The organism is Kitasatospora sp. NPDC089913 (genome assembly GCF_044748625.1).
In the GTDB taxonomy this organism is placed as follows: domain Bacteria; phylum Actinomycetota; class Actinomycetes; order Streptomycetales; family Streptomycetaceae; genus Kitasatospora.
In genome coordinates, this window is record NZ_JBIVGI010000002.1 from 564741 (window position 1) to 611293 (window position 46553).

Annotated in this window: 52 protein-coding genes (1 of these 52 only partly in view); 13 read left to right on the forward strand and 39 right to left on the reverse strand. The window is 73.0% G+C overall.

What is annotated here, in order from left to right; genetic code table 11:
* A protein-coding gene (locus ACIPYS_RS06335) for a hypothetical protein (protein ID WP_093863184.1) crosses the window boundary here: on the reverse strand, positions 1-269 show its 5' portion. It extends 175 nt beyond the left edge of the window; the window shows 269 of its 444 coding nt (coding positions 1-269); its start codon is at positions 267-269; its stop codon lies off the left edge, out of view.
* A 310-nt stretch (positions 270-579) separates the two neighbouring features.
* Between ACIPYS_RS06335 and ACIPYS_RS06340 the strand changes: the two genes are divergently transcribed.
* A complete protein-coding gene (locus tag ACIPYS_RS06340) occupies positions 580-2010 on the forward strand; it encodes a non-ribosomal peptide synthetase condensation domain protein (protein WP_400743809.1) in 1431 nt (476 codons plus the stop codon).
* Between the two features lie 125 nt (positions 2011-2135).
* Here ACIPYS_RS06340 and ACIPYS_RS06345 read toward each other — a convergent pair whose 3' ends face one another.
* The 6 genes from ACIPYS_RS06345 to ACIPYS_RS06370 form a co-directional block, all read right to left on the reverse strand.
* Positions 2136-3674 carry a M1 family metallopeptidase gene (locus ACIPYS_RS06345; RefSeq protein ID WP_093863182.1) on the reverse strand — a complete coding sequence of 513 codons (1539 nt, stop codon included), beginning with the start codon at positions 3672-3674 and terminating at the stop codon, positions 2136-2138.
* A 175-nt stretch (positions 3675-3849) separates the two neighbouring features.
* Positions 3850-4722 (reverse strand): sulfurtransferase, encoded by an 873-nt coding sequence (locus ACIPYS_RS06350; RefSeq protein WP_093863181.1) that lies wholly within the window; start codon positions 4720-4722, stop codon positions 3850-3852.
* A 48-nt stretch (positions 4723-4770) separates the two neighbouring features.
* Entirely contained in the window at positions 4771-5847 is a 1077-nt protein-coding gene (locus tag ACIPYS_RS06355) for a class I SAM-dependent methyltransferase (RefSeq protein ID WP_400743814.1), read from the reverse strand.
* Positions 5848-5934: 87 nt separating this feature from the next.
* On the reverse strand, positions 5935-7593 hold the full coding sequence (locus tag ACIPYS_RS06360; protein WP_400743817.1) for a beta-N-acetylhexosaminidase: 1659 nt from the start codon (positions 7591-7593) through the stop codon (positions 5935-5937).
* 79 nt (positions 7594-7672) lie between these two features.
* Positions 7673-7999, reverse strand: coding sequence for a hypothetical protein (locus tag ACIPYS_RS06365; RefSeq protein WP_400743820.1), 327 nt, complete (start codon positions 7997-7999; stop codon positions 7673-7675).
* Between the two features lie 164 nt (positions 8000-8163).
* The gene (locus ACIPYS_RS06370) at positions 8164-9090 is read right to left on the reverse strand and encodes a polysaccharide deacetylase family protein (RefSeq protein WP_400743823.1); all 927 of its coding nucleotides are present in this window, start codon (positions 9088-9090) and stop codon (positions 8164-8166) included.
* 185 nt (positions 9091-9275) lie between these two features.
* On the opposite strand from ACIPYS_RS06370, the gene ACIPYS_RS06375 reads away from it, so the two are divergent.
* Positions 9276-10130: an SAM-dependent methyltransferase gene (locus ACIPYS_RS06375; RefSeq protein ID WP_400743825.1), complete on the forward strand. Its 855-nt coding sequence runs from the start codon at positions 9276-9278 to the stop codon at positions 10128-10130.
* 84 nt (positions 10131-10214) lie between these two features.
* Here ACIPYS_RS06375 and ACIPYS_RS06380 read toward each other — a convergent pair whose 3' ends face one another.
* Positions 10215-11084, reverse strand: coding sequence for an Fpg/Nei family DNA glycosylase (locus ACIPYS_RS06380; RefSeq protein ID WP_400743827.1), 870 nt, complete (start codon positions 11082-11084; stop codon positions 10215-10217).
* Between the two features lie 170 nt (positions 11085-11254).
* Between ACIPYS_RS06380 and ACIPYS_RS06385 the strand changes: the two genes are divergently transcribed.
* The 4 genes from ACIPYS_RS06385 (at position 11255) to ACIPYS_RS06400 (ending at position 14079) form a co-directional block, all read left to right on the forward strand.
* Positions 11255-11752 carry an SRPBCC family protein gene (locus tag ACIPYS_RS06385; protein ID WP_400743828.1) on the forward strand — a complete coding sequence of 166 codons (498 nt, stop codon included), beginning with the start codon at positions 11255-11257 and terminating at the stop codon, positions 11750-11752.
* An 87-nt stretch (positions 11753-11839) separates the two neighbouring features.
* On the forward strand, positions 11840-12505 hold the full coding sequence (locus ACIPYS_RS06390) for a hypothetical protein (protein WP_400743830.1): 666 nt from the start codon (positions 11840-11842) through the stop codon (positions 12503-12505).
* Between the two features lie 96 nt (positions 12506-12601).
* Positions 12602-13423 carry a DsbA family protein gene (locus ACIPYS_RS06395; RefSeq protein ID WP_400743832.1) on the forward strand — a complete coding sequence of 274 codons (822 nt, stop codon included), beginning with the start codon at positions 12602-12604 and terminating at the stop codon, positions 13421-13423.
* The gene (locus ACIPYS_RS06400) at positions 13420-14079 is read left to right on the forward strand and encodes a vitamin K epoxide reductase family protein (protein WP_400743834.1); all 660 of its coding nucleotides are present in this window, start codon (positions 13420-13422) and stop codon (positions 14077-14079) included. The genes ACIPYS_RS06395 and ACIPYS_RS06400 overlap by 4 nt, the downstream gene beginning before the upstream one ends.
* 71 nt (positions 14080-14150) lie before the next feature.
* On the opposite strand, the gene ACIPYS_RS06405 is transcribed toward ACIPYS_RS06400, so the two are convergent.
* The 26 genes from ACIPYS_RS06405 to ACIPYS_RS06530 form a co-directional block, all read right to left on the reverse strand.
* Positions 14151-15398, reverse strand: coding sequence for a tyrosine-type recombinase/integrase (locus ACIPYS_RS06405; protein ID WP_400743837.1), 1248 nt, complete (start codon positions 15396-15398; stop codon positions 14151-14153).
* Between the two features lie 82 nt (positions 15399-15480).
* Entirely contained in the window at positions 15481-15711 is a 231-nt protein-coding gene (locus ACIPYS_RS06410) for a helix-turn-helix transcriptional regulator (protein ID WP_400743839.1), read from the reverse strand.
* A gap of 142 nt (positions 15712-15853) precedes the next feature.
* On the reverse strand, positions 15854-16951 hold the full coding sequence (locus tag ACIPYS_RS06415) for an AAA family ATPase (RefSeq protein ID WP_400743842.1): 1098 nt from the start codon (positions 16949-16951) through the stop codon (positions 15854-15856).
* A 176-nt stretch (positions 16952-17127) separates the two neighbouring features.
* Positions 17128-18024, reverse strand: a complete 897-nt coding sequence (locus tag ACIPYS_RS06420) for a bifunctional DNA primase/polymerase (RefSeq protein ID WP_400743845.1) — start codon at positions 18022-18024, stop codon at positions 17128-17130.
* 63 nt (positions 18025-18087) lie between these two features.
* Entirely contained in the window at positions 18088-18348 is a 261-nt protein-coding gene (locus ACIPYS_RS06425) for a hypothetical protein (protein ID WP_400743848.1), read from the reverse strand.
* An 8-nt stretch (positions 18349-18356) separates the two neighbouring features.
* Positions 18357-19049, reverse strand: coding sequence for a hypothetical protein (locus ACIPYS_RS06430; protein ID WP_400743851.1), 693 nt, complete (start codon positions 19047-19049; stop codon positions 18357-18359).
* Between the two features lie 22 nt (positions 19050-19071).
* Complete coding sequence (locus tag ACIPYS_RS06435; protein ID WP_400743854.1) at positions 19072-19419, reverse strand: hypothetical protein; 348 nt, start codon at positions 19417-19419, stop codon at positions 19072-19074.
* The gene (locus ACIPYS_RS06440; RefSeq protein WP_400743857.1) at positions 19416-19643 is read right to left on the reverse strand and encodes a helix-turn-helix transcriptional regulator; all 228 of its coding nucleotides are present in this window, start codon (positions 19641-19643) and stop codon (positions 19416-19418) included. Before ACIPYS_RS06440 ends, ACIPYS_RS06435 begins: the two co-directional genes overlap by 4 nt.
* 56 nt (positions 19644-19699) lie before the next feature.
* On the reverse strand, positions 19700-19885 hold the full coding sequence (locus ACIPYS_RS06445) for a hypothetical protein (protein ID WP_400743859.1): 186 nt from the start codon (positions 19883-19885) through the stop codon (positions 19700-19702).
* Positions 19882-21600 carry a DNA cytosine methyltransferase gene (locus ACIPYS_RS06450; protein ID WP_400743862.1) on the reverse strand — a complete coding sequence of 573 codons (1719 nt, stop codon included), beginning with the start codon at positions 21598-21600 and terminating at the stop codon, positions 19882-19884. Before ACIPYS_RS06450 ends, ACIPYS_RS06445 begins: the two co-directional genes overlap by 4 nt.
* A 21-nt stretch (positions 21601-21621) precedes the next feature.
* Positions 21622-21777: a hypothetical protein gene (locus tag ACIPYS_RS06455; RefSeq protein ID WP_400743865.1), complete on the reverse strand. Its 156-nt coding sequence runs from the start codon at positions 21775-21777 to the stop codon at positions 21622-21624.
* Positions 21768-22121, reverse strand: a complete 354-nt coding sequence (locus ACIPYS_RS06460) for a hypothetical protein (RefSeq protein WP_400743868.1) — start codon at positions 22119-22121, stop codon at positions 21768-21770. The genes ACIPYS_RS06455 and ACIPYS_RS06460 overlap by 10 nt, the downstream gene beginning before the upstream one ends.
* Complete coding sequence (locus ACIPYS_RS06465; RefSeq protein ID WP_400743871.1) at positions 22118-22702, reverse strand: hypothetical protein; 585 nt, start codon at positions 22700-22702, stop codon at positions 22118-22120. Before ACIPYS_RS06465 ends, ACIPYS_RS06460 begins: the two co-directional genes overlap by 4 nt.
* Positions 22703-22812: 110 nt before the next feature.
* The gene (gene ssb / locus ACIPYS_RS06470) at positions 22813-23316 is read right to left on the reverse strand and encodes a single-stranded DNA-binding protein (RefSeq protein ID WP_400743874.1); all 504 of its coding nucleotides are present in this window, start codon (positions 23314-23316) and stop codon (positions 22813-22815) included.
* 119 nt (positions 23317-23435) lie between these two features.
* Entirely contained in the window at positions 23436-23771 is a 336-nt protein-coding gene (locus ACIPYS_RS06475; RefSeq protein ID WP_400743876.1) for a hypothetical protein, read from the reverse strand.
* 40 nt (positions 23772-23811) lie between these two features.
* On the reverse strand, positions 23812-23997 hold the full coding sequence (locus ACIPYS_RS06480; protein WP_400743879.1) for a hypothetical protein: 186 nt from the start codon (positions 23995-23997) through the stop codon (positions 23812-23814).
* 22 nt (positions 23998-24019) lie between these two features.
* Positions 24020-24553, reverse strand: a complete 534-nt coding sequence (locus tag ACIPYS_RS06485; RefSeq protein ID WP_400743882.1) for a hypothetical protein — start codon at positions 24551-24553, stop codon at positions 24020-24022.
* Positions 24554-24572: 19 nt separating this feature from the next.
* Positions 24573-24764 (reverse strand): hypothetical protein, encoded by a 192-nt coding sequence (locus ACIPYS_RS06490; RefSeq protein ID WP_400743885.1) that lies wholly within the window; start codon positions 24762-24764, stop codon positions 24573-24575.
* 257 nt (positions 24765-25021) lie between these two features.
* Positions 25022-27358 carry an FtsK/SpoIIIE domain-containing protein gene (locus ACIPYS_RS06495; RefSeq protein ID WP_400743888.1) on the reverse strand — a complete coding sequence of 779 codons (2337 nt, stop codon included), beginning with the start codon at positions 27356-27358 and terminating at the stop codon, positions 25022-25024.
* Positions 27359-27459: 101 nt separating this feature from the next.
* Positions 27460-27909 carry a hypothetical protein gene (locus ACIPYS_RS06500; protein WP_400743891.1) on the reverse strand — a complete coding sequence of 150 codons (450 nt, stop codon included), beginning with the start codon at positions 27907-27909 and terminating at the stop codon, positions 27460-27462.
* Positions 27910-27939: 30 nt separating this feature from the next.
* On the reverse strand, positions 27940-28131 hold the full coding sequence (locus ACIPYS_RS06505) for a hypothetical protein (RefSeq protein WP_400743894.1): 192 nt from the start codon (positions 28129-28131) through the stop codon (positions 27940-27942).
* A 23-nt stretch (positions 28132-28154) separates the two neighbouring features.
* Positions 28155-29315, reverse strand: a complete 1161-nt coding sequence (locus ACIPYS_RS06510) for a hypothetical protein (protein WP_400743897.1) — start codon at positions 29313-29315, stop codon at positions 28155-28157.
* Complete coding sequence (locus ACIPYS_RS06515; RefSeq protein WP_400743900.1) at positions 29312-29578, reverse strand: hypothetical protein; 267 nt, start codon at positions 29576-29578, stop codon at positions 29312-29314. The genes ACIPYS_RS06510 and ACIPYS_RS06515 overlap by 4 nt, the downstream gene beginning before the upstream one ends.
* The gene (locus tag ACIPYS_RS06520; RefSeq protein ID WP_400743902.1) at positions 29578-29937 is read right to left on the reverse strand and encodes a WhiB family transcriptional regulator; all 360 of its coding nucleotides are present in this window, start codon (positions 29935-29937) and stop codon (positions 29578-29580) included. The genes ACIPYS_RS06515 and ACIPYS_RS06520 overlap by 1 nt, the downstream gene beginning before the upstream one ends.
* Positions 29934-30182, reverse strand: a complete 249-nt coding sequence (locus tag ACIPYS_RS06525; RefSeq protein WP_400743905.1) for a hypothetical protein — start codon at positions 30180-30182, stop codon at positions 29934-29936. The genes ACIPYS_RS06520 and ACIPYS_RS06525 overlap by 4 nt, the downstream gene beginning before the upstream one ends.
* Positions 30179-30514 carry a hypothetical protein gene (locus ACIPYS_RS06530; RefSeq protein ID WP_400743908.1) on the reverse strand — a complete coding sequence of 112 codons (336 nt, stop codon included), beginning with the start codon at positions 30512-30514 and terminating at the stop codon, positions 30179-30181. Before ACIPYS_RS06530 ends, ACIPYS_RS06525 begins: the two co-directional genes overlap by 4 nt.
* A gap of 1012 nt (positions 30515-31526) precedes the next feature.
* On the opposite strand from ACIPYS_RS06530, the gene ACIPYS_RS06535 reads away from it, so the two are divergent.
* On the forward strand, positions 31527-32654 hold the full coding sequence (locus ACIPYS_RS06535; protein ID WP_400743911.1) for a helix-turn-helix transcriptional regulator: 1128 nt from the start codon (positions 31527-31529) through the stop codon (positions 32652-32654).
* Here the strand turns inward: ACIPYS_RS06535 and ACIPYS_RS06540 are convergent.
* From ACIPYS_RS06540 to ACIPYS_RS06555, 4 genes are all read right to left on the reverse strand, one after another.
* Positions 32638-33441 (reverse strand): GntR family transcriptional regulator, encoded by an 804-nt coding sequence (locus tag ACIPYS_RS06540; RefSeq protein ID WP_400743914.1) that lies wholly within the window; start codon positions 33439-33441, stop codon positions 32638-32640. The genes ACIPYS_RS06535 and ACIPYS_RS06540 overlap by 17 nt on opposite strands.
* A gap of 224 nt (positions 33442-33665) precedes the next feature.
* Positions 33666-36527, reverse strand: coding sequence for an FxSxx-COOH system tetratricopeptide repeat protein (fxsT, locus tag ACIPYS_RS06545; RefSeq protein WP_400743917.1), 2862 nt, complete (start codon positions 36525-36527; stop codon positions 33666-33668).
* Complete coding sequence (locus ACIPYS_RS06550; protein WP_400743920.1) at positions 36524-36946, reverse strand: hypothetical protein; 423 nt, start codon at positions 36944-36946, stop codon at positions 36524-36526. Before ACIPYS_RS06550 ends, fxsT begins: the two co-directional genes overlap by 4 nt.
* Positions 36947-37604: 658 nt before the next feature.
* Positions 37605-38021 (reverse strand): hypothetical protein, encoded by a 417-nt coding sequence (locus tag ACIPYS_RS06555; protein WP_093863171.1) that lies wholly within the window; start codon positions 38019-38021, stop codon positions 37605-37607.
* A gap of 227 nt (positions 38022-38248) precedes the next feature.
* Here ACIPYS_RS06555 and ACIPYS_RS06560 point away from each other — a divergent pair, with 227 nt between their 5' ends.
* Positions 38249-38974 carry a dienelactone hydrolase family protein gene (locus tag ACIPYS_RS06560; RefSeq protein WP_400743924.1) on the forward strand — a complete coding sequence of 242 codons (726 nt, stop codon included), beginning with the start codon at positions 38249-38251 and terminating at the stop codon, positions 38972-38974.
* A gap of 130 nt (positions 38975-39104) precedes the next feature.
* Here ACIPYS_RS06560 and ACIPYS_RS06565 read toward each other — a convergent pair whose 3' ends face one another.
* A complete protein-coding gene (locus ACIPYS_RS06565; RefSeq protein ID WP_093863169.1) occupies positions 39105-40106 on the reverse strand; it encodes an adenosine deaminase in 1002 nt (333 codons plus the stop codon).
* Positions 40107-40303: 197 nt separating this feature from the next.
* On the opposite strand from ACIPYS_RS06565, the gene ACIPYS_RS06570 reads away from it, so the two are divergent.
* From ACIPYS_RS06570 to ACIPYS_RS06590, 5 genes are all read left to right on the forward strand, one after another.
* Positions 40304-40585 carry a DUF6158 family protein gene (locus tag ACIPYS_RS06570; RefSeq protein WP_231977987.1) on the forward strand — a complete coding sequence of 94 codons (282 nt, stop codon included), beginning with the start codon at positions 40304-40306 and terminating at the stop codon, positions 40583-40585.
* A gap of 119 nt (positions 40586-40704) precedes the next feature.
* On the forward strand, positions 40705-42093 hold the full coding sequence (locus ACIPYS_RS06575) for an NADP-dependent succinic semialdehyde dehydrogenase (RefSeq protein WP_093863168.1): 1389 nt from the start codon (positions 40705-40707) through the stop codon (positions 42091-42093).
* A 351-nt stretch (positions 42094-42444) separates the two neighbouring features.
* Positions 42445-42903: an RICIN domain-containing protein gene (locus ACIPYS_RS06580; protein ID WP_400743929.1), complete on the forward strand. Its 459-nt coding sequence runs from the start codon at positions 42445-42447 to the stop codon at positions 42901-42903.
* A 320-nt stretch (positions 42904-43223) separates the two neighbouring features.
* A complete protein-coding gene (locus ACIPYS_RS06585) occupies positions 43224-44645 on the forward strand; it encodes a DUF2079 domain-containing protein (protein ID WP_231977985.1) in 1422 nt (473 codons plus the stop codon).
* Positions 44646-44711: 66 nt separating this feature from the next.
* A complete protein-coding gene (locus tag ACIPYS_RS06590; RefSeq protein WP_400743932.1) occupies positions 44712-46433 on the forward strand; it encodes a DUF2079 domain-containing protein in 1722 nt (573 codons plus the stop codon).
* Positions 46434-46553 lie beyond the last annotated feature (120 nt).

Below are 46553 nucleotides of genomic sequence, written 5' to 3' on the forward strand. Positions count from 1 at the left end.
CCGACGACACCGGCGGTCAGGTTGAAGGCGACCTTCTGCGGGGTCCAGGCGATGCTGGCGGGGGTCGCGTAACCGGAGAACACGACCTGGTCACCGGTCACCGAGGCGCAGAGCCGCAGGTTGACGATGCCCGGGAACCCGTCGACGCAGTTCTTGGTGCCGGGGCCGGAGGGGCCGCCGGTGGTCTGGGCGGAGGCCTGGGTGGCCCCGGTGACGGCCAGCGCGGAGAGCGCGGCGCCGGTGGCGAGGAGCGCGGCGAATCGCTTCATCTCGGTACTTCTCCTTCGGACGAACGGAGGGTGGTTTCGTTCGCGAGGCAGACATCGCAGGTGATCGCCCGTCAGGTCCGATCGCACGTCACATGTGCAATGTCACGCCTCACATGCGAGATGCTGCCACGCCCGCCCCGGAACTACCGCCCGGTAGCCCGGGTTCCGAAGATCCTTACCGGATTTGACCTTCATCTGGCGCGATTTCGCGGCCGTGCCGCAGACTCTCCGGGACGGCTCCCACCGCACCCACCCGCACCAACCCCAGCACCACCCCGCATCCGCACCAGCGCATCGGAGAACCCCCACGGTGACCACGAGTCGACAACTGGAGATACCCTTCGCCGACGGCCGCTCCGGCAGCGGCCCCGCCACCTGGGGCCAGCGAGCCATCTGGGACGTCGTCAACCGCCTGGCCCCCGCCGACCGCCCCCGCTACAACATCGGCACCGCCACCCCGCTCGACCCCGGCCTGCCGCTCCCGGTGGTCCTGGACGCCCTCGGGCACCTGCTGCACCTGCACGACTCCCTGCACACCCGGCTGCTCCCCGGCCCGGACGGCACCGGAGCACCGGACGGCACCGGAGCACCGGACCGCACCGAGGCACCCGACGGCACCGCGCTGCGCCAGACCGTCGACCCGGCGGGCACCCTGCCCGCCCTGGTCCGGGACCTCCCGGCCGGCACCGACCGGGCCGGGCTCACCGCCGCCGGAACGGCCCTGCACCGGGAACTGACCGACCGTGCCTTCGACTGCGCCACCGAGTGGCCGATCCGGGTCGGCCTGGTCGTCGCCGACGGCCTGGTGCGGCACATCTCGCTGGTGCTCTCGCACACCGCCGTGGACGGCACCGGGATGGGCCTGCTGGTCCGCGACCTCACCGCGCTCGCCCTGGGCGCCGACCCGGCCGCGCTCCGGGCCGGCCGGACCACCCAGCAGCCCCTGGAGGAGGCCGAGTTCCAGACCTCCGAACGCGGCCGCAAGCGCGACGCCAACGCCCGCGCGCACACCCTGCGCAAACTGCGCTCCGCCCCGGCCCGGCTGTTCCCGCCCGCCCCGGCGGCCGACCCCGCCGCCCGGTTCCCGAACGCCGTCCTCAGCTCGCCCGCGCTGCTCCGCGCGGTCGACACGGTGGCCGCCGCCCACCGGGCCGGCTCCTCCGCCGTGCTGCTCGCGGCCACCGCCGCCATGACGGCCCGGCTGGCCGGACGCCCGGACGCGGTGCTCCAGGTGGTGGTCAACAACCGCTTCCTGTCCGGCCTCACCGACGCGGTGAGCGTGGTCGCCGGCGACGCCCTGCTGCACCTCCAGGACGCCGACGGCGAGTTCGGCGCGGCCGTGCGCCGCACCCACGCCGCGTCGATCGCCGCCTACCGGCACGCCTACTACGACCGGCGCCTGCTGGACGCCGAGATCGAACGCCTCACCGCCGACCGGGTGCCGCTCGCCGACCGCTCCTGCGTCTTCAACGACACCCGCGACCTGCTCCCGGGCGGCCTCTCCGCCCCGGACCCGGCCGTCGCCGGGGCCGCGGCCGACGGGGACACCACCCTGGACTGGCCGGTCGAGTTCGACCCGCGCCCCGGGCTCACCTACGCCCTGGACGCGCAGCGCACCCCGACCGCCCTGCAACTCGCCATGACGGCCGACCCCGCAGTGCTCCCCCGGGCCACGATGGAACGCTTCCTGCGCGGCATCGAGGAACTGGTCCTCACCGAGGAGCGCGCGCTGCGCCCCTGACCGCGCCCCGGCAGAGCGCCCCTGGAACCGGGAGAGAGCACCACGGGGAAACACCAGGGGCCCGGCCGACCGCCCGCGGGGGCGGCCGGCCGGGCCCGTGCCCGCTCCGCGCGGGCGACGACGCGTCAGCCCCGGTGCTCGTGCACCGCGTTGGTGTCCTGGATCTTCTGCCAGGACTTCGGCTGCGCCGGAGCCGCCGCCGACGCCCCCGGGGCGAGGCCCTCCGCCGCGGGCGCCGCCGCGAGCGCCGAGCCGGCCGCCGCACCCGCCGATCCCACCGCCGGCTTGCCGGCGGTGAACAGCCAGGTGTTGAACAGCCCGCCCAGCGGCTTGCCGGAGATCTTCTCCGCATAGGCCTGGAACTGCGGGATGGTGGCGTTGCCGTACTTGCGCTCGGTCGGCCACCCCTTCAGGATCGCGAAGAACTTGTCCTCCCCGACCGTGTTCCGCAGCGCCTGGATGGCGATCGCACCCCGGTCGTAGACGGCGCCGGCGAACTGGTGGTCCGGGCCCGGGTCGCCCGGCCGCACGGACCAGAACGCGTTGTCGGCCGCGTAGTTGTTGTAGACGTAGTCGGCCAGTTCCTGCGCGGTGCCCTCGTTCTCGTGCTCCGACCAGAGCCACTGCGCGTACCGGGCGAAGCCCTCGTTGAGCCAGATGTCGCTCCAGCGCTGCACCGAGACGCTGTCGCCGTACCACTGGTGGGCCAGCTCGTGCGCCACGACGGAGGTGTTGGCACCGCGCGCGAACTGCGCGGGGCTGTAGAAGACCTGTCCCTGGGTCTCCAGGGCGTACCCGGTCGGCACGTTGGGCACGTAACCGCCCACGGTCTCGAACGGGTACGGGCCGAACACCGTGCTCAGCCAGTCGGTCAGCTCGCCGGTCCGCTCGACGCTGGCCTGCGCCGCGCCGAGGTTGACGCCCAGGTCCGGGCTGTAGGCGGTGATGACCGGCAGTCCGCCCTCGGTGGTGTCCTTGCGGATGTCGAACTTCCCGATCGCCAGCGTCGCCAGGTAGGTGGCCTGCGGCTTGGTCTGCCGGTAGTTGTAGCGGGTCCAGCCGGGCCGGGAGCTGGTGGTCTGGGTGCCGTTGCTGACCACCTGGGTGCCTTCCGGCACCAGCACCGAGACGTCGAAGGTGGCCTTGTCGGTCGGGTGGTCGTTGGCCGGGAACCACCAGGCGGCGCCCTCGGGCTCGTTGGCGGCCACCCCGCCGTCGGGGGTGCGCAGCCAGGCGGAGTACCCGCCGCGCTCGACCTCGCCCGGCTTGTCGGCGTAGCGGACGACCACGGTGAGCGGGCTGCCCTTGGCGACGGTGCGGGACGGGGTGATCACCAGCTCCTGCTCGCCGCTGGTGGTGAACTTGGCGGCCCGGCCGTTGACCAGCACCTCCTTCACGCTGAGCACGAAGTCGAGGTTGAAGCGGGTGAGGTCCTGGGTGGCGGTGGCCAGGACGGTGGTGGTGCCCTCCAGTTCGTCGGTGGTGGGCGTGTATTTCAGCCGGATGTCGTAGTGCGAGACGTCGTAGCCGCCGTTGCCGGCGTTCGGGTAGTAGGGATCGCCGATGCCCGCCGCACCCGGGCCGGCCTGGGCGGCGGAGGCGGGGACGGACAGGAGCAGGGCGAGCGCGCCGGCAGCGGCAGAGACGATCAGCCTCTTGCGCACAGGGGTCCTCCACAGGGTCACTGGGACAACGGGTCGGATCGATCCTTGTCCCAACGAACCCGGTCCTACGCCTGAACGATGAAATGTTCATGAGAAGAAACAGGCCGAAATGGCCGGGCGGCCCAGTCGTGACACGACGTCACCGCCCGGCCGTCGAGGCGCCACTGCCGTACCGTCAGGCGCCCAGCGCCACCGGGGCCCGGACCAGCGAGCCGTACTCGGTCCACGAGCCGTCGTAGTTCTTGACGTGCTCGTACCCGAGCAGCTCGGTCAGCGCGAACCAGGTGTGCGCCGAGCGCTCCCCGATCCGGCAGTAGGCGATCACCTCCTGCTCCGGCCCGACGCCCCGGCCGCCGTACAGCTCCCGCAGCTCCTCGGCCGGGCGGAACGTCCCGTCCTCCCTGGTCGCCTGCGACCAGGGGATGTTGACCGCGCCCGGGATGTGCCCGGGCACCTGGGCCTGCTCCTGCGGCAGGTGCGCCGGGGCCAGCGCCTCGCCCCGGAACTCGGCCGGCGAGCGGACGTCCACCAGCGTCGCGTCCGAGCCCGGCTTGGCGAAGACCTCGGCCTTGGCCAGCACCTCGTCCCGCAGCGCCCGCACCTCCGGGCGCTCGGGCCCGGTCAGCCGGTACGGGCTGTGCTGGTGGTCCATCACCTCCGCGGTCAGCTCCCGCCCCTCCAGCTCCCACTTCCGGCGCCCGCCGTCCAGCAGCCGCACCGGGCCGAAGCCGCGCAGCCGCAGCAGCCAGAAGGCGTAGGCGGCGAACCAGTTGTTGTTGCCGCCGTAGAGCACGACGGTGGTGTCCTCCTCGACCCCGGCCGCGCGCAGCAGGTGCTCGACGCCCGCGCGGTCCACGTAGTCGCGCCCGACCGGGCTGTGCAGATCGGTGGCCCAGTTCCAGCCGACCGCGCCGGGCAGGTGCCCGCGCTCGTAGGCGCCGTTGTCCTCGTCCACCTCGACCACCCGCAGCGTGCCGTCGTCCAGGTGCCGGGCGAGCCACTCGGTGCCGACCAGTGCCTCGGGGTGTGCGTAGCCGTTGCCGGTCATCGCCGCTCTCCTTCGCTCGGGTCCTCGGGGCCTGCCCCCGCCGGGGCCCTAGGCCGCGACGGCCAGCCGCGCCACGTAGTACTGGTTGAGCGGATCGCCCTCGATCCGCGACACGTCCACCGAGCCGAAGCCGGCCTCGGCGAGCATCCGGCGCGCGGTCTGCTCGCCCCAGACGGTGCCCAGCCCGGCGCCGCCCTCGCCCAGCGAGACCGTCATGCAGTAGAAGGTCGAGAAGGTGTACAGCGCCGGGGCGAGCGGGTGGTCGATGTTCTCCTCGAGCAGGCTGCTGGCGGCGATGTCGCCCATCAGGAAGACGCCCTCGGGCCGCAGCACCCCGGCGACGGCCCGCAGGGTGCGGTCGGGGCGGGCCAGGTCGTGGACCACGTCGAAGGCGGTCACCAGGTCGTACCCGCCGGTCAGCTCGGCCGAGTCGGCGAGCACGAAGCGGGCGTTGTCCAGGCCGTGCACGGCGGCCTCGGCCTTGGCCGCGCCGATGCCCTGCTCGGAGATGTCCACCCCGGTGAACCGGCTGGCCGGGAAGGCACTGGCCAGGACGTTGACGGCGTGGCCCTGCCCGGTGCCGATGTCCACCGCGTCGATGCCCTCCCGCAGCCGCTCGGCGAGGCCGGGCACCAGCGGCACCACGGCGTCCACCAGGGCCAGGTCGTAGCCCGCCGCGCTCTCCTCGGCCTGGAGCTCCTGGAAGCGCGGGTAGGCCGAGTACGGCAGCCCGCCGCCGGTGCGGAACGCCTCGACGATCCGGTCCTCGACCTCGCCGAACAGAGCGAGGTACTGCATCATCCCGGCCAGGTTCTCCGGCCCGGCGGCCCGGGTCAGCGAGGCGGCGTGCTCCGGCGGCAGCCGGTAGGTGCCCTGCTTCGGCTCGTACTCGACGAAGCCGCCGACCACCATCGCGCCCAGCCACTCCCGGACGTAGCGCCCGTCCAGCCCGGCGGTCCGGGCGAGGTCCTCGACCGTCGACGGCGGAAGGCCGGCCATGGTGTCGAAGAGACCGGTCCGGTGGCCGACACTGGCCATGAATCCCAGGCAGGCGTCGTTGAGCACCTGCAATACGCGACCCGCGAACTCCTCCTGCTCCGCCGGGTCCGGTTCCCGTTCGGACATCGTTCCTCCTGCGCCGTGTCGGGACCTGCGCGAACCCCTCCCCCGGCCACGCTACGCCGTTCGGGTGCGTTCCACCGTCCGTGACGGCTACCGGTCCGGCCAGGGCACCTCGGGCCGGCGCTCGTAGGCGTAGCCGGCGGCCTCCCAGCGGGCGCCCTCCTTGGCGAGGCGGGCCTTGAACCGTCCCCAGTCGTGGCTCGCCCGGGGCGACCAGCCCAGCTCGGCGAGCGCCGGCAGCCGGGGCAGCAGCATCAGGTCGAGCTCACCGGGGGTGTCCAGGGTCTCGGTCCACAGCGGGGCCTCGACGCCGACCACCGAGCCGTCCCGCAGCGGCAGCAGGGTGTCCGGGTCCCAGTCGTACGCGGTCCGGACGTCGATGGTGCCGGCCCAGACCAGGCCGAGCGGATAGCCCGACTCGTACTTCATGTCCAGGTAGCTGCGGCCGGACGGCGACATGATCACCTCGGCGCCGCGTTCGGCGGCCTCCCGCAGTTCGGTGTCGCGCCCGGCCCGGCCGTCCCAGAACTGCAGCAGCCCGATCCCGCCCGGCGCGGTCTGGTTCCAGCCGACGGGGGTCTTCCCGGCCGCGCGCACCTGCTCGCCGACCCGCCGGACGAACTCCGCGTACTCGGCCGGCGCGACCCGCTTCGCCTCGTCGCCGCCGATGTGCAGCAGCGGCCCCGGGGTGAGCCGGGCCAGCTCGGCGACCACGTCCCGGGTGAAGGCGAACACCGCGTCACCGGTCGGGCAGAGGGTGGAGAAGCCGACCTCGGTCCCGGTGTACGGCCAGGGTCGGGCGCTGCCCGTGCAGTCCAGTTCGGGGTAGGAGGCGAGGGCCGCGTTGCTGTGTCCCGGCAGGTCGATCTCCGGGACGACGGTCAGGAAGCGCTCCTGGGCGTAGCGGACGATCTCCTGGTAGTCGGCCGCGGTCCAGTACCCGCCGGGGGTGCCGTCGACCTCGCTGGTCGCGCCGACCGCCGTCAGGGCGGGCCGGGCCGGGATCTCGATCCGCCAGCCCTGGTCGTCGGTCAGGTGCAGGTGCAGGTGGTTGAGCTTGTACAGCGCGAGGCGGTCGATGAAGCCCTTGACCTCGGCCGGGGTGAAGAAGTGCCGGGCGACGTCGAGCATCGCGCCCCGGTAGCGGTAGCGCGGGCGGTCCTCGACGGTGACCGGTGCCACCGTCCACTGCGGGCCGTCGGCGACCCGGGTCGGGCTCTCGACCTGCGGGGGCAGCAGCTGCCGGAGCGTCTGGGTGCCCCGGAACAGGCCCTCGGGGGCGCGGGCGGTGATCCGCACCCCGTCGGCGTCGGCGGTGAGCCGGTAGCCTTCGGTGCCGGTGGCCTCGGGGAGCGCGGGGTCGAGCACCAGGGCGATGCCGTCGCCGGCGGCGGGTTCCACCACTGGGAGGGGCAGTCCGGTGGGGCGGCGCACCGCCTCGGCGAGCCGCTCGGCGATCCCCCGCACCTCTCCGGCCTGCCGCTCCTGCGCCGCGCTCACGGGTGCGGTCCGGATCGCGGTGCGGTCGGTGAGCCGGTAGCCGGGTCCGGAGCCGGGGGTGACGGAGAGCGGTACCGGGACGATCCGGTCGGCGGTGCGCGGCCCGGCGGCGACGGGCGGGGCGGCGGCGGTGCCCCGGGAGCGCAGCAGGTGCTGGAGACCCCACCCGGTCGCGGTCAGGGCGAGGACGCAGAGGACGGCCAGCAGCGCGCGGGTCCGGGCGGACAGCCCGGCGATTCGTCTCGGCAAGGCCGCTCCCGGTGTCGGTTCACCGGAATGGTCTCAACCAATCGCCGAACTGTCCCGCACTTCGCCGAAGTCGGCCGGCTCAGGAGAAGACGACGGAGCGCAGCTTCAGCCTCGGGCCGAGGATCTTGCCGGGGTTCATCACGTAGTAGACGTCGCCCTCGCAGTTGAAGTCGAGGAAGACCGTGGCGGTCGACAGGGTGAGGTTCCGGGGCGAGTGGCCCGGCTCCTCGTCCGTGGCGCCGGGCAGGTTGAGGCACTGCTCGCTCGGCGGGTCGGTCAGACCGTGGGGCAGGCCGGGGCCGACCTTGTAGAGGAACTCACCGGTCGCCGCGTTGGCGGAGGTGGGGACGGCGAGGACGAGCGCGATCGCGCTGGCGGCGGCGATCACGGTGTTGCGCAGACGCATGACAGGGGGCCTTTCGGGCGGCACACAGGGGTGCCGAGGGAAATGGTGTGAGATCACCCTAGAGGCCCCAAAATTGGGGAAACGATTCTGCTTGTCCATCCTTTCGGGTGGTTTATCCCCGGTTTGCGCGACCTTTTCGCGTGCAGCCCCACACCCTCGACGACTCACCCCGGCGGGGCCGTGAAGTGGTACCCGGAGTCGATCAGCACCGGCAGGTACGCCTTCAGCGCCGCCACCGTCTGCGAACGGTCCCCGCCGCCGTCATGGTTGAGCACGATCGCGCCGGGCCGGACGTCCTTGAGGATCCGGTCGGTGATCACGGCCGTCCCCGGGCGGGCCCAGTCCCGGGGGTCGACCGACCAGGCCATGGAGCGCATGCCCAGCTCGGCGCTCACCTTCAGCGAGGCCGGGGACCAGTCCCCGCCGGGCGCCCGGAACCAGGTGGGCGCCTTCCCGGTGGTCCGGTGCAGCAGCTCGGAGGTGCGCTCCAGTTCCTCGCGGACCTTGGCCTCGGAGAGGTGGCGCAGGTCGGGGTGGGTCCAGGTGTGGTTGGCGAGGTGGTGGCCCCGGGCGGCGATCTCCCGGACCAGCTCGGGGTGCTCGACGGCGTTCTCCCCGATCAGGAAGAAGGTGGCCCGGATGCCGTGCTGCTCCAGCAGGGCCAGCACCGTCGGGGTGTGCCGGGGGTCGGGCCCGTCGTCGATGGTGAGCGCCACCACCCGCCGGTCGGCATCGAGCTCGTACACCGGGCGGCTCTCGGCCTCCGTCAGGGCCCGTGCGGGCGCCGCTCCCGCCTGGTCGCCCGAGGACGGCGCACTCGGCGGCGCGCTCGGCGGCGCGGCGGACGGGACGGGGGCGGACGGGGCGGCGGAGGCGGTCGCGGGCGGCCCGTCGGCCACCGGCGCCCCGGGCGGCGCCGCGGGCGCCGGGTCCGCCCCGGCCTCCGGCGTCGGGTCCGGCTCGGCGGAACGGAGCCGGGCGGCGGTCGCCGCAACCTCCTCCGCCCGGCCGCAGCCGGCGACCCCGAGCAGCGACATCCCCGCCGCGACCAGCAGCAATCTTCGCGAAGTAATCTGACGATCAGACAGCATGACGGATCTGTCCCCCGTTCATCCGCCCGTCTCCCAGCGGCCGCCCCGACGGGTTCGATCACCACCCCAACGGCCCAAGGCGTCCCCCGTGCACCGGCTGTTCGCCCACCCCGTGACCGGATCGCCGCCGGGCCCGCTAATCTGACCTCTCCCAGTGTGATGATCTGTCTTAAAAGGACGTGGCCATGACGACTAGTCAGGACTTCGCCGACCGGTCCGAGAACGATGCCGCCGAACTCAGCCAGTGGGAGAAGTACGGGGTCGACACCAGCACTCCGCACTCCGCCCGCGTCTACGACTACTGGCTGGGCGGCAAGACCAACTTCCCGCCCGACCGGGCGATGGGCCAGGCCATCGAGCAGGCCGTGCCCACCATGAAGGCGCAGGCCAAGGAGAACCGCGGCTTCCAGAAGCGCGCCGTGCGCCACCTCGCCGAGCGCTACGGCATCCGCCAGTTCCTCGACCTCGGCACCGGCATCCCCACCTCGCCGAACACCCACGAGATCGCCGAGTCGGTCAGCTCCGGCACCCGGGTCGTCTACGTGGACAACGACCCGATCGTGCTGGCCCACGCCCGCGCGCTGATGGTCTCCACCCCGGCCAGCCGCACCACCTACATCCACGCCGACCTGGGCAAGCCCGCCGAACTGCTGGCCGACCCGGCCCTCAACACCACGCTGGACCTGGACCGGCCGGTCGGCATGCTGATGATCGCGGTCCTGATGCTGATCGCCGACGAGGACGACCCGTGGGGCAAGGTCGCCGCCCTGCGCGACGCGCTCCCCTCCGGCAGCTACCTCGCGCTCACCCACCCCACCCAGGACTTCAACGAGGCCGCCGTCGCCCAGGTGACCGCCTCCGCCCGCGCCGCCGGGATGACCCTGGTGCCGCGCAGCAAGGAGGAGGTCACCCGGTTCTTCGACGGCTGGGAGCTGATCGAGCCCGGCGTCGCCCCGGTGATGGCCTGGCACCCGGAGGGCGAACAGCCGGCCGACCCGTACGCGGCGTACTACTGGGGCGGCCTCGCCCGCAAGCCGTAGGCCGTCCCCTCCGGCGCCCCGCCGGCCCCGCCTCCTCCGGAGGAACGGGGCCGGCCGCTCCGGCGCGCGCCACCGGCGGCCGCACTACTTCAGCAGCCGGGACATCCGCCGGTCCGCGAGCGGCTTCCCCCCGGTCTGGCAGGTCGGGCAGTACTGCAGCGAGGAGTCCGCGAACGACACCTCCCGCACGGTGTCCCCGCAGACCGGACAGGGCTGCCCGGTCCGCCCGTGCACCCGCATGCCCAGCTTCTTCTCCGCCTTCAGCTCCCCCGCCGCCAGTCCGCGCGAACGCTCCACCGCCTCCCGCAGGGTCGAACCGAGCGCCTCGAACAGCCGCGCGGTCTCCTCCGCCGACAGGTCGGCCGCCAGCTTGTACGGGGACATCCGCGCCACGTGCAGCACCTCGTCCGAGTAGGCGTTGCCCACCCCGGCCAGCACGCTCTGGTCCCTCAGCACCCCCTTGATCCGGCGGCGCTCGCCGGCCAGCAGCGCCCGGAAGCGCTCCAGGCCGAAGTCCGGGTCGAACGGGTCCGGGCCCAGCCGGGCCACCCCCGGCACCTCCCCGGCGTCCCGCACCACGTACACCGCGAGACCCTTCTTGGTGCCCGCCTCGGTGAGGTCGAAGCCGTCCCCGTCCGGGCCCTCCAGCCGGACCCGCAGCGCCAGCGGATTGCGGCCGCCCGGCTTCGGCGGCTCGACCGGCAGGTGCTCGCGCCAGCGCAGCCAGCCAGCCCTGGCCAGATGGACCACCAGGTGCAGCCCGTCCACCCCGATGTCCAGGAACTTCCCGTGCCGGACCACCGGGCCGACCGTCCGCCCGGCCAGCGCCGTCACCGGCGGGTCGTAGGTCTTGAGCGCGCTGATCGCCACCGGCCGCACCTCGGCGATCACCCGCCCGGTCAGCCGTGCGGACAGGAAGGCGGTCAGGGCCTCGACCTCGGGCAGCTCCGGCATGTGCCCAGTCTCGCCCGGCCGCCCGCCGTCCGCCTCTTCCGCCGCCCCGCCGTTCCCCACCGTCACCCCGCCGTTCCCCTCTTCCGCCGCCCCGCCCTTTGCCCGGGGCCGCCCGGCGGCGCAGTCTGGAGGGGCGGCCCGCGCGCCAACCCGAGGAGGTCCGGCCGGCCATGAGCACGCTGGAGGAACAGATCGACATCGACGCCCCCGTCCTGGCGGCCTGGGAGCAGTTGCACCGTGTCCACGAGTACCCGCGCTTCGTCGACGGCGTCCGCACCGCCCAGCCGCACGGCCGCAACCTGGCCCACCTCGGGGTGGAGATCGCCGGCGCCGAACTGGACGTCGAGACCGAGATCACCGACCGGGGCCGGGGCCGGGTGATGGCCTGGCGCACCCTCGACGGTCCGGCGCTGCACGGCGCCTTCGCGCTGCGCCCGCTCGACGCGGCGCACACCCGGGTGCAGGTCCGGGTCGAGTACGACCCGGGGGTGGTCCGGGAGGTGTTCGGCGGGCCCGGCGGCTTCGCGCTGGCCGGGGCGATCGAACGGACCGTCCGGAGCGACCTCGAGCACTTCCGGGAGCTGGTCGAGGCCCGGGTCGCGGCCGCCGCGACACCGCCCGAGCCGGTCGTCGAGGCTCCCGGCACGGTCACCGTAAACGGCGTATAAGCCCAGCTCAGAGCTGGTGGTGAGGATCTTCACAGCGGGCCGGGGAGCCACTCGCCGGGCGTTCGACCTGTGGCACACTCGGGAGTCATGAACTGTGCCCGGGACACCAGGACGCTGCGCGCGGCGGTCTTCGCCGCGCTGCTCGTGCTGCTCGCCGGGCTCGGCCAGGTGCTGGTCACCGGCCGCCCGCTGCCGCTCGGCACGCTGGCCGTGGCCGGGGCCGCCGTCTTCGCGGTGGCCTTCGCACTGTCCGGCCGCGAGCGCGGCTACCGGGTGGTCGCGGCGGTCTTCCTGCCGCTGGAACTCGGCCTGAGCGCCCTGTTCGACTTCGCCCAGTCCACCTGCCCCTCGCTGCCGCCCGGCACCGCCCGCGGCCTCGAACCGCTGCTGTGCGGCGGCGGCTCGCTCGGCGGCCTGCTGCTCGGCCACGGCCTCTCCCGGCCGGTCGGGCTCGCCCTGCTGCTGCTCCTGCACACCCTGCTCGCGCTGGCCGCCGCGTACTGGCTGCGCAGCGCCGACGCCGCGCTGTCCGGGCTGGCCCGCACCGCGCGGATCCTCGGCGACTTCGCCCGGCGCTTCCCCGCCGCGGCCGGTCACTGGCTGACGCTGCTGACCGCACCGCTGCCGGCCCGCCCGGTGGCGCGGGTGCCGTTCCCCCGGGCCAGCCGGGTGCTGGTCCCCGCCGAGTCCGTCCGGCTCCGGCCCGCCGTCCGGCGCGGCCCGCCCGCGCGGCTGCCGGCGCCCGCCCGCTAGGAGACCCCGCGGACCCTCCCGGTCCCCCGGTCCCCGGCCGGCCGTGCGCCCGACGCGCCCGCACGCCCCGCCACGAGCACCAGGACGACCTCCACCATGAGCACCTCCCCCAAGAAGAGCACCACCCCCGGCGACCGGAAGGCCGCCCGCCGGGCCGCCACCGAGCGGATGCGCCAGGAGCGCGAGCAGGCCGAGCGCTCGGCCCGGATCCGCCGCCGGGCCGTGGTCGGCACCGCCTCCGCCGTCCTGCTCGCCCTCGCCGCGGGCGTCGCCTTCGCCGTCGGCGGCTCGAGCGGCTCCGGTTCCGGCGACACCGCGGCCTCCGGCCCGCTGGTCGTGCCGGCGAACACGAGCGGCGCGGACGGCACCGTGGTCACCTACGGCAAGGCGGACGCCCCGCACACGCTGGAGGTCTACGAGGACTTCCGCTGCCCGTTCTGCGAGCAGCTGGAGACCACCACCGGCCCGACCGTCCAGCAGCTCGCCGACGCGGGCAGCTACAAGATCGAGTACCACCTGGCGACCTTCCTCGACCAGGGCCTCGGCGGCAAGGGCTCGCGCACCGCGCTGGCCGCCGCCGGCGCGGCGCTGAACGAGGGCGTGGACAAGTTCAAGCAGTTCCACGACGTGCTCTACGCGAACCAGCCGGACGAGCGCGACGACGCCTTCGCCGACGTCAACCACCTGCTCGACCTGGCGGACAAGGTGCCGGGCCTGAAGACCGACGGCTTCGTCAAGGCGGTCCGCGAGGGCACCTACCTGCCCTGGGCCGGCCAGGTCAACAAGGCCTTCGACAAGAGCGGCGTCACCGGCACCCCGACCGTCCGCCTGGACGGCAAGAAGCTCGACGTGTTCTCCGGCGGCAAGGCCGTCTCGCCCGAGCAGTTCACCGCGATGGTCAAGCAGGTGACCGGATGACGGCCGCCCCCACCCCCACCCCCACCCCCGCCCCCGCCGCCCCGTCCCCCGCCGGCACCCGGACCGGGTACGGCGCGAGCCGCCCGTTCGCCCTGCTGCTGGTGATCGGCGGCGCACTGGGGCTGTTCGCCTCGGCGGTCCTCACCCTGGACAAGATCCGGCTGCTGAAGGACCCGTCCTACGTCCCGAACTGCAACATCAATCCGATCATCAGCTGCGGCTCGATCATGCGCAGCGACCAGGCCGAGGCCTTCGGCTTCCCCAACTCGCTGCTCGGCCTGGCCGGCTTCGCCGTGGTGATCGCGATCGGTGCCGGGCTGCTGGCCGGCGCCACCTACCGGCGCTGGTTCTGGCTGGGCCTCCAGGCCGGCACGGTCTTCGGCATCGGCTTCGTCACCTGGCTGATGTACCAGGCGCTGTACCGGATCGGCGCGCTGTGCCCGTTCTGCATGGTGGTGTGGGCGGCGATGATCCCGCTGTTCTGGTACACCACCCTGCACAACCTGCGCACCGGCGTCGTCCCGGTCCCCCGCGCCCTGCGCCCGGCCGTCCGCGAGGCGGCCCGCTACCACTGGGTCGTCCCGGCCCTCTGGTACGCGGTGATCGCCCTGCTGATCCTGAAGCGCTTCTGGTACTACTGGTCGACCCTGCTCTGATCGGGCACCCACGATGGCTCCCACCTGCGGCTTCCCTGGTGGGAGCCATCGGCACGTCCGCGCTGGGCCGTCTACGGGCCGTCGGAGCGCTGGACCGGGTCCTGGTAGACGGCGTCCACGGCCCGCCGGGTCCGGTCCGGGCTGCTCGGCATCAGGTGCGTGTAGGTCCGCAGCGTGATGGAGGCGTCCGCGTGCCCCAGGTACTCGCTCAGGGCTTTGATGTTCTCGCCGGCGTCGAGCAGCACCGAGGCGTAGAAGTGCCTGAGGGCATGCATCCCGTCCCGGGGCGCGCTCACGGGCCGCTCGCCCGGCAGCGGGGCCGGAATCACTCCCGCCGTCGCGAGCGCGGGCTTCCACAACGCCTGGTTGAACGTCGACCGGCGAAAGGTCTGCCCGGCCCCATCGGTGAAGAGCAGCAGTTTGGTCGCTTTGGGGCCGTCCCAGGTCCGCCATGGGAGGGTCACCGCGGTCGGGGGGAATGCCGTGATGTGTTCCTTGAGAATCGCGGCGACAGCCGCTGGCAGCGGAACATCTCGGGTCTTGTTCCCTTTCGGGGGTGCGTAAATCAATCCCTGTCGGAGAACCTTGACCTGCGCGACAACGCGAAGAGTCTCCGTCTCGAAGTCGATCGCATCGACTGCCAGGCCCAGAATCTCCCCCTGTCGCAGTCCGCACCCACCCCCGAGATCCACCACTGGTCGCATGGGTTCCGGGAGCCCGGCCCGCACCGCGAACAGCCGCTCGGCCGTCCACGGGACGACGCGCTCCCGGTGCGCCGTCGGCTGGCGGACCGACCGGGAGGCACAGGGGTTCCGCACGAGGAAGCCGTCGTCCACTCCGGCGGAGAGCACTGCGCGGGCGTCGGTGTAGATGATCCCGATGTATGAGGCCGCCAGGCCGGTACCTTCCAGCCGCTTGAGCCATTCCCGGATGTGAACGGGCTGGAAGGTCCCCATCGGGCGGGAGCCGATGTACGGGAGCACGTGCAGTCGGAGCCGCCGCTCGGTGCCCTCCTGGGTGACGGCGTCCGTCGTCTGCGAGGCCAGCCAGCGCAGCGCGTACTCCTGGAACGTCGTGCGGGCGGCCTTGGGGTCGACGTACTGACCGCGCTCCATGTCGGCACGCGTCTGCGCCAGCCAGAGATCCGCTTCACGCTTCTTGCGGTCGGGGAAGCTCTTGCTCCTCTCGTTCCCGTCGGGGCCGACATACCGGGCGCGATAGCGCATCCCCGTGCCGTAGCGCTCGGACTTCACCCGGCGGGTCTTGCCGTCCGAGCCGCTTTCGGTCTTGTACCAGCGGTCCTGAACGTGGCCAGCCATACAACCGGCCTCCTTTCGGTAGGGCGCAGCGAAGGCCCGTGACGGCCAGCGCCACGGGCCTTCTGCCAAGCGATCGATTTGTCTAAGCCGCGTCCTGGCGGGCCTGGCTGTCCATCCACGCGAGGACGGCGGCCAGTGTGAAGCGGACGTGGCGCCCGGCGCGGAATCCCTGCGGTCCGGTGTGCTTCCGGCGCCACTGGTAAACCGTCTCGACCGAGGGAAGCTTGAGGAACTCCGCCAACTCCTGGCAGGTGAGGACGACGAGGCGCGGGTCGGGCTGGCCGTCGCTGGGCGACGCGGCGGTCTTGGACATGTCGGCTCCAAGGGCGAGAGGAGACCTTCAGGTGGGCGTGACGGCGTTCTGCTGTCACTGCGGTGTCACCGACATCTGTGCTGGTCAGTGCGTTGCGGTGACAGCTGTGACAGCTGTGACACACCGAGGGTGCGCCTGCCTGTCACACGGGTTCCGGCGCGACGTAGGCGCCGCTGCTGTCAGTGCGAAGCTGGCCGTCCTTGGCCATGCGGGTGCACGTCTGACGGGTGTTCGCGTAGTCGAGGCCCGTGGCGGCTGCGATCTCCTTGGGCTTGCTGCCGGGGTGGGTGCGGACGTGGGTGAGGATCTGGGCTCGGGTGTCGCCGATGGTGTGGTCGCCAGCGGGGCCGTCGAGGAGGATCCAGCTGCCGGTGTCGGGCTGGAATTCGAGGGCGTGTTCGGCTTCGTCGACGTCGCGGCCGGTGATGTGCAGGACGCCGTCGGCCTTCCCGCGGGAGCGTTTGAGGACGAGGGTGGCGTCGGCGGCGCCGGCGAGGCCGTTGGTGCCGGAAACCTCGGCGAGGAAGTCGTCGGAGGCCATCTTGCGGACGTGGTGGACGAGGATCGTGGCCACCGAGTGGCGGTCGGCGACCTGTTTGACGTGGCCGATGGCGGCGTAGTCGGCGTCGTAGGGGGCGACGCCGGGCGCGGAGTGGCCACGGACCTTGGCGAAGACGTCGATGACGACGAGGCGGGGGTCGGTGTTCTGGGTGAGCCAGCGGTCGAGGGCGTCGGCGCCGCCCTGGGGCAGGGGCGGGAACTCGGTGACGAGGGTGAGGGCTTTGGGGGCTTCGCGTCCGGCGAGGAGCTTGCCCATGCGGGTCTTGAGGCGTCGGGGGGTGTCCTCCAGGGCAAGGTAGAGGACGGGGCCGGGTTCGACGTCGATGCTGCCGAAGGCGGGGCGGCCGGCGGCGACGTCGAGGCCCAGGCCGAGGGAGAGCCAGGACTTGCCGACCTTGGGCGGTCCGGCGAGGAGGCTGACGCCCTCGGCGAAGAATCCGGGGACGGCCCAGCGGGGTTCGGGGAAGTCGGTGGCCATGAGGTCGGCCGCCGACCACACCGTGCGGGGCCTGGGCGGGGCCGTGGCGGCCTCGGCGGCGACGGCCTGGGGCGTGGGGGCGGGGACGTGCCAGGGGTCGGTCTGCGGGTCGGGTTCGTCGGGCCACGGTGCCGCGTCGTCGCCGACGATCCGTAGCCGGGGCCCGGGCGGTGCGTCCCGGGGGTCGGCGGGGCGGGTCACGCGGCATCCGGGCAGAGACGGTGGGTGGCGTGCGGCGGGGCAGCGGTCACGGGGGCGCCTTTCGGTTCGGGACGGCGTCGGGCGCCGGGTGTGCGGAAGGGGGAAGACGCCACCCCGCCTCCGGACCGGGGGCGGCGTGGCGTCTTCGGCCCGGCCCTCGGGGGCTTCTGAGGCTCTTAAGAGGGGTGGGCGGGGTTGTGGGCGACGGACCAGTCGAGGGCGCTGGTGATGGTCGCCCGGGCGTCGCGCGGGGGCAGTCCGGCCTGTTCCGCCCCCGCCTTAAGAGCCTGTTCGACGTCGGCGCGCTGGAGTTGGCCGTTGGCGACGAAGCGGCCCAGGGCGCGGGCGGCGCGGGTCAGGGTCCAGTTGCGGGTGCCCTCGGGGGCGTGCGCGACGTTGGTGGCCTCGTTGCGCAGGGCGGCGTCGGCGTAAGCGGGCCGGTTGCGCACCCCCCGGCCGGTGACGGCGGGAGCCGGGGTTGTGGGGCTGGCGAGGGCGGGGGTGAGCAGGGCGAGGAGCCAGGGCGGCAGCGGTGTAGGGGCGGTGTCGCGGACGACGGTGTAGGGGCGTGCGGTGATGAGGCTGCCGGGAGCGACGACGTAGCCGCCGCCGGCGCGCGTGTCGACCTTCCAGCCGAGGCCGTTGCCTCGGTCGCCGCTGGTGTTGCGCAGGCGGGCGCCGGGTGGGGCGGTGAAGTAGAGGTGGGTGCTGCCACCGGAGGTGGCGACGGTGAACGTCCCGTCGGGGTAGGGCTGGCCGTGCTCCTCGCACAGGGCGGCGAAGACGTCGTGGCCGCTCGTGATGCCGGGCAGCGCCCACCGGGCGGGCGGGCGGTCGTCAGGGCCCTTGGGCAGGTCGAGGTCGACGACGACCAGCCCGGAGGGGCCGCAGGCGATGCCGATGTTGTAGGGCCCGGCGCTCCAGCAGCGGCGGATGCGGTCGGGGTCGAGGGTGGCGCGGTTCTCCCAGTCCTTGACCGCGGGGGGCTTCTTGGCGCCGGGGGTTACGGGGAAGACATGGCAGCCGCGGTCGGCGGCGGCCAGGGCCGAGTCCAGCAGGGGGTTCGGTGGCACCGGTCTCCCTCCGGGAGGCAAGCCCTCGGGGGCGAACGACGGCTCGCCCCCGGGGCGGGGCGGTCAGGTGGCGGGGTCGGTGTCGAAGGTGAGCTGTCCCGTGGCCCCGGTGTCGGGCGGGGGCGGGAGGAGGGCGTCGAGGGCGGCGCGGTGGGGGTCGTCGGTGGTGGGGCAGATGGCGAGGTGGTCGGCGGTGACGAGCCAGCCGGAGCGGCGGGCGGTCTCGGCGGCGGTCTCGGGGGTGTCGAAGAGGATGAGTTCCTCGTCGTCCTGGTCCCCGCAGACGTCGCAGGTGACGGTGTGGAAGGTGAGGGCGCGGATCACGGCGGCTCCTAGGCGGCGGCCTTGAGACGGCGGGCGGGGGTGAGGGTGTCGGCCCAGGTGGTACGCAGGGCTGCGCGGTCCTGGCGGTCGCGGGCGGGGGTGTCGGGGCGGTGGGCGGGCAGGGCCACGGGCATGTGGAGGCCGAGGAAGTCGGGTCCGGCGGCGACGAGCAGGGGCTTGCCGGGGCCGGCGGACCAGGTGGTGAGCGGCTGGTTGCGGTCGGCGGCCCTGGCCCAGCGGGCAAGGAAGTCGGCGTTGTAGAGGGTCTCGGTGTCCTGGCGGGGTTCGGCGGCGAGGGCGTCGGCGAACAGGCGGCGCCACTTGGGGAACTTGCGGGCCAGGGAGGCGTTCGCGGACAGGGTGAGGGAGCGGGTGCCGTCGCCGACGGTGAGGAGTCCGTCGGGGGTGCGGGTGCAGCCGCGGTGGTGGGTGAGGTGGAGGTCGGCGGTGCGGCGGCGGGCGGGGAACAGGGCGCGCAGGGCGGTGAGGTCGGCGCGCAGGACCACCGCCTTCCACGGCTCGCTCTCGGTGGCTTCGGTGCGGGTGACGGCGATGGTGTAGCGGTCGGTAGCGGCGGCGAACAGGTGGGTGCCGTCGGCCTCCAGGTAGATGCCGCCGAGGGGCGGCAGGGTGGTGTCGGTGCTGATGTGCGGGGTGAGCTGGGCAACGAAGCGCGGCAGGGCGGTGGTGGTGACGGTCATCGCGGGTCCCTTCTCGGGGCGGTCAGAACAGGGCTTCGGGCGCGGTCGGAGGGTGGGCCGCGAGCTGGGTCTTGCGGACGGCGCGGGTGGTGGCGTCGAGGCACGCCGGACACCACGCGGCCAGCTCCGCCTTGGGCAGGGCGGCGGCCCGGTGCGCGGGCAGCAGGAGGTCCGCCGGGTCGGCGGGGGCGGCGGTGAGGCGGACGGGTCCGTGGCGGGAGTGGCCGCCGTGGGCGGTACGGCAGCGGCCGCCGTCCTTCTCGTGGGACGTGCCGCAGGTGCCCCGGCACTGGCAGCGGCCGGCGGCGGCCGCCAGGACGGCCTGCCAGAGGCCGTCGGTGTCGCCGAGGGGCGGAGTGCGGCCGGTCACGAGGAGGAGTGGGGCTGGTCGGGTGCCGTGTTCGGCCGCAGCTGGTTGGCGATCTGGATGGCCTGGTCGAGCGTGCGGGCACCCAGCGCTCGGACCGCGCGCCGGACGGTGCTGCGTACGGCACTCTCGGTGATGCGAAGGGCGGCGCCGATGTCGTGGTCGGTTCGACCCTGGGCCTTGTAGCGCAGGATGTCCGTCTCGCGAGGGGTGAGCGGTCGGGGCATGAGGGTCTCCTCGGGGTGGGGCCGCCCGCGTACTGCGGGCGGCCAGTTGACGGGTGTCAGCGCCGACCGCTGGTCCAGCAGGCGGGGCAGAGGTCCCGGCCGCCGGGGCGTTGGTGCCAGCCGTCGGGGCGTCGGAAGGCGCGAACGTCGGCGGCGCGACTGTCCAGGTGCGGGGTGTGGGTCTCGGCGTCGCACTCGGGGTCGCCGTCGCAGCGGATGACGGTGATGCGGTGCGCGCTCACGCGGCGTCTCGGGGGTGGAGAACGGCGCGCAGCCGGGATCCGATCCAGGCGCCGACCTGGGGGCTTACGGCGTTTCCGAAGCCGTCGACCTGGTCGCGGGCGCTGCCCCAGACGACGAAAGCCCCTTGGTGGTCGGGGAAGTCGACGTCGAAGCCGCATCCGCGGCCGATCTCGTGGGCGCCCATCATTCGGAAGTGGCAGTCCTCAAGGCGCAGTTCGCAGAGCGCGGCCTGCCATTCGGCCATGAGCAGCGCGGTGGTGTCGTGGGCGGTCAGGGTGCCGAGCGGGTCGGTGACGGGGTGTGGGGCGGTCTCGTGGCCGGTCGAACCGTTCTGCTTGTACCAGCCGGAGAACAGCAGGCCGGGGATCTGTTCGGCGGTGACCGTCGGCATGGCCTCGGCGTGCGACGCGGGCAGCGTGTTCTTCCGGTACGGCACCACCCCGGCGGACAGAAGTCCGAGGGTCTGCGAGCCGCCCTGTGTCGGCAGCGGCTGCTGGGCACTTCGCGGGCCGCCCTGGAAGTTGTTGACCGCCAGCAGGAGCGCCTTCTCGTGCGTGGTGGTGACGGTGTCCATCGGCAGGGTGATGTGCTGTCCGTCGCCGTTGTGCCGGTGCGCGGCGATCACCGTTCCGGTGGAGAGGATCGCGGTCTCCTGCTGGCTGGTCTGCGTGGACAGCGGCTGCCACGGGTGGCGTTCCGTTCCGTGGACGGCCTTGGCGGGCATGAGGACGGCGGGGAACTCGGCGAACCTCCGGCGGCACCGCTCGGCACGGGCCATCGTCGAGGGGGCGAGGGGCTTGGGCCGGTCGCCGATGCGGTTGCCGAGGTTGGTCAGGTCGAGGGCGGCGAGCGACGGCGTCATGGGCGGGACGACCGGTCGGTGGCAGGACGAGCAGCGGTACTCGTACTGCTTGCCGTAGCGCACGGATCCGGTCGGGGGGAGGCCGGTCTTCCACGACCACACGGCCTCGACGTCCCGGTCGCATCGGCGGCACCGCGACACGGGCCTGTGGTCGAGGTCGGGGGCGGGAAGGGACTTGTCCCAGAAGACCCAGTAGGCCCGGTCCCTGGACTGCGGCACACCGAAGAACATCGAGTTCAGGTACAGCACCTTGTGGCGGTAGTCGAGCAGGTCGAACTGCTTGAGCCACCACCGGTAGGTGGAGCCGTCGCCGACCTTCGGGCGGCCGGGGACGGCCGGGCCCCAGGAGGTGAGTTCGGTGGTGCACTCGACGAGGATCAGCCGCGGGTGGTGATCGGCGGCGTAGTGGAGCACGCAGTTCGCCGTGGCCCTGTCGCGCTCCGACCTGGTGACCCGCGCCTCGAATTCGGGGTCGTCGAGGTCGAAGAGGGACATGCGCTGCTCGTATGCCTTCTGGGTGTTGGCCTGGGAGTGGTTGACGCAGCTGACGCCGGCGACGAGGAGGTCGGCTGCGGGGAGGTCACGGGCGGAGTGGTAGTCCGCCGCTTCGGGGTCGACCAGGTCGGCGATCCAGTGCTCGGCGTCGGGGTGGTTCGCCTCGTGGACTTCGACCTTGTAGGCGTTGTGGTTGGCGGCCATGATCGTGGTGAAGCCGGCCATTTCGATACCGCGGGTCAAGCCACCGAAGCCGGAGAACAGGTCGACGGCGACGAGGTCGTCGTGGCGGAAGCGGCGGCGCTTGGGCGCCGGTCGGTGTGCGGCGGTGCGACGAACGATCGTGGACTTGCGCACGGCACGTTTCCCTTCTCTCAGTCAGGCCGTCGGCGAGAACTCGCCGACACCGTCGCGCTCGTGGCGGAGCGTGGAGATCGGCCCGCCCCCGCTCTTGGGACCGAGGTCCACGGACTTGCCGGTCGGGCAGCCGGGGACGGCAGCGGCGCGGAGGAAGCGGATGTAGGTCAGGTCCACGGGTCCTCCGTCCAGGAGTCGAGGTGGAACAGGTCGAGGACGGTCAGGGGGAGGGTGTCGACGGTGCCGTGCTCGTCCTCGGCGAGGACGGCGGGCGGTTCGGTGAGGCGGGCGAGGATGCCGAGCGCATAGGCCGGGGCGTCGTCCTCGTCGGTGTCCTCGCGCAGGACCCAGATCTGGCCGGGTGCGGCGAGGGCGTACGGGTCGCCGGCCTCGACCCGCTCGCGGGCCAGGCGCTCGGCGGCGACCGGGGGCAGGCCGTCCGCGAGGGCGATCCGGCGGGCGAGGCGGCGGGTGTGGGCGGCGGCGCGCTCGGGGCCGACCACCTTGGCCAGCGGGCTCACCGCCCGCCGCCCAGCAGCTCGGCGACCAGCGGCGCGAGACGGAAGTTGGCGTACGCGACCAGGTTGTTCGTCGCCATCTGGGCCTCGTAGGTGAGGGTGCGTCCGGGCCGGGTCGCGGTCGGCCGGGGGAGGTCGTGTCCCGGGATCGGGACGCAGACCTCGGCGGTGATCAGCAGGGCGGGGCGGTCGGTGGCGTCCGGGGAGCCGAGGACGGGCCACTGCTCGTGGTCGTGCCAGGGGTTGCGCTGCCAGTCCGCGAGCCCGGCGGGGCGCTGGGCGAGGTGGTGGTGGCGCAGGGCGACGCGGGCGCGCAGGTGCAGGGCGCCGTCCGGGTCGAGGACCGGGGCCAGGTCGAGGAGGTCGGGGCGGATGCGCACGTAGCCGGGGGCCATGACCGGGGCGGTGGCCACCTGCCACGCGGCGGCGGCGAACTCGACGTCGGACAGTGGGGCCCCGTCGTCGGTGAACCGGTGGGCGTGCTGGGCGAGGTAGGCGCCGTAGCGGGAGTGGCCGTCGGAGGCCCGCTCGCGGTCGCGGATGTCGTCGACGAGAGCGAGCGTGGTGTGGTCGAACTCGGGCATGCTGAAGTCCTGATCTCTGTCGAGGGGATCGGAGAGAGCCCTGCGGCAGCCGTCCGTCCCGGGAAGGTCGACGGCTGCCGTGGGGCTTCGTGCTGCGCGGGGGCGCGCGGCTAGAACGGGGGCTCCTCCGGGCCGCCGGCCGGGGCGCTGCCCCAGGTCCCGGCGTTCGCGGCGGCGGTCGGGGTGGCGGGCGCGCCGGGGGTGGCGGTGGACCACGGGTCGGCCTGCGCGGCCGGGGTGCCGGTGCGCTGGGTCCTGGTGACCTTGGCGGTGGCGAACCTGAGGCTGGGGCCGATGTCGTCGACGTCCAGGCCCAGCATGGAGCGGTTCTCGCCCTCGGGGGTCTGCCAGTTGTGCTGCACGAGGCGGCCGGTGGCGACCACGCGCATGCCCTTCTGGAGGGTCTCGGTGGCGTGCTCGGCGATCTCGCGCCAGGCGGTGGCGCGCAGGAACAGCGCGGTGCCGTCCTTCCACTGGCCGCTGGTCTTGTCGTAGCTGCGGGGGGTGGAGGCGATGGTGAAGCGGGCCATGGCCACGCCGGTGTTGGTGAAGCGCAGTTCGGGGTCGTCGGTGAGGTTGCCGACGACGGTGATCGGGGTGTCTCCCACGGACACGGGGGCCTCCAGGGGCACTGGGGTGTCGGGAGCGGGTCTGCCCGTCCCCCGCACCGCCCGGGCCTCGCCACCGCCAGCGGCAGCGGCCCGGGTGGCACGGCGGTCGGCGCAGGCCGGGGTCACGACGCGTCGGGCTCCCGGGCGAACTCGCAGGTGCCGTCGCAGTCGTAGTAGCCGCGGCCGCCGCACTCGGGGCAGTCCTCGAAGTCGACGGGGACGTAGTCCTGGGCCTCGTCGTCCCATGCCTCGTCCTCGTAGCCGCCGCCGGTGCCGCGGCAGCCCTCGCACATCTCCGTGTGCCCGGGCGGCGGTCCGGCTGCCTGCTCGTCCTCGGCCCGGCGCTGTTCGTCGGCGAGGTCGAGGGCGATCTCGTACGCCTTCTCCTCCTCGCGGGTCGGCGGGTCGCCGCCGTCCTCGTGGTCGGCGTACTCGTAGGGGTCGGTGTCGTCGTGCACGGGTCCTCCGGGGCGGGTTGTGGGGCGGGGAGTCGGCCGGTCAGGCGGGTTCGACCTCGTCGGGGTCGAACCCGTACTTCTGGCTGCTGCCGGGGTCGAGGCCGGAGACGACCACGCTGTTCCCGACGGTGCCGGCGACCTCGCCGGTCTGGCCGACGAAGGAGCGCGAGCCCTCCTCGGGGAAGAGGTCGCGAGCGATGCGGACGGTGTCGCCCTTCTTGAACACGGCTTCTCCTTGGGGGAGTTGGTCAGTGGTGGGTGGCGCGGGACTGGGCGATGTCGAGCTGTCGGTGGACCTCGGCGGCGGTGCGGCCCGGGGCGTCGTTCCACTGGTCGACGGAGCGCACGGAGCGCTCCTGGCGGGTGAACTGCTCCATGAGGTGGCGGCGGGCGTCCATGGCGGTGGCGGGGGTGCCGTATCCGGCGGCGAGGACGGCGAGTTGGGCGCCGAGCAGGCAGCGGCGGCCTCGTTCGTCCCAGAGTGCGCCCTGGCACCAGCCGTGGACGGTGAGGTAGCGGGAGAGCAGGCGAAGGTGGGTGGCGGTGTCGATCGGCACCGGGGCTGGGGTCCGCCGCCGGGCCCGGTCGAGCAGGGTGGTGCGGGGCCGGGGCATGCCGAGGTCCCACGCCACGGGCGCCTGGCCGAGCGGGCAGATGAGCGGGGCGGTGATCGGGCGGGCGGGGGCGGGGAGGGTGGCGAGGTAGTGCTCGATCTCGCGGACGAGGGCGCCGCCGTCGGCCACGAACGCCAGGTCCGGCAGCAGTTCGGCGATTGTGGCCATCGGCTTCTCTCCGTTCGGGTCAGTGGGCGCCGGGCAGGGCGCGGACGAGGTTGACGACGGCGGCGTTGACGGCGGGCGCGACGCCGGTGGAGGCGAGGTAGAAACCGAACAGCGCGGCGACGAGCGCGCCGCCGAGGGGCACGGCCTTCTGGCGGAGCATCACGAGCAGGACGGCGCCGAAGAACACGGCGGCGGAGACGGTCAGCAGCACGGGCGGACTCCTGTCCCGGGAGGGCGGTTTGGGGTGGTTCAGGTGGATCGGGGTGCCCTGACAGACCCCTGCCGCGTTCGGAAAGCCGCAGGTCACAGGGGTGACGCCCGGCACCGGACCCCTGCCGACCCCTGCCGCGAAGGGCCTCGGCCGTCAGGGCGCGTCAGGCCGGGCGACAGGGGTCGCAGGGCTGTGACCTGCGGCTTTGTGGGGGCGTCAGGGGTCTGTCAGGGCGGACGACCCGGGCAAACAGGGTGTTAGTCGTCGCCGTCGAGGGCGGTGGCGGCGTCGGTGAGGGTCTTGAGGGTGTAGCCGGTGGGGCGGGTTCCGTCGGCCTCGGTGAGGCGTCCGGGGGCAAGGTCGAGGCCGAGGTCGGCCAGGTCGCCCTTGAGGACGCGCCCGGCGCGCGAGAGCCACGCGCTCTCGGCCTCGTGGGGCTGGCGGGCGTAGCGGGCGGGGTCGGTACCGGCGAGGTGGGCGAGGGCCTCGGCGGTGGTGATCTGCCCGCGTCCGGCCTGTTCGGCGGCGGTGACGAGGTGGTCGAGGACGGTGCGGCGCACGACGGTGCCGAGGCCGTCGGTGCCGCCGGCTGCGGCGCTGACGCCGGTGAGGGCGGTCATGGCGGCTTCGACGGGGTCCTCGTCGTGGCCGGGCAGGCGTCCGGCGGCCGCGCGGAGTTTCACGCCCTGTTCGATGAGGGGCAGGATCTCTCCGGCGGCCTCGTCGATGAACAGGGAGCGGACCTCGATGACGCCGGTGTCGGGGGTGGTCAGCCAGGCGCGGCCGCGGCTGGTCTTCTCGATCGGGATCTTGGAGGCGTCGTAGCCCTGGCCGACCATGCCGTCGCCGAGGATCACGTTGGAGGCGCCGGGGGACTCCACGCGCATGGCCATGCGGGCGGCGAGGTTGCCGCGCAGGCGGGGGGTGACGATCTCCGCCTCGGGGTACTGGGTGGCGAGCGCCAGGACGATGCCGACCGCGGCGCCGACGGCGGCGATCTGGGCGAGGAGTTCGGTGATCTCCTCCGCGTACTGGCGCGAGGGTCCGTTCTTGGCGGTGTAGGTGGCGAGTTCGTCGATGACGACCAGCTCGATGCCGCCGAGCTTGTCGATCAGCTGCTCGCTGGCCTTGGAGAGTCCGGCCTCGGCGAGGATCTCGGTGCGGCGGTTCATCTCCTCGGCCATGAGGCGCAGGAACTTCACCAGCCGCCGGGGGTTGCGGCGCACGAAGGTGGCCAGGACGCGGGCGTGGGGGACGTACTCGCCGGCGCCCTTGCCGTCGAACACCCGGATCCGCACGCGGGGGTCGAGCATGGCGGCGGCGAGGAGGTTGGCGAGTCCCATGCCCTTGCCGGAGCGGGTGGCGCCGGCGAACAGGAACGAGTAGTCCGACAGGGTCGGGCGCAGGAAGGCGCCGCGCTTGTCGAAGGCGAGGGGGAAGCCGTCGCGCCAGGTGTTCGCGGACTTCGCCCGCCCGGCGACCAGGGGGTTGCGGCGGGTGGCGAGGAACGGGTCCTGGCCGCACGCCCACACCGCCATGCGGCGGCCGTTGCTACCGACCTGGCGGATGTCGAGGTTGGTGCGGTCGATGCCCATCGCGGCGGCGATCTCGTCGACCTTCTCGCGGGCCTTCTTCACGGTGACGTCGGGCAGGTCGACGACGGCGTGCCAGGCGTTGGGCACGAGGGGGTCGACCGCGCACGGGGTGACCATCGACAGGCGCTGGCCCTCGCCGATGACCTTCGCGGCCTTGAACGCCCGGTCGAGCATGGTCTCGGTCATCGGGTCGCCGTCGGACAGGGCCCGCACGTCCGCGTCCCACACGGTCTCCCGGTCGAGGTGGCGGCCGAGGAACGCCTCGACCGAGAACACCGTCAGCGCGCCGAGCGCGAGGCCGGTGGTGCCCAGGGCGATGTAGGCGGCCAGGACGACTGCGAGGGGCAGGCCGTAGGCGACGAGGGCGCGCAGGAAGCGGATGCGGCGGCGGTTGGACTTGGCCTTCCTGTGGGCGGCGACCGCGGCGGCCGCGACGGCGACGGCGGCCGCGCTGTTCTTCTGGGCGAGGGCCCGGTCGGCGGGCAGGAGGGTGAAGCGGGCGCGGCGGGCCAGGTCGCGGGCCTCGCGGGTGGCGATGTGGGCCTGGTGTGCGGCGGCCTCGACGTGGGCGCCCTCGAACCCGGCGGTCCACTGGGCCGAGCGCCGTATCCCGCGCCAGCTCTGGGCGGCGTGCCCGCGGGTGGTCATCTGGCGTCCGGCCCAGCGGCGCAGCGAGCGGCGCAGCTGGGTGGCGCGGGCGCGGGACATCGTGCGTCGGCCCTCGCGGGTGCGGATCCACGCCGGGACCAGCGGCCGGTCCCCGGCCGGGTCCTTCCGTGCGGCCGCCGCCACCACCGCCGGAACCTCCACCGGGACGGGCGGAGCGGGCGGGGCGTCGTCGTCCACGTACACGGAGTCGTCCGACCCGGGGTCCGGCTCCGGGGCCGGGGTGGGGGTGGTCTTGGTGAGGCGGTCGGGGAACGGCAGTACCTCGGCGAGCGGCTCGGCGGCAGCGTCGTCGGGGTCGGGAAGGTCGGGGGCGTGCTCCTCGTGGTTCACTGGCGGTCCTTCCTCACAGCGGAGTTGTGCGGGTGAAGGGCCCCGGGGCGGCCGGTCGGCTGCCAGGCGGAAGCGGCCGCCCCGGGGGTCGTGCGAGGTGGTCAGGCGGAGGCGACCAGGGCGGCGAGGGTCTCGAAGGCGTGGTGCCATGCCTGGTCGAGGGCGTAGGCGCCGTTCATGCCGTGGTCGGCCAGGCGCACGAACCTGCCCTTGCCGGTGGCGTCGGCCAGGCGGCGCAGCGGCTCGCGCCGGTCGGCGACGTAGTGCGTCACCGCGGACAGGGCGAGCGCGCCGGCTGCGGGGGCCGGGCGCAGGCGGATGCCGAGCAGGCGGGTTCCGGCCAGCAGGGCGGCGGCCTGGGTGGCGGTGTAGGTGGCGACGTGGGCGGCGCAGGCGCGGCGCCCGGCCGCGCTGGACTGGCCGTTGTGGTGGTCGTGCTGGCCCTTGGTGGCGGCCTGGTGGTCGCTCTGGATCCAGTGGTCGGCGACGTCGGCGGCGGCACGGAGCAGGGCGTAGGAGGCGGCGAAGCGGGCGGCGCGGTCGGGGCTCACGGGCGCTCCAGCGTTCAGGGGCGGGCGGGGTCAGTTGCCGGTGGGGCGGATCTCGTGGGGGTGGCACAGGGCGGAGCCCTCCAGCCACCCGAGGCGCACGGTCCAGCGGTGGCCGGTGAGCGGGCCGGGCGGGACCTCGTCGACGATGCGGCCGGTGCGTCCGACGGCCTCGGGCCGGTCCTCGCAGGACACGATCAGCACCTCGGTCTTGGCGGTGAACACAAGCGTTCTCCTCACGGGGTGGTTCAGGCGCCGGCGCGGGGGCGGCGGGCGGCGAGGGACATGGCGCGGCGGGCTGCCGGGGAGTAGGCGAGGGTGTCGCCGGCGCGGCGCACGGGCGGGGTGCCGCCGTTGTTGCGGCGCCCGTCCGTCGCCCGCACGCGCGTGCCCTTGACGGGGGTGGGCACCTGGGATTCGACCTGCGTCTTTTCCACCCTTTCGGTCTGGTTTGCCGGGTCCTTGGCGGCGTCCTTCACGGCGGCCTTGGCGGTCACGCGGGCGGAGATGGCGGTGGCGGTGTCGCCGAGGGCGGCGCCCTCGACGTCGTCCCACGCGCGCTTCCACGTCGGCTCGCTCGGGTGGAGTTCGCCGAGGGCGGCGGCCAGGGCGACGGCGCGCTCCCACACCTGCGGCCACTGCTGGGAGCGGATGGTCTCGCGGGCCTCGCGGTCGTCCGTCTCGCGCTGCTCGGCCGCCTGCTTCTCCGCCGTCTCGGCCGCGAGGCGGCGGGCTTCCTCGCGGCGTTCGCGCCGGGTCTTGCGGGCGTCGCGCTTGCGGATGCGGCCGTGTTCGTGCAGGTCCCACACCAGCGGACCGGCCAGCGAACAGAACGCCCCGCCAAGTCCGGTGCCGATCCCGAACTCGCCGGAGCCGTGGAGGTAGTTGACGGTGGCGGCGAACAGCGCGACCGCCCCGGCCAGGGCCCGGTAGTGCCAGGACGGGCGCACCTCGTCGATCGCGGCCTCGGCGCCCTTGAGCAGCGCCCACGCCAGGCCCTCCAGGACCAGCGGGGCGGCCAGCAGGAACGGCGCCCCGGGCGACCAGAACGCCATCAACTGCAGCGGCAGGGACACGATCACGCAGGTGACGGCGATGGCCTTCGCGGCCGTGCGCCACTGGGCGGCGGAGCGCTCGGCCTTCTCCCGCGCCTGCTGGGCCTGGGCCCGGGTGCGGGCGGCCTCGGCGGCGCGCTCGGCGCTCTTCTGCCGGATCTCCTCGGCCCTGGCGTGGCCCTCGGCGATCTCGGCGGCGGCCTTCGCGGCCTTGAGCTGGTTGGCGATGTCGGCGGCCGCCTTCGCGGCGTCGGTCTTCGCCCGCAGGGCCTCGGCCTCGGCGGCTTCCTTGGAGGCGGACTTGGCGGGGGTGCGCGGGGTGCGGCCGGTGGGCCGCAGCTCGGTGACGCTCATCGGGTCCCTCCGGCGAGGTCGAGGCGGACAGCGGAGACAAGGCCGCGCTCGGCGCGGCGGATGCGGGCACGGTGCAGGCGCCGGCGCAGGGCGGGCAGCGTGCTCGCCAGCAGCACCCCGGCCGCGAGCGAGCAGGCGGTCTGCGGGTGGGCCAGCAGCACCGCGACGACCGCGGCGGCGAAGGCGAGGACGGCCTTGGTGGCGGCGGGGAAGGCGAGGGCCAGCAGGGCCGTGGCCCAGGCCAGGCGCTTGGAGTGGGCCATCACGCCACCCCCTTCTTCGCCCGGGCGGTCTCGCGGTACCGCTTGCGGGCCAGGGTCCGGCGCTCGGCCGGGTCGAGGCCGCCGAAGATGCCGTGCTGCTCGCTCCGCTTGAGGGCCAGCGCGAGGCACATCTCCCGCACCGGGCAGCCGGCGCAGATCTGCCTCGCCCGGCGCTCGGCGAACTCGCCCGCCTCGTCGTCGGCGGGGAAGAACAGGTCCGGGTCCACCTCGGCGCACGCCGCGCCGGGCAGCGCGCTGTCGGCGGCCGGGGCGAAGTCGACCAGGCGCTCGGCGGGGCGGCCGGTCAGGGTCGGCAGCAGCGTGCCGCGCACCCCGCGGCGCACGATCCGGGCGCTCACCGCTCCACCCCGTCCACTGCGGCCAGCTGGGCCGCCCGGCGCAGACTCGCCACCTCGGGGGTGCGGCCCGCCTCGATGTCGTCCGCGACGGCGCGCACCTTGGCGGCCATCGACCGCAGCCGGCCGCGCACCGCGTCCAGCGCGGCGAGGAGGTCCTCAACGGCGTCGTCCAGGCTGAAGGTGGTGCGGAACTCGTCGTCGGCCAGCGCGCGGATCTCGTCCTCGCGCTCGGTGGTGAGGCTCATGCCGCCACCAGCCCCAGCAGCGTGGCGACCGGGAAGTGCTTGCCCGAGCGGGTGTTGCCGTCGACGACCAGGCGCAGGCAGCCCGCTCCGGCGGTCGGGGCCGCGGTGGCCCGGGTGGTGCGGCGCATCAGGTTCTCGGCGTGGGCGGCCAGCTCCGGGTCCTCCCGGCGCAGGACATCGAGGATGTCCTCGGCGGCGGCCAGCCGCGCGGCCCGATCCGCCAACGGCTCGGGGCCGGCGGGCCCGGTGAACAGCTCGGTATCGACACCGAGCGCCAGCTCCGCGAACTCCTCCTTGGAGGCCGCGTGCCGGCCTGCGACGATAGTGCGCATGGGTCGGTTCCCTTCGACGAAACGGGACTGGGCGGCCCTGAGCGGCCCCGGTGTTGCAGCACCGGGGCCGCAGCCGCATGGGGAATCGGTGCTCGACGAGCAGCCGCGGAACCCGGCGCACGGCCGCCGCCCGTCGGGGCGGGCGGCGCGCGCCGGGAGCCGTGATCGCTGGTAGCGCGACCGAAGGATCGGTGAGCCCCACCGCGCTGTTCAGCGGCGGGGCCGGATATGGATTCGGGCCTTGCCCACGGCAGGCTCCTCGCGTCAAAGCCCCTGACGGGGCGAGCGGTTGGGGTTGCCCGTCCTACGGGCGTCAGGTCTCTCGGGCCTGGTCCGGTGCCTCTCTCTGCTCAGCACCAGCAGGGCGACCCACACCCCGGCAAGGGCGCGGTGCGTGGCTCGCAGCCGCCGGCGACTTGCCTCTCGGCACCCGGTCGCCTCGGGGGCGGTCTGTCTCATCCCGCCACGTGCGTTGGGACTCCGCTGTACTCCCGAAACGCGAACCAGCCGTACGAATCGGCCTGGTCAGCGTCCCGTTCGGCCCCACACCCCCGAAGGGATGGCACGCCACTGCGTAGGGGGAGGGCTTCGTTCATCACGGCGGCACTCCCCCGGTTCCTCAACCTAGGCGCCCACCGCGACCGCCGCCCTCGCGTCGGTCCCGCACGATCACTCTTCAGTTCTCAAGGTTCGGGCAGCCCAAAGAAGGGCCTGATCAGCGAATTTGTTCAGTGCGCCCTCTGGCACAAGCCAGAGCCTGTGCGGTCGAGCCGTGGGTATCGCCTTCGGAGCGAGCCCCCAACTGGTGCGCACCAGCAGTTTGCAACTGGTGCGCACCAGTGTCAAGCGATTCCTGTCGGCCTGTCAGTTCTGGCCGTGACTCCATGGAACGGCGTGCGCCAACGACCCGGTAGTCAGCTGGGGTTAACCCAGTTTTGTTAACCCCCCATGCCGATGCGGCAAATGCGGCATGCTGTCGGCGAACAGGCGTCACCACGGCAGGGGCGGGCACATGGCAGAGCGGCTGCGACAGGCTCGTAAGGACCGAGGCTGGTCTCAGGACCGGCTGGTGCGAGAGATCGTTCGATATGCCGAGAAGCGGCTGGTGGACGTGGCGTCCCCGGCAAGCCTGAAGGTCTACATCTCGGAGTGGGAGAACGGCAGACGGCAGGTCTCCAGCACCTACGCGGGGATCCTGCGCGCGCTCTTCGGGAGGACGGACGAAGAGCTGTTCGCCCTGCCGACGCCGTCGGTGGAGGTGGCTGATGGCTACGGCGAGTTGATCAGCCGCATCGACGCGGCCAGGAGCCTGAGCCTCGGCATGGTGGACACCATGCTTCATCAGACGGAGCTGCTACGGAGCTTCGACCGCCAGATGGGTGCGGCGGCGCTCGTCGATCAAATGCAAGCGCACCTGACCACCTTGGAAGATGCTCTGACCTTCGCTGTCCTTCCCGATGCGAGGCGGCCGGTGGCAACAGCTCTTGCGGCTGCCGCGACGCTCGCGGCGTGGCAGGCCCTCGACGCCGGCGCTGTTGAACGCGCTTGGCGCTACGACGAGCTGGGCAAGCGAGCGGCGGCAGAAGCTGAGCAGCCCATGTACCTGGCGCACGCCATGGGAGAGCAGGCGTACGTCCTGGCCGAGGCCGGTCGCATGGAGATGGCTGTTGACCTGGTTCGGGAGGCTCAGCGTGCCGGAGGAAGCAAGATTTCTCCTCGGCTCGCTTCCTGGCTCTTTGCGGCGGAGGCCGAGCTCTGCGCGAGAGCGGGCTTCGCGGATGACTGCCGGAAGGCGCTTGATCGAGCGGCGGCGGTCCTGCCTCCGGGCGAGGAGGCCAGGGATCCGGACATGCTGAGTATCTTCCTGAACGCCAACCACCTCGCGCGCTGGCGTGGCAACGCGCTTGCCATCCTCGGCGAGGACACGGCACTGGCCGAACTGTACGCAGCCCTTCAGCAGATGGACCCGACGTTCACGCGGGCTACCGCGGGCCTGCGCTGCGACCTGGCGCAGGCCCACCTGGCTCGCGGGGAATACGGGCAGGCGAAGGCGCATCTCCAACACGCTCGACTCCTGGCGAACCGAACGGGATCGGTTCGCCAGCGGAAGCGGATCGAGGGCCTTACCGGGCGCCTGTAGGTCGCTGCGCGCGCTCGGCGAGCAAGTGGAGCAGGGCTACGAGTGTCCCTGACCCCAGCAGCTCGTCCCGCGCGATAAGGCCCGGGACCTCGGCAAGCGGGATCCACTCGATGTGGCCGGCTTCCTCGGCATCGGTGGGATCGCCGACCTTCGTGGCGCCCCTGGCCACGAAGATCTCGTGCGGCGAGTCCACCATGCCGACCATGGGCTGATAGGTGACCACGTGTTCGATTGCATTGGGGCGCCACCCGGTCTCTTCCTCGACCTCGCGTGCCGCGGCGTCCTTCCCTTCCTCGCCAGCGTCCACGATGCCACCGGGGAGTTCCCAGCCGAACCGGCCCGGAACGAAGCGGTAGCGCCAGAGCATCAGGACGCGGTCTTGGTCATCCACAACGGCGGTGATGGCGACGTGCTGAAGTCGCACCACGTGGTGCTCGAAGCGCTCGACGCCGGGAGGTTCGACGTCAACGAGCGCGAGCTTGACCCACTGGTTGTCGTACACCAGCCGCTCACCGTGGATGAGCCACGGCTCCAGTGCGCCATGTGGCGCCGTGACCGACGGGTCGCCGGACAGCTTGCCAGTGCTGACGAAGTAGCCGCTCCCGTGGTGGGCGACTACCAGGCCCTCAGTGGCGAGCTTCGCCAGGACGAGGCGCACGGTCGTCCGGCCGACACCCAGGTCTGCCGACAGCGTTCGCTCGGAGGGCAATTTGGCGCCGCTGGCCAGTTCGCCGGAGCTGATCCATTCGCGGATGGTCTGCTCAACCCGCTCGGTCTTCTCTCCCATGCCCGTGCGCACTCTCCCGCCTTCTGGGTCTGGCGCGCGCAAGTCTAGGTGAAGCGTGCTCATCGTGACGATCTTCCCTTCAGCTCCTGGGCTTGCTGGAGATCCGGACAACCGGACACCTGCAACTCATGAGGTGTCCGGCTGTCCGGTCAGGCGGGTTGAGCTGCGGAATGGGCCGGACAGCGACCGGACAGATCAGGATTCGCCATCCGACGGGGTACCTGTCATTGACTACTGAGACGGCGCTTAGCGTCGCATGCATGGGCGAGGTGTGCTCGCACTAACTGGGTCTGGGGGTGGGTGTGGCCGAGGGTCTGTTCGCATTGGGTGAGGGTGAGTTCGTGCAGGGAGATGGCACGGTCGAGGTCGCCTGCGGCCAGGTAGGCGTTGGCGAGGTTGTGGCGGGTGGTGAGGGTATGGAGGTGGGTGTGACCGAGGGTCTGCTCGTACTGGGTGAGGGTGAGTTCGTGCAGGGAGATGGCACGGTCGAGGTCGCCTGCGGCCAGGTAGGCGAACGCGAGGTTGTGGCGGGTGGTGAGGGTCTGGGGGTGGGTCTCACCGAGGGTCTGCTCGTACTGGGTGAGGGTGAGTTCGTACAGGGAGATGGCACGGCCGAGGTCGCCTGCGGCCCGGTAGGCGAACGCGAGGTTGTGGCGGGTGGTGAGGGTATGGAGGTGGGTGTGGCCGAGGGTCTGCTCGCGTTGAGTGAGGGTGGTCTGGTGGAGGGGGATGGCGCGGTCGAGGTCGCCAGCAGCCAGGTAGGCGAACGCGAGGTTGTGGCGGGTGGTGAGGGTCTGGGGGTGGGTGTGGCCGAGGGTCTGCTCGCGTTGAGTGAGGGTGAGTTCGTACAGGGGGATGGCGCGGTCGAGGCTGCCGGCGTCCTGGTAGGCGTTGGCGAGGTTGTGGCGGGTGGTGAGGGTCTGGGGGTGGGTGTGGCCGAGGGTCTGCTCGCATTGGGCGAGGGTGGTCTGGTGGAGGGGGATGGCGCGGTCGACGTCGCCAGCAGCCAGGTAGGCGTCGGCGAGGTTGTTGCGACTGTTCAAGGTGTCGGGGTGGGTGTCGCCGAGATGCTGCTCGCTCTGAGTGAGGGTGAGTTCGTGGAGGGGGATGGCGCGGTCGAGGTCGCCAGCGGCCTGGTAGGCGTGGGCGAGGTTGTTGCGGCTGGTGAGGGTGCGGGGGTGGGTGTGGCCGAGGGTCTGCTCGCATTGGGCGAGGGTGGTCTGGTGGAGGGGGATGGCGCGGTCGAGGTCGCCAGCGTCCTGGAAGGCGTGGGCGAGGTTGTTGCGGCTGGCCAGGGTCTGGGGGTGGGTGTGGCCGAGGGTCTGCTCGCATTGGGCGAGGGTGGTCTGGTGGAGGGGGATGGCGCGGTCGACGTCGCCAGCGGCCAGGTAGGCGTCGGCGAGGTTGTTGCGACTGTTCAAGGTGTCGGGGTGGGTGTGACCGAGGGTCTGCTCGCATTGGGCGAGGGTGGTCTGGTGGAGGGGGATGGCGCGGTCGAGGTCGCCAGCGTCCTGGTAAGCATTGGCGAGGTTGTTGCGACTGTTCAAGGTGTCGGGGTGGGTGTGGCCGAGGGTCTGCTCGCGTTGGGTGAGGGTGGTCTGGTGGAGGGGGATGGCGCGGTCGAGGTCGCCAGCGGCCCGGTAGGCGCTGGCGAGGTTGTGGCGGCTGTTCAGGGTATCGGGGTGGGTGTGGCCGAGGTGCTGCTCGAACTGGGCAAGCTCGGCTGCTCGCAGGGGGATGGTGCGGGCGTTGTGACCCTGGCGGTCGAGGTACTGGGCGGCTGTGATGTAGAGCATTGTGGTGGTGTCGTTGTGGTGGTCGGGTGGTGTGGTTGCGGCGAGGGCGGTCAGGTGGGGGATGAGGGTGTCCCACTCTGGCGCTGGGCCGGTGGTGGGTTCGGGTAGGGCGGTGAGGGCGTGGGTGAGGGCGTGTTCGGCTTCGCGGCGGCCGGCGGGCGAGCCGTCCGGGTTGGTGGGTGCGGTGGTGCGTAGGACGGTCTGGACGAGGCGGTGGATGCTGACGGTGTTCGGGGTGAGGGTGGCCATGCTGTAGGCGGCGAGGAGGCCAAGTGCTTCAGCGAGGTCGTCGGTGTCGGTGCCAGGGGTCTCCAGGAGGAGGATGGGGATGTTGTCAGGGGCGAGCCAGGCGATGGTGTGCAGGGTGTCGACGGCGAGTGGGTTGCGTGCGGTGAGGGCATGGAGGGTCTGGGTCCAGATGCGGGTGATGGTGCGCTCCGCATCGACTCCGTCGGCGGCTTTGTCGAGCTTTGCGGGTAGGCGGCGGCGGTAGGTGTCGATGTCGATGGTGGGGTTCTGGGCGAGGTAGGCGCCGGCCTGTTCGAGGGCGAGGGGGAGGTGGCCGAGCTCGGTGGCCAGGGCGTGGGCCGCTTGCCGGTCGCGCGGGGTGGGTGTGCGGTCGGTGACGGCGAGGGTGCAGACGAGGGCAGCGGCTTCGTCGGGCTGGAGGGTTCCCAGCGCCAGGGTGTGGATGGTGCGGGGCCAGCCAGTGGCGCGGCGGCTGGTGATGAGGTGGTGGCCGTTGTCGAGGGCACCGAGGTAGGGGTTGAGGTCAGTGGGGTTTTCGACGTTGTCGAAGATCAGGAGCCAGCCGGGGTGCCATTGCAGCCAGGTGGTTGCCCACGCGGAGCGTTGGTCCTGGTTGGCGTTGCCGGCCCAGGCGGGGAAGAGCTTGAGAGCCAGGTCGCCGAGGGACTGTTCGAGGCGGGTGGGTGAGTCGGCGTTGATCCACCAGACGAGGGTGTAGGTGTGGCGCTGCTGGTGGGCGTAGGTGAGGGCGAGGGTGGTTTTGCCGATGCCGCCGAGGCCGTGGACGGTGGACGCCTGGGTGATCGCCGTCCCGGTCTGTTCGGCGAGGGTGGTGCGGAGGCGGGTGAGGTCGTCGTCGCGTCCGAGGCACAGGGGCAGGGGTGGCAGGTTGCCGAGGCGGGGCGGGGCGGGGACGTCGCGGGCGGCGGTGAGGATCTCGGCGGGCAGGCCGATCACGTCGCCGGTGTGGGCGTGGCTGATGGTGTGTGCGGCGATCGCTCTTGCCCCGGAGGCGTCGATGCCGGGTTCGGGGGTGGTCACTGGTCGGTGTGGTGGCCGTCGCCGGTGATCGCGGTGGTGATGGTGTGTGCGGCGATGGACCGTTCGCCGGAGGCGGTTATGGTCACCGTTCCGGCGGCCGGTGCGGGGAGGAGGGCGGCGAGTTCCTTGAGGAGGTCGGTGTCCTCGCGCAGGGCCCGCTTGATCTGCTGGCGGAGGGCGGCCGCGGCGTCGGGGTCGCCGGGGGCTTCGGCGGCATCCTGGACGGCGGCTTCGAGGGCAGCCTGCTGGGGTTCGGTGCGGCGGCGCCACACGGTCTGGAGGATGCGCCGGCCGAGATTGGCGGTGGCCTCCACGGCGGTGTCCTCGGCGCGGGCGAGGACGGCCCCGCCGTAGGCGCTCACGGCTGCTGTCAGGTAGGGGCTGGCCTGCTCGACCAACTGGACGATCTCGCCACTCACTTGGGCACCTCCGCCATTGCGATGAACGGTTTATGACGGAGCGTAATGGAGCCAACCAACGCGGGTGGGCGCGTTCTCCCGATCCTCATTCCATGAATCGAGGGCGCCGTCCATCCAAAGAGAGTCATCACCAACGGACGAACCGTGTGACAGCCCTACCCGTCATCACTGTCACAGCTGTCACTCTGTCACTGCATGAGCCCTGAGCTGGGGAAATTACTGTGACAGTGCAGTGACAGCCACACAGGTGCTCCCACCACAATCGGGGTCGGGCTCTACCTTCCCGATGGCAGGGACATGAGCACACAGGGGTGCACCCCTCGCCCGCAACAACGCCGCGAGGCACGATCCGACGGGGCTGTTGTCGGTAGGACTCCCGCCCGCTGGGCCGTCTGTGGGCCGTGCGATGCTGCCCAGCGCCGCACAACGCTGACAGTCGATCTCCGGGTCACAACAGGTCAGCGGGGTACGCGCGAACGGGGCCGCTGGTCACATCACCCGCGCGTCACTCCTGGTACTACTGGTCCACCCTGCTCTGACCGGGCACCCACGACGGCTCCCACCTGCGGTTTCCCGGGTGGGAGCCATCGGCCTGTCCGCTCCGCGCCGCCGGGAGGCCGCCGCCGGGAGGTCGCCGGTGGGCAGTCGCCGGTGGGCATCAGCGGCGCTCGACGAGCCACAGGGCGAGCCGGCCCGCGAGCGGGTCGAGGGCGGTGGGGCCGGGATCGCGCGGTCCCACCCGGGGGACACTGCCGGGGTGGTACTGGAAGAAGAGGCTCAGCTCGCCGTCGCCCGCGGCCAGGGAGGCCAGGGGAAGCGAACGGTCGACTCCGGCCGGGAAGCGCGGGCTCTCCCACTCCGGCGAGATTTCGGCGATCGGGGAGCCTCCGGCACGGTCCGGGCCGAGGAACACCACCCAGCGGGCTCCACGCATGCGGAGCGGGTAGTCGGCCACCCGGGCCACGAGATCGCCCAGGGTGGTGGCGCCGTCGACGGTGGTGTCCTGCCGGTGCGGCGCGAAGCTGTCGTCCCCCATGCACACGCTGTCGCGCGTCAGGACCACTTTCACGGTCATGCCCGGCACGGTAGCCCCGGGACCCGATTATCGTCAATCTGACATTAATTGCGGCCGGAACAGTCCGCCGGGACGCGGGCGCCGGGGCCCGGGAAGCCGCCGCCCGCCGAGCGGAGATCGCTTTCGGCCGTCCCCTCCGGACCCGGCCAACCGGTTGCGCGGGTCCCGCCTTCCGCCGGCAGCGGAACACCGGCCCCACAGGCCCGGCGCTCACTACAGTCCGGGCAATGACAACGGTTACCGCACGCACGGTCGAGTACGCGGCCGACGGCCTGACGATGATCGGGCACCTCGCACTGCCGGCCGGTGCCGGCCGCCGGCCCGCGGTCCTGGTCGGACCCGAGGGCATGGGGCTCGGCGACGTCGAGCGCCGCCGGGCCGAGGCGCTCGCCGGACTGGGATACGTGGCGCTCGCCTTCGACCTGCACGGCGGGCGCTATCTGGGCGACCCCGAGGAGATGCTGGCCCGCTGCCTGCCGCTGCTCGCCGACCCCGAGCGGATGCGCGGCATCGGCCACGCGGCGCTCGACGTGCTCCGCGCCGAGCCGCGGACCGATCCCGACCGGATCGCCGCCGTCGGTTACGGCACCGGGGGCGTGATCGCGCTGGAACTCGGGCGCGACGGCGCCGGCCTGCGGGCGATCGGGACGGTCAACGGACTGGCCACGGGCCGACCGGGCGAGACGGCGCGCATCCGCTGCCCGGTGTGGGCCGGGGTCGGGTCGGAGGACCCGATCATGCCGCCCGCGCAACGGGACGCGTTCACCGCCGAGATGCAGGCCGCGGGCGTCGACTGGCGCCTCACGGTCTACGGCGGCGCCCTGCACGCCTTCCACCATCCCCCGGTCGACCACGCCACGGTCCCCGGGGTCGGTCACCACCCGGGGCACGCGCGGCGGGCCTGGCGCGACGTCCTCGACCTGCTCTCCGAGTGCGTGCCCGTGGCGGAGTGACCCGGTCGGAGTGACCCCGTCGGCACGCCCCGACGGTCGACCCCGCTCCGACGCACCGCGGCGCCGTCCCCGCTCCCGGGGGCGGCGCCGCGGGCGGCTCAGCCGCGGCCGGCGTCAGGCCCGGGCGGCGTCAGGCCCGGGCGGTGCCGAACTCGTAGGCGGCGACCTCGGCCAGCAGGGCGGCCCGGCGCTCCTCGTCGAGGAACGAGGCCCGGAAGGAGTTGGCGGCGAGCAGTCGCAGAGTGTCCTCGTCCAGGCCGAGCGCCTCGGCGAGGGCGTCGAAGGTGTCGCCCACGTAGCCGCCGAAGTAGGCCGGGTCGTCGGAGTTGACGGTGGCCAGCAGCCCGGCCGCGAGGATCGCGGGCAGCGGGTGGTCGGCCAGGGTGTCGACGCAGCGCAGCCGCACGTTGGAGAGCGGGCAGAGGGTGAGCGGGATCCGCTCCCGGACCAGCCGCTCGACCAGCGCCGGGTCCTCCAGGCAGCGCAGCCCGTGGTCGATCCGCTCCACCCCGAGCACGTCCAGGGCCTCGGTGATGTACGCGGCCGGGCCCTCCTCCCCGGCGTGCGCGACCCGGTGCAGCCCGGCCTCGGCGGCCCGCCGGTAGACCTCGCGGAACTTGGCCGGCGGGTGGCCGACCTCGGCGGAGTCCAGGCCGACCCCGGTGATCCGCCCGCCGAACCAGGGCCGGGCGGCCTCGAAGGTCTCCAGCGCCGACTCGGCGGACTCGTCCCGCAGGAAGCACATGATCAGCCGGGTGCTGATGCCGTGCCGCCGTTCGGCCCGGTCCAGCGCCCGCCCGAGCCCGTCCACGACGACCGGCAGCGGGATCCCGCGCGCGGTGTGCGCCTGCGGGTCGAAGAAGATCTCCGCGTGCCGCACCCCCTGCGCCGCCGCCCGCGCCAGATAGGCCTCGGCGAGCTCCTCGAAGTCCTCCTCCGTCCGCAGCACCGCCATCAGCGCGTAGTACAGGTCGAGGAAGGACTGCAGGTCGCCGAACGCGTACGCCCGCCGCAGCTCCTCGGCGTCCGCGAACGGCAGCACCACGCCGTTGCGCCGGGCCAGCGCGAACGCCAGCTCGGGCTCCAGGGTGCCTTCGATGTGCAGGTGGAGTTCGGCCTTGGGAATTGCCATCGACGCCTGTCCGGTGGTTTCGGTGCGAATACGAAGGTTTCATCCTACGTTTTCCCGCCTCCGCCCGGAGCCGGGCGGTCCCGGCGGCGGCCCCGGCGCGGCCCCGTCGCGACCCCGCCCGGCTCGAACGGGTGTACCGGCGGGGCCGACGGGGCACCGGGTACTGGGGGGAGTTCCCGTTCTAGGAGGCAGTGGACATGGCGCACCCCGACACCGCGCACGCCAGGCCCGAGGGCATCTCCCCGCACGCCCTGGGCAACGACACGCTGCTGCACGAGCTGGAGCAGCTGCACCGGACCAGGCACGAGACCTTCCTGTACGGGTCGGACGACGCCCTGAAGCGGCACACCCTGCGCACCGGGCAACTGGAGGCCGAGTACCTGCACCGGTTCCCCAACCGCCTGACCACCGCCGGGCGGACCAGGGCCGGTGCCCGGGCCCGCGACGCGGCGGCCCGGGCGGAGGCGCTGCCGGAGTAGCGCCGGAAGGCCCCGCGCGGCGGGACACGCCGGGCGCGGGTGGTACCCGGCGCGCGGGCGGTGGGCCAGGGTGGGAGGACCGACACCTCCACCCCCGCGCACCCCTGGGAGGGGCCCCGATGCCCATCGCAAGCGTGAACCCGGCGACCGGCGAGACCCTGGAGACCTTCGAACCGCTGGACGCGGCCGGTCTGGAACAACGGCTGGCCCGCGCCGAGGCGACCTTCCGCACCTACCGCACCACCTCCTTCGCCCAGCGCGCCGGACTGCTGCGCCGCGCCGCCGAACTGCTCGACGAGGACCGCGAGGGCATCGCCCGGACCATGACCGAGGAGATGGGCAAGCCGATCGCCGCCGCCCGCGCCGAGGCCGCCAAGTGCGCCAAGGCGATGCGCTGGTACGCCGAGAACGCCGAGGCGCTGCTCGCCGACGAGCACCCGGAGCCGGCCGACGTGGCCGACGCCGGGGCGGCCCGCGCCTATGTGCGCTACCGGCCGCTGGGCGCGGTCCTGGCGGTGATGCCGTGGAACTTCCCGTTCTGGCAGGTGGTGCGGTTCGCCGCGCCCGCGCTGATGGCGGGCAACGTCGGGCTGCTCAAGCACGCGTCCAACGTGCCGCGCACGGCGGTGGCGCTGGAGGAGCTGTTCCTGCGGGCCGGCTACCCGGAGGGCTGCTTCCAGACCCTGCTGATCGGCTCGGCGGCGGTGGAGGGGGTGGTCCGCGATCCCCGGGTGGCCGCGGTCACGCTGACCGGCAGCGAGCCGGCCGGGCGGGCGGTCGCGGCGGCAGCGGCCGACGAGGTGAAGAAGGCGGTGCTGGAGCTGGGCGGCAGCGACCCGTACGTGGTGATGCCGAGCGCGGACCTGGACGCGGCCGCGGCCACCGCCGTCACGGCGCGGGCGCAGAACAACGGGCAGTCCTGCATCGCCGCCAAGCGGTTCATCGTGCACACCGAGGTCTACGACCGGTTCACCGCGGCGTTCACCGCCGCCATGGCGGCGCTGCGGGTCGGCGACCCGATGGACGAGGCGACCCAGGTCGGCCCGCTGGCCAGCCGGCAGGGCCGGGACGAGATCGCCGAGCTGGTCGAGGACGCCCGGGCGCACGGGGCCCGGGTGGAGTGCGGCGGGCGGCGGCCGGAGGGCCTGGACGCGGGCTGGTTCTACGAGCCGACGGTGCTGACCGGCATCACCCCGCGGATGCGGATCCACCAGGAGGAGACCTTCGGCCCGGTGGCCACGGTCTACCGGGCGGCCGACCTGGACGAGGCGGTGGCGCTGGCCAACGACACCCCGTTCGGGCTCAGCTCCAACGTCTGGACCGAGGACCCGGCGGAGCAGGAGCGGTTCGTCCGGGACATCCAGGCGGGCGGGGTGTTCTTCAACGGCATGACCGCCTCGCACCCGGCGCTGCCGTTCGGCGGCGTCAAGCGCTCCGGTTTCGGCCGTGAGCTGTCGGGCCACGGCATCAAGGAGTTCTGCAACGTCACCACGGTGTGGATCGCCTGAGTCCGCTCCCCTCGCGCGACCTGTGCGCCCCCGGCCGGGGCCGAGCGCCCCGGCCGGATCCGGCCAAGTTCGGGCACTCTCGATTGCTCCGATTTGCCCGTTTGCCCCGGACCGGCGACCCGAAGGGGAACCCGCCACCCTTCACCGGGCCCGGACAGACCCTCCACAAAAACCCCTTCGACGACGAACGGGTGTGAATTGTTGAGCTAATATTCAGAGCATTTTTCCGACAACATTCCCGATGGCCGAAGAAAGACAGTCGGAACCGGCCACCATATCGCCGGGCACGCATTTCCGGATAAGTTCCACAACGACCGGCCGGAGGGCCGGTCACCACGGGAAGGAAATGCGATGAATCTCCTCCAGCGCACCGTCGCCCTCGTCGCCTCGACCGCCGTCCTGGCCGGCGGCGCGACCGTTCTGGCCGCCGGTCAGGCGAGCGCCGCGACCACCGAGATCACCCTCCAGAACGTCGCCACCAGCCGCTACCTGGACAGCAACGGCAACGGCAACGTCTACACCCTCCCCGGCAACGGCGGCTCGTACCAGCGCTGGTACGCCAGCGACCTGGGCAGCTCCACCTTCAACCTGCGCAACAAGGCCACCGGCTTCTGCCTCGACTCCAACGGCAACGGCAACGTCTACACGCTGAGCTGCAACGGCGGCAGCTACCAGAAGTGGGTCCGGGGGAACGGCCCCTACGGCCACACCTACCGGAACCTCGCCACCGGCCTCTACCTGGACAGCAACGGCAACGGCGACGTGTACGCCCTGGGCGGCAACGGCGGCTCGTACCAGCAGTGGAAGTGAATGCCGATCAGATCGCCGATCGTCGCTCCAGCAAAATGATCTGACGATCAGACAGAAATGATCACCCTCCCCGGCGCCTCAATCGCCGGGGAGGGCTTCTCCATGCTACGGTGCCCGCCCGGGGGCCGACACGCCCGGCGGCGTTCGCCCGTGGCTGAACCCGCCCGCCACCCCGAGGCGTCGAACAAGAATCGGCCGCAGACCACTCGCACCCGGAACGACGGGGATGTTCAGTGACAATTAGTACACTCACATCAGCACTTCAGCGCAGGACGGAGGGTGACGAACCGTCGAGCACGACACCACCCGCCGATCGGCGGGTGCGATTCATCCCCTGGGCGGTCGCCCTCACCCTTTTCCTGGTCTACGCCTTCTTCACCATTCGCCGTCATGAACTCCTCCTCACCAGCGGGTACGACCTCGGGATCTTCGAGCAGGGCGTGCGCGGCTACGCCGAGGGCCGCGGCCCGATCGTGGAACTCAAGGGCCCCGGCTTCAACCTGCTGGGCGACCACTTCTCGCCCGCCCTCGCCGCCCTCGCCCCGTTCTACTGGCTCTGGCCCTCCGCGAAGGTCCTGCTGCTGGCCCAGTCCGCCCTGGTCGCCGTCGCCGCCGTCCCGATCACCCGCTGGGCACAACGCGAGCTCGGACCGGCCGCCGCCGGGGTCACCGGCCTCGGCTACGGGCTCTCCTGGGGGCTCGCCTCCGCCCTCGGCTTCGACTTCCACGAGATCACCTTCGCCGTCCCGCTGATCGCCTTCTCCGTCGTCGCGCTCGGCGAACGGCGCTGGACCGCCGCCCTCGCCTGGGCCGCGCCGCTGGTCCTGGTCAAGGAGGACCTCGGCATCACCGTGGCCGCCGTCGGCGCCTGCATCCTGTGGCGCGGCGACCGGCGCGTCGGCGTGGCCGGCATCCTGCTCGGCGTCGGCTCCTCGCTGCTGGAACTCCTGGTGCTGCTCCCCGCGATGAGCCCCGGCGGCAGCTTCGCCTACTGGGACAACCTGAGCGGCGGCTCCGGCGGGCGGAACCTGCTCACCCTGCCGCTCGACCTGGTCACCCCCGGCGAGAAGGTCACCACCGTCCTGCTGCTGCTGGCACCGACCGTGCTGCTGGCCGCCCGCTCCCCGCTGATGATCGTCGCGCTGCCCACCCTCGGCTGGCGGCTGCTCTCCAACAACCCGGCCTACTGGGGCACCAACTACCACTACAGCGCCGTACTGATGCCGATCGTGTTCGCCGCCTTCGTCGACGTCCTGGTGAAGGCCCGCGGCTGGCGCGGGACGGTACCCCGCTGGATCGCCCGCGCGGCACTGCCGGTCAGCCTGACGGTCACCCTGGCACTGCTGCCGGGCTTCGCGTTCGGACAGCTCTTCTCCACCGAACTGTGGCGGACCCCGGCCCGGGTCGAGGCGGCCCGCTCGGTGCTCGCCACCGTCCCGGACGACGCCCGGGTCGCCGCGTCGAACCGGCTGGTTCCGCAGCTGACCAACCGCTGCGAGGTCATCGTGTTCGGCTGGCCGCAGAACTGGTCGACGGCCGAGTGGATCGTGGTCGACGAGGGACAGCCGATGGGCTGGCCGATGTCGCCCGACCGCGAGCGCCAGGAGGTCGCCACCGTCAAGAACAGCGGCTACCAGGTGGTGCGCAGCGACCACGGCATCACCCTGCTGCGGCGGGCCCCCGGCACGGTCGCACCGCCGGCCGCCGCCACGCCGCCGCCCGCCGCTCCCGGAGCCGGCTGATCCGGGGCGGCCGCCCCGCGGCCCGCCCGAACAGCAACCCCCGCCCCCGACCACCTCAGGGATCCCGTGCCAGTCGAAACCGGGCTCAGCCCGTCCACCCGCCAGAACCGTCCGCTGCTGCCGCGCGTCGTACGCCCGCCCGCACCCGGCGCCGCCGCGCTCTCCGGCCGCCGGACCGCCGTGCTGACGCTGCTCTGCTTCGCCGTCACCGCGGCGTGCGGGCTCCAGCAGTGGTCCGCGGTCCTGCTGGGCGGATTCGACCTCGGCATCTTCCACCAGGGTGTGGCCGGCTACGCGCACTTAGAGCTGCCGATCTCGCCGGTGAAGAGCTACCACCACGAGTTCCCGCCCTCCTTCTCCCTCCTGGGCGACCACTTCTCACCGATCCTGGCCGCGCTCGCCCCGCTCTACTGGATCTGGGAGGACCCGCGCACCCTGATCCTCGGCCAGGCGCTGCTGCTCGCCGCCGGCGTCCCGCTGATCCGCCGGATCGCGGTGCGCTGCTTCACCCCTCCGACCGACGTCACCGCGATCGGGACCGGGACCGGGACGGGCCACGGTGACCCGGCCGGGACCGACCCCGCGCGCCTGCGGACCGTGCGCCTGGCCGCCGACCTGGCCGGCCTCGTCTACGGCCTCGGCTGGCCCCTGCTCGCCGCCGGGCGGGGCGGCTTCCACGAGGTCGCCTTCGCCGTCCCGCTCACCCTGCTGATGCTCGAACGCGGCCTGGCCCGCCGCTACGGCACCGCCGCGCTCGCCGCCGCCCTGCTCTGCCTCACCAAGGAGGACCTCGGGCTGCTGGTCGGCACCTACGGCCTGGTCCTGCTGTGGCGCGGCCGCCCGCGCGGCGACCGCGGGGGCGACCGGGCCGGGGACCGCCGCGCCCTCGCCTGGGGCGCGGGCCTGCTGATCGGCGGCCCGCTGGCCTCCGCGCTCGCCATCGTCGAACTGATCCCCGCCATGGGCGGCCAGCCCGACTACTACTGGGTGTACGGCCCGCTCGGCCCGGACGCCGGGACCGCGATCGGCAACGTCCTCGGCGACCCGCTGCTGCTGCTCCAGGTCGCCACCAACGCCACCGTCAAACCGCTGCTGCTGCTCTGGCTGTTCGGCACCCTGCTGCTGCTGCCGCTGCGCTCCGCCACCGCGCTCTGCCTGGTGCCGCTGCTCGCCGAACGCGTCCTGTCGGACAACCCCAACCACTGGTCGATCGCCCACCACTACGACGCCTTCCTGTGGCCGGTGCTGCTCACCGCCACCCTGGAGGCGCTCGGCCGCCTGCACGCCCGGGGCGGCACCCACCGGCGCACCGGCCACGGCCTGGGCATCGCGGCGGTCGCGATCTCCCTGGTCAGCAGCCTGCTGCTGGGCGGGATCAGCCTGCTGACCCCGGCCTTCTGGCGCCCCTCGGCGAGCAACGCGGCCCTGGTCCGGGGCGCCGCGCAGATCCCCGACGGCGCCCTGGTGGAGGCCGACAACCAGGTGGTGCCGCGACTGGTCGGCCGCACCGACGTGGTCCTGGTGGACGGCGTGCCGCGCGGCCGCGACTACGTCCTGATCCGCTCCGACACCCGGACCTTCCCGTTCCAGACCTCGGCGGAGCAGGCCGAGCGGATCGAGTTGCTGCTGGCCCACGGCTACCGGCAGGTCTGGGGCGAGCACGGGGTGGTGCTGCTGCACCGCGAGAGCGACGAACCGGTGCCCGGCGCCAGGGTGCCCGACGACAGCAGTACGCCGGTCAAGGAGATCGTGCCGTCCGACGTCGGCCACAACCTCTTCAAGGGCTGAGGGCCGGAGAGGTGCCCGGGCCCGGGCCCGGGCCCGGGCCGGGCCCCCGCCCCCTGCAGGCGGTGCCCCGGGGGAGGGGGGGTGGGGGGGGTTGGGGGGGGGGGGCGGGGGGCCAACCGG

Bases quoted from the DNA above. Each gene is read 5' to 3' on its own strand.
- ACIPYS_RS06350 (WP_093863181.1), bottom strand. From the start codon at position 4,722: ATGACCGGCAACGGCTACGCACACCCCGAGGCACTGGTCGGCACCGAG.
- ACIPYS_RS06355 (WP_400743814.1), bottom strand. From the start codon at position 5,847: ATGTCCGAACGGGAACCGGACCCGGCGGAGCAGGAGGAGTTCGCGGGT.
- ACIPYS_RS06365 (WP_400743820.1), bottom strand. From the start codon at position 7,999: ATGCGTCTGCGCAACACCGTGATCGCCGCCGCCAGCGCGATCGCGCTC.
- ACIPYS_RS06370 (WP_400743823.1), bottom strand. From the start codon at position 9,090: ATGCTGTCTGATCGTCAGATTACTTCGCGAAGATTGCTGCTGGTCGCG.
- ACIPYS_RS06375 (WP_400743825.1), top strand. From the start codon at position 9,276: ATGACGACTAGTCAGGACTTCGCCGACCGGTCCGAGAACGATGCCGCC.
- ACIPYS_RS06380 (WP_400743827.1), bottom strand. From the start codon at position 11,084: ATGCCGGAGCTGCCCGAGGTCGAGGCCCTGACCGCCTTCCTGTCCGCA.
- ACIPYS_RS06385 (WP_400743828.1), top strand. From the start codon at position 11,255: ATGAGCACGCTGGAGGAACAGATCGACATCGACGCCCCCGTCCTGGCG.
- ACIPYS_RS06390 (WP_400743830.1), top strand. From the start codon at position 11,840: ATGAACTGTGCCCGGGACACCAGGACGCTGCGCGCGGCGGTCTTCGCC.
- ACIPYS_RS06395 (WP_400743832.1), top strand. From the start codon at position 12,602: ATGAGCACCTCCCCCAAGAAGAGCACCACCCCCGGCGACCGGAAGGCC.
- ACIPYS_RS06400 (WP_400743834.1), top strand. From the start codon at position 13,420: ATGACGGCCGCCCCCACCCCCACCCCCACCCCCGCCCCCGCCGCCCCG.
- ACIPYS_RS06405 (WP_400743837.1), bottom strand. From the start codon at position 15,398: ATGGCTGGCCACGTTCAGGACCGCTGGTACAAGACCGAAAGCGGCTCG.
- ACIPYS_RS06410 (WP_400743839.1), bottom strand. From the start codon at position 15,711: ATGTCCAAGACCGCCGCGTCGCCCAGCGACGGCCAGCCCGACCCGCGC.
- ACIPYS_RS06430 (WP_400743851.1), bottom strand. From the start codon at position 19,049: ATGACCGTCACCACCACCGCCCTGCCGCGCTTCGTTGCCCAGCTCACC.
- ACIPYS_RS06440 (WP_400743857.1), bottom strand. From the start codon at position 19,643: ATGCCCCGACCGCTCACCCCTCGCGAGACGGACATCCTGCGCTACAAG.
- ACIPYS_RS06465 (WP_400743871.1), bottom strand. From the start codon at position 22,702: ATGCCCGAGTTCGACCACACCACGCTCGCTCTCGTCGACGACATCCGC.
- ACIPYS_RS06485 (WP_400743882.1), bottom strand. From the start codon at position 24,553: ATGGCCACAATCGCCGAACTGCTGCCGGACCTGGCGTTCGTGGCCGAC.
- ACIPYS_RS06510 (WP_400743897.1), bottom strand. From the start codon at position 29,315: ATGAGCGTCACCGAGCTGCGGCCCACCGGCCGCACCCCGCGCACCCCC.
- ACIPYS_RS06515 (WP_400743900.1), bottom strand. From the start codon at position 29,578: ATGGCCCACTCCAAGCGCCTGGCCTGGGCCACGGCCCTGCTGGCCCTC.
- ACIPYS_RS06525 (WP_400743905.1), bottom strand. From the start codon at position 30,182: ATGAGCCTCACCACCGAGCGCGAGGACGAGATCCGCGCGCTGGCCGAC.
- ACIPYS_RS06530 (WP_400743908.1), bottom strand. From the start codon at position 30,514: ATGCGCACTATCGTCGCAGGCCGGCACGCGGCCTCCAAGGAGGAGTTC.
- ACIPYS_RS06535 (WP_400743911.1), top strand. From the start codon at position 31,527: ATGGCAGAGCGGCTGCGACAGGCTCGTAAGGACCGAGGCTGGTCTCAG.
- ACIPYS_RS06540 (WP_400743914.1), bottom strand. From the start codon at position 33,441: ATGGGAGAGAAGACCGAGCGGGTTGAGCAGACCATCCGCGAATGGATC.
- ACIPYS_RS06555 (WP_093863171.1), bottom strand. From the start codon at position 38,021: ATGACCGTGAAAGTGGTCCTGACGCGCGACAGCGTGTGCATGGGGGAC.
- ACIPYS_RS06560 (WP_400743924.1), top strand. From the start codon at position 38,249: ATGACAACGGTTACCGCACGCACGGTCGAGTACGCGGCCGACGGCCTG.
- ACIPYS_RS06565 (WP_093863169.1), bottom strand. From the start codon at position 40,106: ATGGCAATTCCCAAGGCCGAACTCCACCTGCACATCGAAGGCACCCTG.
- ACIPYS_RS06570 (WP_231977987.1), top strand. From the start codon at position 40,304: ATGGCGCACCCCGACACCGCGCACGCCAGGCCCGAGGGCATCTCCCCG.
- ACIPYS_RS06575 (WP_093863168.1), top strand. From the start codon at position 40,705: ATGCCCATCGCAAGCGTGAACCCGGCGACCGGCGAGACCCTGGAGACC.
- ACIPYS_RS06580 (WP_400743929.1), top strand. From the start codon at position 42,445: ATGAATCTCCTCCAGCGCACCGTCGCCCTCGTCGCCTCGACCGCCGTC.